The 41284-nt window shown below is 67.4% G+C and carries 42 protein-coding genes and 3 pseudogenes; 24 read left to right on the forward strand and 21 right to left on the reverse strand.

Annotated features, from left to right (window positions below; genetic code table 11):
• Positions 1-243, forward strand: a pseudogene (locus BN4348_RS58375) (hypothetical protein); the annotation flags it as partial.
• Here the strand turns inward: BN4348_RS58375 and BN4348_RS58380 are convergent.
• From BN4348_RS58380 to BN4348_RS58405, 6 genes are read right to left on the reverse strand one after another with little or no spacing between them, the layout of a single operon-like run.
• Positions 240-731, reverse strand: coding sequence for an anti-sigma factor (locus BN4348_RS58380; protein WP_066917669.1), 492 nt, complete (start codon positions 729-731; stop codon positions 240-242). The pseudogene BN4348_RS58375 and the gene BN4348_RS58380 overlap by 4 nt on opposite strands.
• On the reverse strand, positions 728-1273 hold the full coding sequence (locus BN4348_RS58385) for a sigma-70 family RNA polymerase sigma factor (protein ID WP_066917670.1): 546 nt from the start codon (positions 1271-1273) through the stop codon (positions 728-730). The genes BN4348_RS58380 and BN4348_RS58385 overlap by 4 nt, the downstream gene beginning before the upstream one ends.
• Before the next feature lie 21 nt (positions 1274-1294).
• The gene (locus tag BN4348_RS58390) at positions 1295-2086 is read right to left on the reverse strand and encodes a DUF1295 domain-containing protein (RefSeq protein ID WP_066917671.1); all 792 of its coding nucleotides are present in this window, start codon (positions 2084-2086) and stop codon (positions 1295-1297) included.
• 45 nt (positions 2087-2131) lie between these two features.
• Positions 2132-3820, reverse strand: coding sequence for a cytochrome c biogenesis protein DipZ (locus tag BN4348_RS58395; RefSeq protein ID WP_066917672.1), 1689 nt, complete (start codon positions 3818-3820; stop codon positions 2132-2134).
• A 31-nt stretch (positions 3821-3851) separates the two neighbouring features.
• Entirely contained in the window at positions 3852-6746 is a 2895-nt protein-coding gene (locus BN4348_RS58400) for an MMPL/RND family transporter (protein WP_066917673.1), read from the reverse strand.
• Positions 6743-7201 (reverse strand): MmpS family protein, encoded by a 459-nt coding sequence (locus BN4348_RS58405; RefSeq protein ID WP_066917703.1) that lies wholly within the window; start codon positions 7199-7201, stop codon positions 6743-6745. The genes BN4348_RS58400 and BN4348_RS58405 overlap by 4 nt, the downstream gene beginning before the upstream one ends.
• A gap of 232 nt (positions 7202-7433) precedes the next feature.
• Here BN4348_RS58405 and BN4348_RS58410 point away from each other — a divergent pair, with 232 nt between their 5' ends.
• The 3 genes from BN4348_RS58410 to BN4348_RS58420 all read left to right on the forward strand — a co-directional run bounded on the left by BN4348_RS58410 (position 7434) and on the right by BN4348_RS58420 (position 11688).
• Positions 7434-8138 (forward strand): TetR family transcriptional regulator, encoded by a 705-nt coding sequence (locus BN4348_RS58410; protein WP_066917674.1) that lies wholly within the window; start codon positions 7434-7436, stop codon positions 8136-8138.
• A 179-nt stretch (positions 8139-8317) separates the two neighbouring features.
• Positions 8318-8764 (forward strand): MmpS family transport accessory protein, encoded by a 447-nt coding sequence (locus BN4348_RS58415; RefSeq protein ID WP_066917704.1) that lies wholly within the window; start codon positions 8318-8320, stop codon positions 8762-8764.
• Positions 8761-11688 (forward strand): MMPL/RND family transporter, encoded by a 2928-nt coding sequence (locus BN4348_RS58420; protein WP_066917675.1) that lies wholly within the window; start codon positions 8761-8763, stop codon positions 11686-11688. The genes BN4348_RS58415 and BN4348_RS58420 overlap by 4 nt, the downstream gene beginning before the upstream one ends.
• A 20-nt stretch (positions 11689-11708) precedes the next feature.
• Here the strand turns inward: BN4348_RS58420 and BN4348_RS58425 are convergent, their stop codons facing one another.
• The 4 genes from BN4348_RS58425 to BN4348_RS58440 form a co-directional block, all read right to left on the reverse strand.
• Complete coding sequence (locus BN4348_RS58425) at positions 11709-12038, reverse strand: hypothetical protein (RefSeq protein WP_066917705.1); 330 nt, start codon at positions 12036-12038, stop codon at positions 11709-11711.
• A gap of 195 nt (positions 12039-12233) precedes the next feature.
• Entirely contained in the window at positions 12234-12692 is a 459-nt protein-coding gene (locus BN4348_RS58430) for a DUF5078 domain-containing protein (protein ID WP_066917676.1), read from the reverse strand.
• Positions 12693-12759: 67 nt separating this feature from the next.
• Positions 12760-13674, reverse strand: coding sequence for a crotonase/enoyl-CoA hydratase family protein (locus BN4348_RS58435; RefSeq protein ID WP_066917677.1), 915 nt, complete (start codon positions 13672-13674; stop codon positions 12760-12762).
• A 7-nt stretch (positions 13675-13681) separates the two neighbouring features.
• A complete protein-coding gene (locus BN4348_RS58440; RefSeq protein WP_066917706.1) occupies positions 13682-13993 on the reverse strand; it encodes a hypothetical protein in 312 nt (103 codons plus the stop codon).
• 99 nt (positions 13994-14092) lie between these two features.
• Here BN4348_RS58440 and BN4348_RS58445 point away from each other — a divergent pair, with 99 nt between their 5' ends.
• A complete protein-coding gene (locus tag BN4348_RS58445; RefSeq protein WP_066917678.1) occupies positions 14093-15364 on the forward strand; it encodes a hypothetical protein in 1272 nt (423 codons plus the stop codon).
• Here BN4348_RS58445 and BN4348_RS58450 read toward each other — a convergent pair.
• Positions 15351-15590: a hypothetical protein gene (locus BN4348_RS58450; RefSeq protein ID WP_066917679.1), complete on the reverse strand. Its 240-nt coding sequence runs from the start codon at positions 15588-15590 to the stop codon at positions 15351-15353. The two genes, BN4348_RS58445 and BN4348_RS58450, sit on opposite strands and share 14 nt — an antisense overlap.
• A 44-nt stretch (positions 15591-15634) precedes the next feature.
• Complete coding sequence (locus BN4348_RS58455) at positions 15635-17764, reverse strand: prolyl oligopeptidase family serine peptidase (protein ID WP_407937914.1); 2130 nt, start codon at positions 17762-17764, stop codon at positions 15635-15637.
• A 58-nt stretch (positions 17765-17822) separates the two neighbouring features.
• On the opposite strand from BN4348_RS58455, the gene exaC reads away from it, so the two are divergent.
• From exaC to BN4348_RS58485, 6 genes are all read left to right on the forward strand, one after another.
• Positions 17823-19346 (forward strand): acetaldehyde dehydrogenase ExaC, encoded by a 1524-nt coding sequence (gene exaC, locus BN4348_RS58460; protein WP_066917681.1) that lies wholly within the window; start codon positions 17823-17825, stop codon positions 19344-19346.
• Positions 19347-19838 carry a DUF779 domain-containing protein gene (locus BN4348_RS58465; RefSeq protein ID WP_066917682.1) on the forward strand — a complete coding sequence of 164 codons (492 nt, stop codon included), beginning with the start codon at positions 19347-19349 and terminating at the stop codon, positions 19836-19838.
• 19 nt (positions 19839-19857) lie between these two features.
• A complete protein-coding gene (locus BN4348_RS58470; protein WP_084454750.1) occupies positions 19858-20136 on the forward strand; it encodes a putative holin in 279 nt (92 codons plus the stop codon).
• A complete protein-coding gene (locus BN4348_RS58475) occupies positions 20129-20677 on the forward strand; it encodes a hypothetical protein (protein ID WP_066917683.1) in 549 nt (182 codons plus the stop codon). The genes BN4348_RS58470 and BN4348_RS58475 overlap by 8 nt, the downstream gene beginning before the upstream one ends.
• Before the next feature lie 101 nt (positions 20678-20778).
• Positions 20779-22173 carry a dihydrolipoyl dehydrogenase gene (gene lpdA, locus BN4348_RS58480; RefSeq protein WP_066917684.1) on the forward strand — a complete coding sequence of 465 codons (1395 nt, stop codon included), beginning with the start codon at positions 20779-20781 and terminating at the stop codon, positions 22171-22173.
• Between the two features lie 5 nt (positions 22174-22178).
• On the forward strand, positions 22179-22454 hold the full coding sequence (locus BN4348_RS58485) for a hypothetical protein (RefSeq protein WP_066917685.1): 276 nt from the start codon (positions 22179-22181) through the stop codon (positions 22452-22454).
• Here BN4348_RS58485 and BN4348_RS58490 read toward each other — a convergent pair.
• Entirely contained in the window at positions 22445-23011 is a 567-nt protein-coding gene (locus tag BN4348_RS58490; RefSeq protein ID WP_066917686.1) for a carboxymuconolactone decarboxylase family protein, read from the reverse strand. The two genes, BN4348_RS58485 and BN4348_RS58490, sit on opposite strands and share 10 nt — an antisense overlap.
• Positions 23008-24423 (reverse strand): acetate metabolism transcriptional regulator RamB, encoded by a 1416-nt coding sequence (gene ramB, locus BN4348_RS58495; protein ID WP_066917687.1) that lies wholly within the window; start codon positions 24421-24423, stop codon positions 23008-23010. The genes BN4348_RS58490 and ramB overlap by 4 nt, the downstream gene beginning before the upstream one ends.
• A 162-nt stretch (positions 24424-24585) precedes the next feature.
• On the opposite strand from ramB, the gene BN4348_RS58500 reads away from it, so the two are divergent.
• The 4 genes from BN4348_RS58500 to BN4348_RS58515 all read left to right on the forward strand — a co-directional run bounded on the left by BN4348_RS58500 (position 24586) and on the right by BN4348_RS58515 (position 28849).
• Positions 24586-25380, forward strand: a complete 795-nt coding sequence (locus BN4348_RS58500; protein WP_066917688.1) for an acyl-[acyl-carrier-protein] thioesterase — start codon at positions 24586-24588, stop codon at positions 25378-25380.
• Positions 25381-25656: 276 nt separating this feature from the next.
• Complete coding sequence (gene aceA / locus BN4348_RS58505; RefSeq protein WP_066917689.1) at positions 25657-26943, forward strand: isocitrate lyase; 1287 nt, start codon at positions 25657-25659, stop codon at positions 26941-26943.
• Between the two features lie 108 nt (positions 26944-27051).
• Positions 27052-27909, forward strand: a complete 858-nt coding sequence (locus BN4348_RS58510) for a 3-hydroxybutyryl-CoA dehydrogenase (protein WP_066917690.1) — start codon at positions 27052-27054, stop codon at positions 27907-27909.
• Between the two features lie 79 nt (positions 27910-27988).
• Entirely contained in the window at positions 27989-28849 is an 861-nt protein-coding gene (locus BN4348_RS58515; protein ID WP_066917691.1) for a cyclopropane mycolic acid synthase family methyltransferase, read from the forward strand.
• Between the two features lie 14 nt (positions 28850-28863).
• Here BN4348_RS58515 and pcaA read toward each other — a convergent pair whose 3' ends face one another.
• From pcaA to BN4348_RS58530, 3 genes and pseudogenes are all read right to left on the reverse strand, one after another.
• Positions 28864-29727 (reverse strand): cyclopropane mycolic acid synthase PcaA, encoded by an 864-nt coding sequence (gene pcaA / locus BN4348_RS58520; RefSeq protein ID WP_066917692.1) that lies wholly within the window; start codon positions 29725-29727, stop codon positions 28864-28866.
• Between the two features lie 142 nt (positions 29728-29869).
• Positions 29870-30172, reverse strand: a complete 303-nt coding sequence (locus tag BN4348_RS58525; RefSeq protein WP_235852955.1) for a hypothetical protein — start codon at positions 30170-30172, stop codon at positions 29870-29872.
• 44 nt (positions 30173-30216) lie between these two features.
• Positions 30217-30309: pseudogene (locus tag BN4348_RS58530) on the reverse strand (TetR/AcrR family transcriptional regulator); the annotation flags it as partial.
• A gap of 133 nt (positions 30310-30442) precedes the next feature.
• Here BN4348_RS58530 and BN4348_RS58535 point away from each other — a divergent pair.
• From BN4348_RS58535 to deoC, 6 genes and pseudogenes are all read left to right on the forward strand, one after another.
• Positions 30443-31786: a DUF445 domain-containing protein gene (locus tag BN4348_RS58535; protein WP_407937915.1), complete on the forward strand. Its 1344-nt coding sequence runs from the start codon at positions 30443-30445 to the stop codon at positions 31784-31786.
• 83 nt (positions 31787-31869) lie between these two features.
• Positions 31870-32278: pseudogene (locus tag BN4348_RS58540) on the forward strand (helix-turn-helix domain-containing protein); the annotation flags it as partial.
• Positions 32279-32556: 278 nt separating this feature from the next.
• Positions 32557-33147, forward strand: coding sequence for a heparin-binding hemagglutinin HbhA (gene hbhA / locus BN4348_RS58545; protein ID WP_066917709.1), 591 nt, complete (start codon positions 32557-32559; stop codon positions 33145-33147).
• A gap of 128 nt (positions 33148-33275) precedes the next feature.
• Positions 33276-33539: a DUF2516 family protein gene (locus tag BN4348_RS58550; protein ID WP_082958525.1), complete on the forward strand. Its 264-nt coding sequence runs from the start codon at positions 33276-33278 to the stop codon at positions 33537-33539.
• Between the two features lie 4 nt (positions 33540-33543).
• Positions 33544-33960 carry a DUF2599 domain-containing protein gene (locus BN4348_RS58555; RefSeq protein ID WP_066917695.1) on the forward strand — a complete coding sequence of 139 codons (417 nt, stop codon included), beginning with the start codon at positions 33544-33546 and terminating at the stop codon, positions 33958-33960.
• A complete protein-coding gene (gene deoC / locus BN4348_RS58560; RefSeq protein ID WP_066917696.1) occupies positions 33960-34646 on the forward strand; it encodes a deoxyribose-phosphate aldolase in 687 nt (228 codons plus the stop codon). The genes BN4348_RS58555 and deoC overlap by 1 nt, the downstream gene beginning before the upstream one ends.
• 21 nt (positions 34647-34667) lie before the next feature.
• Here deoC and BN4348_RS58565 read toward each other — a convergent pair whose 3' ends face one another.
• From BN4348_RS58565 to BN4348_RS58575, 3 genes are read right to left on the reverse strand one after another with little or no spacing between them, the layout of a single operon-like run.
• Positions 34668-35711 (reverse strand): LmeA family phospholipid-binding protein, encoded by a 1044-nt coding sequence (locus tag BN4348_RS58565; protein WP_066917697.1) that lies wholly within the window; start codon positions 35709-35711, stop codon positions 34668-34670.
• Complete coding sequence (locus BN4348_RS58570) at positions 35708-36550, reverse strand: carbon-nitrogen hydrolase family protein (protein ID WP_066917698.1); 843 nt, start codon at positions 36548-36550, stop codon at positions 35708-35710. The genes BN4348_RS58565 and BN4348_RS58570 overlap by 4 nt, the downstream gene beginning before the upstream one ends.
• Positions 36551-36560: 10 nt before the next feature.
• On the reverse strand, positions 36561-37079 hold the full coding sequence (locus BN4348_RS58575; protein ID WP_066917699.1) for a DUF2505 domain-containing protein: 519 nt from the start codon (positions 37077-37079) through the stop codon (positions 36561-36563).
• A 26-nt stretch (positions 37080-37105) separates the two neighbouring features.
• On the opposite strand from BN4348_RS58575, the gene BN4348_RS58580 reads away from it, so the two are divergent.
• Positions 37106-38215, forward strand: a complete 1110-nt coding sequence (locus tag BN4348_RS58580) for a UDP-N-acetylmuramate dehydrogenase (RefSeq protein ID WP_066917700.1) — start codon at positions 37106-37108, stop codon at positions 38213-38215.
• 40 nt (positions 38216-38255) lie between these two features.
• The gene (locus BN4348_RS58585) at positions 38256-39620 is read left to right on the forward strand and encodes a L,D-transpeptidase (RefSeq protein WP_066917701.1); all 1365 of its coding nucleotides are present in this window, start codon (positions 38256-38258) and stop codon (positions 39618-39620) included.
• Here the strand turns inward: BN4348_RS58585 and BN4348_RS58590 are convergent.
• On the reverse strand, positions 39601-40353 hold the full coding sequence (locus BN4348_RS58590) for an SDR family NAD(P)-dependent oxidoreductase (RefSeq protein WP_066917702.1): 753 nt from the start codon (positions 40351-40353) through the stop codon (positions 39601-39603). The two genes, BN4348_RS58585 and BN4348_RS58590, sit on opposite strands and share 20 nt — an antisense overlap.
• Positions 40354-40528: 175 nt before the next feature.
• Here BN4348_RS58590 and BN4348_RS58595 point away from each other — a divergent pair.
• On the forward strand, positions 40529-41284 hold a 756-nt coding region (locus BN4348_RS58595; protein ID WP_235852842.1), incomplete at its 3' end, for an ROK family transcriptional regulator.

The following is a 41284-nucleotide window of genomic DNA, read 5'->3' on the forward strand; positions in this document are numbered from 1 at the left end:
CTCGGGATCTCGGCGCTGCTCGTCGGCGGGGCGGGATGGGCGGGCATCGAGGCGGGCCGCCGCTACGTCGATGACGCGCTCAACCGCACCACCGGGGACATCCGCCAGGTCGCCGAGGTGATGGTCGCCCACGCCGGGGCCGGTCTGCGCCACTGGCTCGACGTGACGCTGGTCGCCGGCGCCGCACTGGTCGGGCTGGGCGTGCTCGTCGCGATCCTGGGCGGCCTCACGAAGAAGGCCTAACTCAGGGGCAGCTCGGCCAGGATCGGGGTGGTCGGCTGCGGCGATCCGTTGCCGGGTTCGACGGTGAACGCCAGCGCTCTCGAGGATCCGATGTTGGTGAGCGTGTCTTTCGTCGAGGGCAACACGGCCGCGGCGCCCATGGTGCCCGCCGAGGTCGGCCCGTTGGTCCCGATCAACCACATCTGATACACGGTGCCCGGCGACGGCGGCGGCACGTTGTTCATCAGCAGCACGGCCGCGTTGCGGTCGCGGGAGAACATCACCGTCGCGGTCCCGTCGGCCAGGGGACGCGAGACCGTCTGCACGTCCGGGGCCGCCAGGACCTGCTCGGCCATCGACGGCTTCGCCGCCGAACGCATCTGCANCGCGACGGGCGCCGGCGCGGCGGCGACCCGCCGCTCGACCTCGGCGCGTTCCCCGTCCGACAAGGCATGCAGGGCATACGGCGTGGCGAGCTCGAGCAGTTCGAAATCGGCCGGTTCGGTCATGGCACGTCCAGGCAGTTACGCAGGCCGCGCAGCGCGTCGCGGATGCGCGACTTGATCGTCGAGAGGTTGGCGGCCAGTCGCTGCGACACCTCGCTGTACGTCAGGCCCTGGTAGTAGGCCAGCTCGATGCACTGCCGCTGCGCATCGCTGAGCCCCTCCAGGCACTGGGTCACCCGGCGACGCTCGTCGCCGGCGATCGCCGAGTCGGCTACGACGTCCGCCGGTGTGTCGGCGCTGGCTGCGCCGTAGCGGGATTCCCGGTTGCTGCCTGCCTGTTCGGCGCGCACCCGGTCGACGGCCCGCCGGTGCGCCATGGTCAGCAGCCAGGCCAGGGCCGAGCCTCGGGCCGGGTCGTACTGCGCCGCCGTGCGCCACACCTCGAGATAGACCTCCTGGGTGGTTTCCTCGCTGTAGCCCGGGTCACGCACCACCCGCGTCACCAGTCCATACACCCGGGCTTTGGTGAGGTCGTAGACCGTGGCGAAGGCGGCGCTGTCCCCGCGCGCGACCTGGCGCAGCAGGGTGTCGAGCTCGTTGCTCATCGACCGGTAGCCTATCGCCCTTCATCGCGCTGCCGATCGAGGCGGCCGGGGGAAGAAAAACGCTGTCCGTTGGCGGTATTCGTCGAAGCCGGGACGGCCGGCCATCAGCTTCTCGGTCAGCCGCCCACCGCTGACGTACATCAGGAAATACGTCATGAGCAAGGGCGAGCCGACCGTGGCCACCGCCCACCAGCCGTTGAGGGTGATCAGCCAGACTCCCCACCACACCGCGGCGTCGCCGAAGTAGTTGGGATGGCGCGTCCATGCCCACAGGCCGCGGTCCAGCACCACACCGCGATTCGCCGGATCGGATTTGAAGGCCCGCAGCTGCCGGTCTCCGACGGCTTCGAAGGCGAAGCCCACCAGCCACACGGCCAGCCCCACTGCCGTGACGGCGGTCAGCGGTTCCGGCGTGGGCCCGGTAACCGCCGACAGCTGCAGCGGAAGCGACACGAACCAGCCGATAAAGGCCTGCAGCACAAAGACTTTCCGTACTGTCTGGGCGACCGTCGCGCCGCGGAGCAGGGCGGCATACCGGGGATCCTCGCCCTTGCCGGCCGTCTTGCGCTGGATGTGCCAGGCCAGCCGCAGCCCCCAGATCCCCACGAGCGCGAGCAGCAGCCATCGCCGGGCCGCGTCCCCGTCGCCCAGCGTCGCCGCGACGGCGGCGATGGCGACGAAGCCCACGCCCCAGGCCACGTCGACGACGTTGTAGCGCCCGATCCGCCTGGCGATCGCGAACGTGACCGTGTGCACCACGACGAGCGCCAGCGCCGATGCGGCGGTGACGTGCAGGAGGTTCACCGGATTCATTGCGTCCACCGTGAGTGATTCGAAGCCGCCGACGACATGGACTGCTCAGCCGAACGTGAACGAAAACACTTGCAGGCCCTTGCCGACCTGCATGTCGAGCTGATCGCGGTGGGCGGTGTCCCCAGGGTCGTTGCCCGCGATCTGATGCAGGGTGGGCGGGCCGCCGACGGCCGTCGCGCTCGTCCGGCCGCCCCTGGTCACGGTGATGGTGCCGGTGCCGCCGACGACGACGTAGACGTCCTTGCCGGTGTAGTTCAGCCGGATGGCGGCGTCGTCACCGTCGGCGGTGGCGCCCTGGTCGTCGAGGGTCCAGCTGCCGCGCAGGGCGAACCGGTCGTCGGGCAGCGTCGCCGGATAGGCGAATGTGGCTGTGCCGGGTTTGTATTCGCCGCCGCCGCCGTAGTTGACGGCCTTGCCCGCGCCCAGGTAGGTCTCGGGGGTGAGCCGGGTGTGCGGGGTGGCATCGACCGTGCCGCTGGCGCCGGGCAGCTTGACGTTCGGGTTGGCGTCGGTGAGCAATTGGCGGATCAGCCTTTCCGTGCCGGCGTAGTCGCCCTCGCCGAACTTGGTGTGGCGCACCGCGCCGTTGGCGTCGATGAGGTACTCGGCGGGCCAGTACAGGTTCTGGTAGCTGTTCCATGTCGCGTAGTCGTTGTCCAGCGCGACGGGATAGTCGATGTGCAGCGCGGCGGCGCCGCTGGCCACGTTGCCGGGGACCCGTTCGAACGCGTACTCCGGGGTGTGCACCCCGATGGCGACGAAGCCCTCGTCGTGATACCGGTTGTACCAATCGACCACGTGCGGGATGGCGCGCTGGCAGTTGATGCAGGAGTACGCCCAGAAGTCGACCAGGACCACCTTGCCGCGCAGCGAGGCCAGGTCGATCGGGGCGCCGCCGGGGGTGTTGAGCCACCCGGTGATCCCGGTGATGGCCGGCGCCGGCCCGCACTGCTGCAGTTGGGTGGCGACCCCGCCGAAATCACCCGTGCAGTCGGCCAACTGCCCCCGGGAGGTGCCGCCGGGGTTCAGCTTCTGCCGAATGTTGGTGGCCCCGATGCCTTGCTGCATGGCCGCCGTGTAGTCGGGGACGGCGCGCTGCAGCACGGCGGGCAGGTTGAAGACCAGCGCCACGGCCAGCAGGATCATCGTGATCCCGCCGGCGACCTGAATCGCGCGCTGGCGCCGGCGGAAGGCCGCGACGCGCTCGGCGATGCGCCGCCCGGCGAGGGCGAAAACCAGCAGCGGCAGGGCCGCACCGAGCGCGAACGCCGCCGTCAAAACCAGGATGGGCGGGCCGATGCGCGCCGTCCCCCCGGCGACGACGATGGCGGCCAGCACCGGTCCCGCGCAGGGCACGTACAGCGCGCCCAGCGTCAGACCGAGCCCGAAACCTGTGCGGTGTGAACCCATTTCACGCTGCGGGAGGCGGGCGAACGGCCGTTCGATCAGATGCTGCAGGGGTGGGAAGATCAGCCCGAGGCCGATGAGGGTCAACGTCACCAGGGCGACCCAACGGATCGCGTCCTGCGGCAGGTGCAGCGCCGACAGCAGGGCCGAACCGGCCAGGGTGACCACGCCGAAGCTGCAGACCAGGCCGGCGATCACCAAGTAAGGCCGGGCCGCGCGGGTGCTGTTCAAGCCGGAGAAGAAGACCACCGGCAGCACCGGCAGGATGCACGGCGAGATGCCGGTGATCAGGCCGCCGAGAAAGCCGATGAGCGCGATGGTTGCCATGGCAGCTATTCGGAGCTAATCGGCCGACGGATTAATCGCTGTAGGCCAAAGAGCGGTCCGGCGGGTGAGGTCCGACCGGCCGCGGCACCACCCTGGCCGGGCGGGTGCGCACCCGGATCGGCCACCAGAACCAGCGCCCCAGCAGGGCGGCGATGGACGGGGTCATGAACGCGCGCACGATCAGCGTGTCGAACAGCAGGCCCAGCCCGATGGTGGTGCCCACCTGCCCGATGATCCGCACGTCGCTGACGGCCATGGAGGCCATCGTGAACGCGAACACCAGCCCCGCGTTGGTCACCACCTTGCCGGTGCCGCCCATCGACCGGATGATGCCGGTGTTGAGGCCGGCATGAATCTCCTGCTTGAATCGCGAGACCAACAACAGGTTGTAGTCCGATCCCACCGCCAGCAACACGATGACCGACATCGCCAGCACCAGCCAATGCAATTGGATGCCGAGAATGTGCTGCCAGAAAAGCACCGACAGCCCGAAGGACGCGCCCAGGGAAATGGCCACCGTGCCCACGATGACCGCGGCGGCGACCAGGGCGCGGGTGAGGATCAGCATGATGATGAAAATGAGGCACAGCGAGGAGATTCCGGCGATCACCAGGTCCCATTTGGCGCCGTCGGAGATGTCCTTGAAGACGGCGCCCGTTCCGGCCAGATAAATCTTCGCGTCCTCCAAAGGTGTTCCCTTGAGCGACTCTTCGGCCGCGGTGCGGATCTTTTCGATGCTCGCGATGCCCTCGGCCGACGCGGGATCGCCGCGGTGCAGGATGATGAAGCGCGCGGCGTGCCCATCCGGGGACAGGAAGCTGTTCATCGCGCGCTTGAAGTCCTTGTTCTTGAAGACCTCCGGCGGCAGGTAGAACGAGTCGTCGTTCTTGGCGGCGTCGAACGCGTGGCCCATCGCCGTTGCGTTGTCGCTCATCTCGTCCATCTGGGCGAAGATCCCGGACATGGTGCTGTGCATGTCCAGCATCATGGTGCGCATGTTCTGCATGGTCTGGATCATCGGCGGGAACTGGGCGACCATCTGCGGCATCAGCCGATCCAGGTCCTTGATGTCACCCACCAGCGTGTCGAGCTTGTCGGTGATCTGATCCACGCCGTCCAGCGCGTCGAATATCTGGCGGATCGACCAGCAGATCGGAATGTCGAAACAGTGCTTCTCCCAATAGAAATAGCTGCGGATCGGCCGCCAGAAGTCGTCGAAGTCGGCGATGCGGTCGCGCAGTTCGTTGGTGATCTGCTGCATTTCCACGGTGTCGCCGACCATGCGGTGCGTGGTGGCGACGAGCTGGGTCATCAGGTCGTACATCCGTTGCATGTTGGCGATGGTCTTGGTCATCTCGTCGGCCTGCTTGAGCATGTTGTCCATCTGGTCGCGCTGGTATTTCATGCTCTGCATCTGACCGGCGTTCTGCATGCTCATCTGGAACGGGATCGACGTGTGGTCCATCGTCGTCCCGTCGGGCCGGGTGATCGCCTGCACGCGGGAGATGCCCGGGACGCGGAAGATGCCCTTGGCCAGCCTGTCGAGCACCAGAAAGTCGGCCGGGTTGCGCATGTCGTGGTTCGACTCGATCATCAGGATCTCCGGCTTCATCCGGGCCTGGGAGAAGTGGCGATCCGCGGCCATCAGGCCCTCATTGGCGGGGATGGAGCCGGGCAGATACTCCCGGTCGTTGTAGTTGGCCTTGTAACCGGGCAGGGTGAGCAGGCCGACCAGGGCGACGGCGCACGTGACGGCCAGAATCGGCAGCGGCCAGCGGACCACCGCGGTGCCGACGCGCCGCCAGCCGCGGACCCCGAGCTTGCGCTTGGGGTCGAACAGGCCGAACCGGCTGCCGACGGTCAGCACCGCCGGACCCAGCGTCAACGCGACCGCCACCGCGACGAGCATGCCCACTGCGCAAGGGACGCCGAGCGTTTGGAAGTACGGCATCCGCGCGAAGCTGAGGCAGAACGTCGCCCCGGCGATCGTCAAACCGGACCCCAGGATGACGTGGGCCGTCCCGCGGTACATCGTGTAGAAGGCCGTCTCGGTGTCCTCGCCGGCATGCCGGGCCTCCTGGTAGCGGCCGATGATGAAGATCCCGTAGTCCGTGCCGGCCGCGATCGCCAGCGAGGTCAGCAGGGACACCGCGAAGGTGGACAGCCCTATCCACCCGAAGTGACCGATCAGGGCCACCGATCCCCGCGCCGCGGTCAACTCGAAGCCGACCGTGACCAGCAACAGGATCACCGTGATGATCGACCGGTAGACGAAGAGCAACATGATCAGGATCACCGCGACCGTCGTCAGCGTGATCCGGGTGGTGGATTTGTCGCCGCTGTGGTGCAGGTCCGCCGCGAGCGCGGCCACCCCGGTGACGTAGGCCTTGACGCCCGGCGGCGGGGGCACGCTGTTCACGATCTTGCGCACGGCCTGGACCGATTCGTTGGCCAGCGGCTCACCCTGATTGCCGGCGAGATTCACCTGGACGGTCGCGGCCTTGCCGTCGTTGCTTTGCGCGCCCGCCGCCGTCAGGGGGTCACCCCAGAAGTCCTGGACGCTCAGCACGTGCGCCCTGTCGTCGCGCAGCTTGCGAATCACCGCGTCGTAGTACTTGTGGGCGTCGTCGCCGAGAGGCTGGTTGCCCTCCAGCACGATCATCGCCGAGCTGTCGGTCTCGCCTTCGTTGAAGGCGTGGCCGATGTGCTTCATCGCCCGAAACGACGGCGCATCGGTCGGGCTCAGCGACACCGACCGCTCCTGCCCGACCACTTCCAGCGACGGGACGAGCAGGCTGAAAACGGCGGCCATCCCGATCCAGAACAGGATGATCGGCACCGCAAGGCGGTGGATTGTCCTTGCGAGCAAGGGCCTTTCGGCGTGGGTGTTCCCGGCGTCGGCGTGGGCGAACTGTCGTGTGCTCACGCGGACTTCACCACGCAGAAGGTGTAGGCGTGTACCTCGTTGGAAATTCGCACGGCCTTGACCACGTCGTCCACTGTGATGCGACAGCCGACGCTGTCGCCGCTGGCGCGCGCCATGAGGTTTCCCATCACGGCGGCCTTGTCGGTCGTGATGCGCAGCGACCATGGCAATGGCGCGCCGTCGACGCGTTGGGGGTCGCCGTTGACGTCGAAGTAGCTGATGTCCGCGGTTGTCCCGGGCGGGCCGAATACCTCGTAGACGATTCGCTTCGGGTTGAACGGCTTGGGGTTTTGCAGGTTGCTGTCGGCATACGATTCGCGCTTTTCCGAACCGAAGTAGCCGTGGACGCGGTACACGATGAATCCGGTGATCACCAGCACGGCAATGATGACCAGCGGGATCCACGTTCGGGACAGCACCTTGAAAATCTGGAATCCCCTTCGGCGGTTGGGCATTTCTTTGGGCGGATCGCCGCGCTGCGCCTGTCCGCCCCGCGCACCGATCCCCGGGTAGCAGCGCAGCCAAGGCTTACCTAAGTAAACCATGGCCGGTTCTTGGCTGGACGGGACCGTTGACTCCTTCCCCTCGCGCCCTGGAGTGTAACGCATATCACGTGCGTAACGAGAGGAACCGTCGTTTTGGGCGGCCGCGCAAAGCACACGATGTGCGTTATACAAATCACATAATGTGCGTTATCCTCGCCCGATGGCGCAACCTGCCTTCCAGCGCGCCCGCACGGAGGAGAACAAGCGCCAGCGTGCGGCGGCGCTCGTCGAAGCCGCGCGATCGCTGGCGGTCGAGACCGGCGTGGCGTCGGTGACCTTGACCGCGGTCGCCAGTCGCGCCGGAATTCACTACTCGGCGGTGCGGCGCTACTTCACCTCCCACAAGGAGGTCCTGTTGCACCTCGCCGCCGAAGGGTGGGTGCGGTGGTCGAACACCGTGTGCGCCGAACTTGGCGATCCCGGCCCGATGTCGCCGCCGCGGGTGGCCGAGACGCTGGCCAACGGACTGGCGGCCGATCCGCTGTTCTGTGACCTGCTCGCGAACCTGCACCTGCACCTCGAGCACGAGGTGGAGATCGAGCGGGTCGTCGAGATCCGTCGGACCATCGCCGCCGCGGCGATCGCGCTCGCCGACGCGATCGAGCGGGCGCTGCCCGTGCTCGGCCGCGCCGGCGCCTTCGACACCCTGATCGCCGCGTACTCGTTGGCCTCGGCCTTCTGGCACATCGCCAACCCCCCGGAGCGGCTCACCGACGCCTACGCCGAGGAGCCGGAGAACCTGCCGCCCGAGTGGAACATCGAATTCGCGTCCGCCCTCACCCGAGTGCTGACGGCAACGTGCATCGGCCTCGTCTCCGAGTCCCCACGACCAACCAGGGGGGCATGAGTCCCATGGCTTGGCGAACTGGAGCTGCCGAGAACGAGGCCAAACCAGACGTGCGCGTGGGCCCGGCCCGCAGTGAGCAGCCCGAGTACCCGGCGGGAGGGCAACGGCCGCAAGCGAATTCGCCGGAGGTGGAGTCGCGGCGCGGCCGGTCGGACGCCCGGTCGGCGCAGCGTCGGCTGATGCCGAAGATCCCGATCGCCGCCGCGGCGAAGAAATTCTGGATCGTGCTGGTCATCGTTGCGGTGGTCGTGGTAGCCGGCTTCTGCGTCTACCGGCTCCGCGGCGTCTTCGGTGCCCACGGCGATCACCCCATCACCAGCGGGATGGCCGACGACATCCAGCCGTTCAACCCCAAGCACGTGGTGTATGAGGTCTACGGACCTCCCGGGACGACGGCCAACATCAACTACCTGGACATCAACGCCCAGCCCCAGAAAGCAAGCAATGTGCCTCTCCCATGGACGCTTTCGGTCATCACCACGCTTCCCTCGGTGAGCGTCAACGTGGTCGCGCAGGGCGACAGCGACCAGATCGGCTGCCGCATCGTCGTCAACGACGTCGTCAAAGATGAAAGGTCCAGCAACGGGGTACGCGCGCAAACTTTCTGCATAGTGAAGTCCGCATGACCATCGACAACAAGGCCGCGGGCCTGCCCCACATGCCGATCTTCGCGCGTTCGGTGCACAGGCTCGCGCCGCTGATCGTCCTGGCCTGGGTGGGACTTGTCATCGTTCTCAGCGTCTTCCTCCCGCCACTGGACAAAGTGGCGAAGCAACATCAGGTGTCCATGAGCCCCCAAAGCGCGGCATCCATGCAGGCGATGAAGCGCGTCGGCAAGGTGTTCAACGAATTCAACAGCGACAGCGCGGCCATGATCGTGCTGGAGGGCGACAAACCGCTGGGCGACGACGCCCACCGCTTCTACGACCAGATCGTCCGCAAACTCGAGGCTGACACGAAGCACGTCCAGCACGTCCAGGACTTCTGGGGCGATCCGCTGACCGCCGCCGGTTCGCAAAGCACCGACGGCAAGGCTGCATATGTGCAGGTGTATCTCGCCGGTAACCAGGGCGAGAGCCTCGCCAACGAGTCCATCGAGGCGGTCCGCAAGATCGTGAACAGCGTGCCTGCCCCACCCGGGGTCAAGGCCTATGTAACGGGCGCGGCGGCGCTGACCGCCGATCAGACCACGGCCGGCGACAAGAGCGTCCAAAAGGTCACGATGATCACCTTCGTGGTGATCATCTTGATGCTGCTATGGGTATACCGCTCGATTGTCACCGTGTTCATCACCCTGCTGATGGTGATAATCGAGCTGTTCGCGGCCCGCCAATTCGTCGCTTTGTTCGCTTATAACAACATCATCGGACTGTCCACTTTCGCGGTGAACATCCTTGTGCTGCTTGCCATCGCGGCGGGGACGGATTATGCGATCTTCGTACTCGGCCGCTATCAAGAGGCGCGGTCCCTCGGCGAGGACCGAGACCGGGCCTTCTACACCATGTTCCACGGGACCGCGCACGTGGTTCTGGGTTCCGGCCTGACCATCGCCGGTGCGATGTATTGCCTGAGCTTCACCCGGCTTCCGTATTTCCAGTCTCTCGGTGTCCCGTGCGCGATCGGAATGCTCGTCGCCGTGTTCGCCGCGCTCACCCTCGGCCCGGCCGTGCTGACGGTGGGTAGTCGCTTCGGTCTGTTCGATCCCAAGCGCAAGATGCGAACTCGGGGGTGGCGGCGCGTGGGCACCGCTATCGTCCGCTGGCCAGGCCCGATCCTCGCGGTGTCGGTCGCGATCGCCCTCATCGGCCTGCTGGCCCTGCCCGGTTATCAAACGAACTACGACAACCGGCTGTATCTGCCCCCGAGCGTCCCCGCGAACGTCGGATACGACGCCGCGGAACGGCACTTTCCCCCGGCGCGGATGAACCCGGAACTGTTGATGGTCGAGACCGATCACGACATGCGGAACCCGGCGGACATGTTGGTGATAGACCGAATCGCCAAGGGCATCTTCCACATTCCGGGCATCGCGCGCGTGCAGGCCATTACCAGGCCGCTCGGAAAGCCGATCGAGCACACGTCGATTCCGTTCCAGATCAGCATGCAGAACACGACGCAGGTCGAGAACCAGCAGTACATGCACCAGCGGATGGCGGACATGCTCAAGCAGGCCGATGCCATGCAGCAGTCCATCGACACGATGCAGCGCATGTATGACATCACGTCGAAGATGGCCGCCGTCACGCACCACATGGATGGCCTCACCCACGAAATGCTCGATGTCACAAACACACTGCGCGACAACATCGCCAATTTCGATGACTTCTTCCGGCCGATCCGCAGCGTCTTCTACTGGGAGAGGCACTGCTTCGACATCCCCGTCTGCTGGGCGCTGCATTCCATCTTCGACGCGCTCGACGGCCTGGATCAGATCACCGAAAAATTCACCTATCTGTCGAATGACATAGCTCAGCTGGACGCCCTGATGCCGCAGATGCTGGCGCAGATGCCGCCGATGATCGCGACCATGCAGACGATGAAGCAGATGATGCTGACCATGCACAGCTCGATGTCGTCGCTGTATGACCAGATGGACGTGATGAGCCAGAATTCGACGGCGATGGGCCAGGCCTTCGACGCGTCCCGCAACGACGACTCGTTCTACATACCGCCCGAGGTCTTCGACAACCCCGATTTCAAGCGGGGCCTGAAGATGTTCCTGTCACCCGACGGTCACGCGGCCCGCTTCATCATCTCCCATGAGGGGGATCCGGCCAGCGCCGAAGGCATTTCACATGTCGATCCGATCAGGAACGCGGCGAAGGAAGCGATCAAAGGAACCCCGCTGGAGGGCGCCAGGATCTCCCTCGCCGGCACCGCCGCCGTCTATAAGGACATGCGCGACGGGGCCAAGTACGACCTGATGATCGCGGGGATCGCCGCCGCCAGCCTGATTCTGATCATCATGCTGATCATCACGCGAAGCATAGTCGCAGCGGTGACAATCGTTGGCACGGTACTGATTTCGTTGGGCGCCTCGTTCGGGCTCTCCGTGCTCGTGTGGCAGGACATCCTTGGCTTCAAACTGCACTGGATGGTGCTGGCGATGTCCGTCATTTTGTTGCTCGCCGTAGGATCCGACTACAACCTGCTGCTGGTCTCCCGATTCAAGGAGGAAATCGGCGCCGGTTTGAGGACCGGGATCATCCGCTCGATGGCCGGCACGGGTGGGGTGGTGACATCCGCGGGTCTGGTCTTCGCGGCCACCATGGCGTCGTTCGTTTTCAGCGATCTCAAGGTCACCGGGCAGGTTGGCACCACCATCGCCCTGGGTTTGTTGTTCGACACGTTGATCGTGCGCTCGTTCATGATGCCGTCCGTCGCCGCCCTGTTGGGTCGTTGGTTCTGGTGGCCGCAACAGGTACGGACTCGTCCCGCCAGTCAGATGCTGCGGCCCTACGGGCCCCGCCCGCTGGTCCGTGCCCTGCTCCTGCCCAGGGAAGAAACGGCGGAGACCGATCGATTCCAGACGACCGCGCCGCACTACTGACGCGCGACAGGACGCCTAGCTCAGGCGTAGGTGCGCAGCTGCACCATCTTGCGCATCACGTCGCTGAGCTTGTGCACCGGCGCCCCGCAGGTCAGGCAGTAGCCGCCCGGGCAGCGGTTGATCCGATCCACCTGCTGCAGCACCTGGGCCTTGAGCCGGCGCACGCAACCGATGCACAGGATCTCGACGACGTTTCCGGACGGGTCCAGGTTCGGCCGGTTGCATTGGTCCACGGCATGCCGGTACACGATGTGCGTCGCCCTGTTCGTGCACCCGGTCTCGGATTGGCACGTGATCTCAAGCCAGTCGAGGGCCGCGAGCGCGTCGGACTGGGGGTCGACGACGCTCATCGCGTCCTCGTTGGGGCGCAGCATCCCGGCATGGGCATGATGTAAGTCCTGGTTGACTCTGGTCGCGCGGACTGGCGTCCGCATGAGTGCGAATACCAGTCAAGAACTATTGACTTGTCCCCAAACTACGGGGAAAAACCGATTCCCGACAGTCGCAGAGTCTAAACTCGATGGCCAATAAAGACCAGGGTCGATCTAGGACCAGTTCCATACCGACATGTCGCCGGGCGGGTATTGGTTGCACACGTCGGTGGCCTTGGCGACGACGCCCTTGTTGTTGAAGAAGATCTTCATGTGGTTGACCCAGGCGAAGGTCAGCGGATCGCCGTTGTAGAAGTTTTCGGAGTAGTTTCTGCGCTCCGCCGGCGACAGCGAGTAGAACCAGTGCGCTTTATCGATGGTCGCCTGCTGCAGGTTCGGGTGGTTGTTGAAGTCGATCATGTACCGCTGGTAGTACACCGGACTGGTATCGCGCACGGCCGCCAGGTACTGCTCGGCGTCGCAGGTGGTGGCGATCTGCCGGCGGGGGACCGGGAAGTCCTCCGTGGAATCGGCCGCGGCCGTCTTCGGGAACGTCGCAGCCGCGATGCTCAGGGCTACCAGGAAAGCAACAAAAACGACGCCGGCACGCAGGCCGGAACTCAGCCGAGACATAGTCGTTACCGTAACACTTTCGCAGGCCCCCGTGGGGGGCCCGGGGGCATATTCGTAGCCCAGCTCACTATCCATCGCGATCAGGCACGATGACGTGGCTGGGATCCGGCCTCAGCTCGGGCGGGGCCTGGCTGTAGTCGCCGAAGGGGCCGTCGCGCCGCTCGACCGCCGCCCGCACGCCCCGCGTCTCGGCGGTCTTGATGAAATCGAGTGCGTCAGGGGTGTTGCGCATCAGGCCGTCGAGGATGCCGCCCAGCATCTGCGTGGACGCCAGGCCCATGTTCTCGTAGGCCTGGTTGACGATCAGCTTCTGCGCCCGCAGCTGCGACAACGGGATCCTGGCCAGCTCCGCGGCGACCTCGGCGACGCGGGCCTCCAAACGCTCGAACGGCACCGCCTCGTTGATCAACTCGACCTCGGCGGCCTGGACGCCGGTCAGGGGCCGGCCGGTCAGCGAGTGCCACTTGACCTTGGCCAGGCTCAGCCGGTAGAGCCACATGCCGGTCAGATACGCCCCCCACATCCGGCTGTAGGGCGTGCCGATCACCGCGTCCTCGCTCGCGATCACGAGGTCGGCGCAGAGCGCGTAATCGCTGGCCCCGCCGACGCACCAGCCGTGCACCTGCGCGATCACCGGTTTGGATGCGCGCCAGATGGCCATGAACTTCTGGGTCGGGCCGGTCTCGCGGGCGGTGACCATCGCGAAGTCCTTGCCCGGATCCCACTTGCCGTCGGTCATCATGGCCTCGCCCCACTGCTGGAAGCCGCCGCCGAAGTCGTAGCCGCCGGAGAAGGCGCGGCCGGCGCCGCGCAGCACGATCACCTTGATCTCGTGGTCCCGCTCGGCCAGCCCGACGGCGGCCTCGATCTCGTCGGGCATGGGCGGGACGATGGTGTTGAGTTGCTCCGGGCGGTTCAGCGTGATCGTGGCAACCGGGCCGGCCGTCGTGTAGAGCAGGGTCTGGAAATCGGTGCTCGGCATGGTTTCCTTACGGATCGGGCTGACGATTTTCCGGCGACGACGCATAGATTCGCCCGCCGATTTTGAGATAGGGCGTCGTCAGATACGCCGAGAAGACGATAACCGCCGAAAAGATGACCGCGACGGCGACGGCGTTGGGCCAGATTTTGCCCACCCCGGCGGCGAAAGAGACGATGCCGATGATCGAGGTGGCCCAGTAGAACCGCCGGCCCGGACGGCGGTCGGCGATGAAGCGGTAACGCGCCTGCGCCGCCCCGGCCACGATGAAGATCAATCCGGTCGCCAGCAAGGTGACTTCGATACGTTCGGTCGCTGACACGTCGACGATCTTATGGCCGATCAACGTCCCGCAAGGAAAGTCGGGCACCCCGACAGGTCGCTAGCATGTACAACCAAGGGGGTGTGGGAAGGTCTGCCAGTGAGCGGGGTGAGCGTTATCGCGACGGCGGCCGCAGCGCTCGCGATCGCCCCGTTCTCGGTGCTCGCCACCACATCCGGTGTGGCGCAGGCGGCTCCGTGTGCGGGCGACGGGGCAAACCCGGTGTCCTGCCAGAACTGTCTGGTCTACGTGGAGGCCTATCACACGTCGAACGTGTGCTACAACCCCGCCCCGCCGCGCCCCGCCCCGCCGTCCCCGAGCAGGGTGTCGGTGCCGACTTTGGAGGCGCCACCCGAGCCCGCGCCGCCGGTGCACACGCCGCTGGTCGTTCCGCCAACTCCGCCGCCCCCCACCACGGTCGCGGTGCAGACCCCGAAGCTCACGCCGGCCCGCGGGGCGCCGGGAAACGCTGCGCTGGTGGCGTCGCCGAAGGGGCTCGACGCGCCGCCGCAGGCGATCGCGGATGCCAAGGCCGCGCCCGTGACGCGCATCAACCCCGCCAGCCCGCTCGAGCCGCCCAGCCGGGTGTACGACTTCCGTCAGCAGGTGCAGAACGTGGTCGACGCCCACCGCGGCAACGTTGGCCTGATCAAGGCCGACAACCAGGAACTGGTTCGCCCCCGACATTGGGACTACGTCGACTACGACGACAATCACCGCCCGGTCCTGTACAACCCGCTCACTGAGGCGATGACCTTCCGCTACTTCTACGACGGCGCCTACCGGGAGGCGTTCGTGCCGGCCGGTGGCCGGATCGTGCTCGATGCCGCCACCGTTGGCCTGGTCCCGTTCACCGCGGTCGGTGACAGCCACGTCGCGTCGGGCAGCTTCTACGGCGGGGCCTGGATACCGCCGGCGGGTTCGGATGGCCCGCCGCCGCCGACCTACACCCCGCCGGCGCCCCCGGACGTCTACGAACACGTCGCCGCCCTCGTCGCCGCCGACAACCAGACGGTGGAAGTGGGCCAGGTGGTGGTGGTGGGCCACGACGACGGCCAACCCGCGGGCAGCCAGGACACCTTCCTGCTCGACGACTCCACGCTGGCCTGGGGTCAGGTCAACGATCCCAGCGGCGACGCGCAGATCAGGGTCACCCGGACCCAATCGCTACCGGGGGCCGGGCCGACCGACAACGGCAGCTTCCTGGTGGCGCTGACCGGCCTCAAGGAACCCGCCCCACGCTCCGCCCCCTGGTGGCCCTCGGCGCTGCGCTACGCCGGGCTCACGATAGGAGTGGGCCTCATCGCCTGGACGATCAGTCGTCCGAGACGGCTCGCGGATCTGACCGCCCCCGACCCTAGGGATGATTGACGCAGAACGCCACGCACATCGCGTCGACGGGAATGGACACCCATTGCGTCTGCCCGTCCGCCTGGCGCGCGCAGTAGATCGGGCCGGGGTTGCCCCACACCTTCGCGCCTTCTGGCGAGCATGCTTTCCCGAGATCGGTATCGGCGTGCGCCGGGCTTCCGAGCAGGACCGCGATGGGGGCGATCGCCGTCAATGTCGCCACGCCGACGAACCTCAGTGCTCTCATGATCCACGCCCTCCTCGACCACAACCGCTACATCACCGTCGAGCTTAACGGCTTGATCCGCCAAGCGTCCGCCAGAGGAACGAGTAGCTGAGCGCCGACTTGAACGCGATCTGCTCGTTGTCGGCCGCGCCGGCGTGGCCGCCCTCGATGTTCTCGTAGTACCAGACCTCATGGCCGGCGGCCTCCAGGGCGGCCGTCATCTTGCGGGCGTGGCCCGGATGGACCCGGTCGTCGCGGGTGGACGTGGTCATCAGGACGGGCGGGTAGCGCCGGGTCGCCGAAACGTTCTGGTATGGCGAGTATTCGGAGATGAACGCCCAGTCGTCGGGGTTGTCCGGGTCGCCGTACTCGGCCATCCACGACGCCCCGGCCAGCAGCAGGTGGTAGCGCTTCATGTCCAGCAGCGGCACGTCGCAGACCAGCGCGCCGAATTTCTCCGGGTACCCGGTGAGCATGATGCCCATCAACAGCCCGCCGTTGCTGCCGCCCCGCGCGCCCAGCTGCTCGACGGTCGTGATGCCGCGGTCCACCAGATCGGTTGCCACCGCGGCGAAGTCCTCGGCGACCTTGTGCCGGTCCTCGCGCATCGCCTGGGTGTGCCAGCCGGGCCCGTACTCGCCGCCGCCGCGGATGTTGGCCAGCACGTAGGTGCCGCCGCGCGCCAGCCACAGCCGGCCCAGCACGCCGCTGTAGGCCGGTGTGTTGGCGGTTTCGAATCCGCCGTATCCGCTCAGCAGGGTGGGCCCCGGCCCGTCGGCGTCGCCTTCACAGCCGCGGCGCACGACGAAGTACGGGATCGAGGTGCCGTCCGTCGACGCGACGAAATGCTGGGCCACCGAGAGCTTTTCGGCGTCGAAGAACGCCGGGGCGGATTTGATCGGCTCGAGCGGCGCGCCGGCGGCGCCGCGCATCAGCCGCGAGGGGGTGACGAATCCGCTGGAATCGAGGAAGAACTCGTCGCCGGTGTCGTCGGCGGCGACGACGACGGTGTTGGTCGCGGCCGGGATGCCCGCGACCGGTTCGCGCCGCCACTCGCCCCGTGACGATCGCAAGCGCGGCGGAGCCGGGCGCTGGGGGCACTCCCCAGCTCCGCGGGGACCCCACCCGCTTGCGGGGGACGGGTCGTCACGCGAAGGCGGCGTGGCGCTCTCCACGCGGCTGGCCACGTCGGCCAGCGTGACGATCAGCAGGCGGTCCTTCGTCCAGGCGTAGTGGTTCAGGGCCGTGTGCTCGTCGGGGGAGAACACCACCGTCAATTCGGCTGTGCCGTCCAGGAATTTGTCGTAGTCGGCGGCCAGCAGCGAGCCCGCGACGTAGGTCGCGCCGCCGGTATACCAATCGGTGCGCAGCTCGATGAGGATCCACTCGCGGTGAATCGACAGGGTCGCGTCGGTGGGCGCGTCGATGCGGATCAGCTCCGGGCCGCGCAGCTCGTAGAGCTCTTCGTTCCAAAAGTCGAGGGCTCGGCCCAGAAAGGTCCGCTCGAAGCCGGGCGTGCGGTCCGCCGATGCGGAGACGCTGACATCGGAGCGGGCGCCCTCGAAGACGAGTTCGGCGTCGGCCAATGGGGTGTCCCGGCGCCATCGCTTGATGACGCGCGGGTAGCCGGAGTCGGTGAGCGAGTCGGCGCCGAAGTCGGTGCCGACCAGCACGGTGTCCGGATCGGCCCAGGCGATCTGCGACTTGGCCTCGGGCAGCTGGAACCCGTCGGCGACGAATTCGCGTGTGGCCATGTCGAATTCGCGCACGATGGAGGCGTCCGAGCCACCGCGGGAGAGGCGGATCAGGGCGCGGGTGTGGTCGGGTTCGATGACGCCGGCGCCCGCCCACACCCAATTCGTGTCGTCGGTCCGACCCAGCTCGTCGACGTCGATGAGCACGTCCCACTCCGGGGCGTCGGTGCGGTAACTGTCCAGCGTGGTGCGCCGCCACAGGCCCCGCGGGTTGGCGGCATCGCGCCAGAAGTTGTAGAGGTGCTCGCCGCGGCGCACCACATACGGAATCCGGGCGTCGGTGTCGAGCACCTCGAGCGCCTCGGCGCGCATCCGGTCGAACTCCGCACCGCCGAACTTCGCCAGGGTGGGTTCGTTATGCGCCCGCACCCAGTCCAGCGCCTCGTCGGCGGTGATGTCCTCGAGCCACAGGTAAGGGTCTTCAGGCGTCATGGGAGCCATTCTGGCCCCGGCGGTAGTGTGAGGTGTATTACACGAGCAGAGAACGAGGAGACGGCAGATGACTGTTTTCGCACGTCCGGGGTCTGCCGGGGCGTTGATGTCGTACGAATCCCGGTACGGGAACTTCATCGGCGGCCAGTGGGTCGCGCCGGTGGGCGGCCGCTATTTCGAAAACCCGACGCCGGTGACCGGCCAGACGTTCTGCGAGGTGCCCCGCTCCGAGGAGGCCGATGTCGACAAGGCGCTCGACGCCGCGCACGCGGCGGCCCCGGCGTGGGGCAAGACCGCGCCGGCCGAGCGTGCGGCCATCCTGAACAAGATCGCCGACCGGATCGAGGAGAACAAGGCCGCGCTGGCGGTGGCCGAGGTCTGGGACAACGGCAAGCCGGTCCGTGAGGCGCTGGCCGCCGACATCCCGCTGGCCGCCGACCACTTCCGGTACTTCGCTGCGGCGATCCGCGCGCAGGAGGGTTCGCTGTCGCAGATCGATGAGGACACCGTCGCGTATCACTTCCATGAGCCGCTCGGGGTGGTCGGGCAGATCATCCCGTGGAACTTCCCTATCCTGATGGCCGCCTGGAAGATGGCGCCCGCGCTGGCGGCCGGCAACGCGGTGGTGCTCAAGCCCGCCGAGCAGACCCCGGCGTCGGTGCTCTATCTCATGTCGCTGATCGGTGATCTGGTGCCGGCGGGAGTTGTCAACGTCGTCAACGGGTTTGGCGCCGAGGCCGGCAAGCCGCTGGCGTCGAGCAACCGGATCGCCAAGGTCGCGTTCACCGGGGAGACCACCACCGGGCGGCTCATCATGCAGTACGCCTCGCAGAACCTGATCCCGGTGACCCTGGAGCTCGGCGGCAAGAGCCCCAACGTCTTCTTCTCCGACGTGCTGGCCCGCGCCGACGACTTCCAGGACAAGGCGCTGGAGGGCTTCACCATGTTCGCCCTCAATCAGGGCGAGGTGTGCACCTGCCCGTCGCGCAGCCTGATCCAGGCCGACATCTACGACGAGTTCCTGGAGCTGGCCGCGATCCGCACGAAGGCGGTGCGGCAGGGCGACCCGCTGGACATCCAGACGATGCTGGGCTCGCAGGCCTCCAACGACCAGCTGGAAAAGATCCTGTCCTACATCGAAATCGGCAAGGGTGAGGGCGCCAAGGTCATCACCGGCGGCGAGCGCGCCGAGCTGGGCGGCGACCTGTCCGGCGGCTACTACATGCAACCGACGATCTTCGCCGGCAACAACAAGATGCGGATCTTCCAGGAGGAGATCTTCGGTCCGGTGGTGGCGGTGACGTCGTTCTCCGACTACGACGACGCGATATCGATCGCCAACGACACCCTCTACGGCCTGGGCGCGGGGGTGTGGAGCCGCGACGGCAACACCGCCTACCGGGCCGGGCGCGACATCCAGGCCGGCCGGGTGTGGGTCAACTGCTACCACGCCTATCCCGCGCACGCCGCGTTCGGTGGCTACAAGCACTCCGGCATCGGCCGGGAGAACCACAAGATGATGCTCGACCACTATCAGCAGACCAAGAACCTCCTGGTCTCCTACTCCGAGAAGGCGCAGGGATTCTTCTAGATGGGTTCCGGGCCTCCAACAGGAGTTGTCATCACCCCCGCCGCCGCCGAACTGCTGGCGCGGCTGCAGGAGCGCCACGGTCCGGTGATGTTCCACCAGTCCGGCGGCTGCTGTGACGGGTCGTCGCCGATGTGCTACCCGAGTGGCGACTTCCTGGTCGGTGACCGCGACGTGTTGCTCGGCGTCCTCGACGTCGGGGACGGGGTCCCGGTGTGGATTTCGGGCCCGCAGTACGAGGTCTGGAAGCACACCCAGCTCGTCATCGACGTGGTGCCGGGGCGCGGCGGCGGGTTCAGCCTGGAGGCGCCCGAGGGCGTGCGGTTTCTGTCCCGCGGGCGCGTCTTCAGCGACGACGAGTACGCCGCGCTGCGGGGCGCGGCGGTCATCACCGGAGCCGCCTACGAGCGTGGCGAGCGCCCCTCGGAGCGCGGCCGGGTGGTGGCCCTCGACGGCGCGGCCGCGCCGGAAACCTCCGGGCCTGGCGGTCGATGACCGCGCTAATCTCGTCAGGGTGATCCCGCTTCCACGTCCTTGGGTGCTGGCCAGCGCGATGCTGATCGGCTGCGCGGTCGGGATGTTGACCGGTGTCGCGCTCACCGTGATGGTCCATGCCAGGGTGCGCCCCGACGTCGTCATCGCGCTTGTGCTCGGGATTCCCACCGTGACCGGGCTGCTGACGATCCTGTTTTCCGGGCGGCGCTGGGTCACCATGGTGGGCGCGTTCATCCTTTCGCTCGCACCGGGCTGGTTCGGTGCCCTCGTCGCGCTGCAGGTGGCCTCCGGTGGCTGACGACGAGGACACCGGAACGCAGTCGTTCGTGCCGGACTTCGACGACGACACCGGCACCCAGTCGTTCGTGCCGAACTTCGACGACGAGGACGACACCGGCTCGCAGCCGGCGCCGGAGGAGCCCGGGCAGCCCGGCGAGCCCGCGTCGCCCGCGGCCGGGACCGTCGAGGGGGAAGCGGGCGGCGTGCCGGTGCAGCCGGTCACCGTTCCCGGTCGTTACCTGTACCTGAAGTGGTGGCAGCTGGTCCTGGTGCTGTTCGGCGTGTGGATGGTGTCGGCCGTGGTGGGGCTGGGGCTGTTCTATTGGTGGTACCACTCGCTCGACAAGACCGCCACGGCGTTCGCGGTCCTGCTGTACGTGGTGGCCTGTGCCGTGGGCGGCGTGATGCTGGCGATGGCGCAGGGCAGGGCTCTGCTCTCGGCGCTGTCGGTCGCGGTGATGTCGGGGCCGTTCGCGTCCGTCGCGGCCGCCGCGCCCCTGTACGGCTACTACTTCTGCGAGCGCACGGGCCACTGCCTGATCGGCGTCATTCCCTACTAGGGCCGCCATGCCCACCTTGACTGGCAACTCGAGGCAGTTCGCGTGCTTGGGGCCCACACTCGGCGTCCCGGCGGGAGCCGCGCCCCACTAGGGTAGGGGCCGTGACTCACTATGACGTCGTCGTCCTCGGGGCCGGCCCCGGCGGATATGTCGCGGCCATTCGTGCCGCGCAGCTGGGCCTGAACACCGCAATCGTCGAGTCGAAGTACTGGGGCGGGGTCTGCCTCAACGTCGGCTGCATTCCGTCCAAGGCGTTGCTGCGCAACGCTGAGCTGGTGCACATCTTCACCAAAGAGGCCAAGACCTTTGGGATGAGCGGCGAGGCGACGTTCGATTACGGCATCGCCTTCGACCGCAGCCGCAAGGTGGCCGACGGCCGCGTCGCCGGCGTGCACTTCCTGATGAAGAAGAACAAGATCACCGAGATTCACGGGTACGGCAGGTTCACCGACTCCCACACGCTGTCCGTCGACCTCAACGACGGGGGCGCCGAAACGGTCACGTTCGACAACGTCATCATCGCCACCGGCAGCAGCACCCGGCTGGTTCCGGGAACGTCGCTGTCGGCCAACGTGGTGACCTACGAGGAACAGATCCTGTCCCGGGAGCTGCCGGAGTCGATCATCATCGCCGGGGCCGGGGCGATCGGCATGGAGTTCGGCTACGTGCTGAAGAACTACGGGGTCGACGTGACCATCGTGGAGTTCTTGCCGCGCGCGCTGCCCAACGAGGACGCCGAGGTGTCCAAGGAGATCGAGAAGCAGTTCAAGAAGCTGGGCATCAAGATCCTCACGGGAACCAAGGTCGAGTCCATCAACGACAACGGCGCCGAGGTGACGGTGGCGGTCAGCAAGGACGGTAACGCCCAGGAGCTCAAGGCCGCGAAAGTGTTGCAGGCCATCGGTTTTGCGCCCAACGTCGAGGGCTACGGGCTGGAGGCGGCCGGGGTCGCGCTGACCGAGCGCAAGGCGATCGGCATCACCGACTACATGCGCACCAACGTCGAGAACATCTACGCGATCGGCGACGTCACCGGCCGGCTGATGCTGGCTCACGTCGCCGAGGCCATGGGCGTGGTGGCGGCCGAAACCATCGCCGGCGCAGAGACTTTGGCCCTCGGCGATTACCGCATGCTGCCGCGCGCGACGTTCTGCCAGCCGCAGGTGGCCAGCTTCGGGCTCACCGAGGAGCAGGCCCGCGACGAGGGCTACGACGTCGTGGTGGCCAAGTTCCCGTTCACCGCCAACGGCAAGGCCCACGGCCTGGGCGACCCCAGCGGTTTCGTCAAGCTGGTCGCCGACGGCAAGTACGGCGAGCTGCTGGGCGGGCATCTGATCGGCCACGACGTGTCCGAGCTGTTGCCGGAGCTGACGCTGGCGCAGAAGTGGGACCTGACCGCCACCGAGCTGGCCCGCAACGTGCACACCCACCCGACGATGTCGGAGGCGCTGCAGGAATGCTTCCACGGCTTGACCGGCCACATGATCAACTTCTGAAGTCGATGATTCGCAGCGACACCGTAATTGGCGTCATCGGCGGCGTCGCCACCGGGTACGTCCTGTGGCTGGTGGCCTTTTCGATCGCCGACGACAACGCGGCGGTGGGCCGGTGGGCCCCGACGGTATTGCTGCTGTCGCTCGCGCTGGCGGTCTGCGCCACCCTGTGGGCGTCGCTGCAGCGCCGGCGCAAAAAGTACGCGTGGTCGGCGTTCGGCTTCGGCCTGCCCGTGGCGCCGGTGGTGCTGACGCTGGCCGTGCTGGCCGACGTCTACTTCTGACTCGGATTGTCCAACGGGATTGCCAGCGCCGACATGGTCGCGGCCAGGCCGTCGTATTGGCTTGCCAGCAGGCAGAATTCGATGAGCTGACGCCGATCCAGGTGCGTCGCCAGCTCTCGCCAGGTGTCGTCGGTGACGGTGCGCTGCGTGAGGAACTCGTCGGTGGCCGCCAGCAGCGCCTGCTGCCGCACGGTCAGGCGCGCCTCGACCCGGTCCAGCGTCTCGGGCCAGGCGAAAAGCGCGGCCTGCAAATCGTCGTCCAGGCCCTGATTTCGCGCCATCCCGCGATGATGCTGCAGCTCGTATTCGCAACCGCGCACGTGCGCGACCCGCAGAATCACCAACTCGGTGTCGATCGCCGGCAGCCGGCCCCGCAGCAGCCGCCCGCTGTACATCGACCAGGTCCAGAACAGCAGGTGGCGCTGGCCCAGGGTGGTGAACAGGTGCATCTCCGGAACCCGCATCCTGCGCGCGGCAGCCTTCGCCATCACCCAGTTGATCGGCCCCAGTTCCCGGAACCGGCCCGACGGAATGCGACCGCCCCGATCCCCGGTCACGGTTGCTTCACCAGGTACGGCGACACGGTGCTGCGGTGCTCGTCGAGATCCAGCGCGCGCCCCAGGGCCGGGAACGCCCGCTGCGGGCAGTTGTCGCGTTCGCAGACGCGGCAGCCGGCGCCGATCGGTGTGGCGATATCCCCGGACAAGTCGAGTCCTTCCGAGTAGACGAGCCGATGAGCGTGGCGGAGCTCGCAGCCCAGCCCGATCGCGAAGGTTTTACCGGGCTGACCATACCGCGCGGCGCGCCGCTCCACGGTGCGGGCCACCCACATGTAGTTGCGCCCGTCGGGCATCTGGGCGATCTGCACCAGGATCTTGCCGGGGTTGGCGAACGTCTCGTACACGTTCCACAACGGGCACGTGCCGCCGCTGGAGGAGAAGTGAAAACCGGTGGCGGACTGGCGTTTTGACATGTTGCCGGCGCGGTCCACCCGGACGAACGAGAACGGCACCCCGCGCATCGTCGGCCGTTGCAACGTCGAAAGCCGGTGCGCGATGGTCTCGTAACTGACCGAGTAGAACGACGACAACCGCTCGACGTCGTAGCGAAAGTTCTCGGCGACGTCGTGGAACTGGCGATACGGCAGCACCGCGGCCGCGGCGAAGTAATTGGCCAGGCCCAGCCGGGCCAGCGTGTGCGACTCGTCGCTGGTGAACTTGCCCTCGGCGACCAGGCTGTCGATCAGGTCGCCGAACTCGAGGTAGGCCAGTTCGGCGGCCAGCTTGAACACCTGCTGACCAGAGGAGAGGTGGTTGCTGATCTCCAGCGTCTTGCTGTTGGGGTCGAAGCGGTGCAGCACGGTGTCCCCCAGGTCGATGCGCCGGGTGATGTGCACGCCGTGCACCTCGGTGAGCCGCCGGGTCAATTCGCGGGCGAGGTCGCCGTGGTGCAACCGCATCTTGATGGTGAGGTCCTCGGCGGCGGTGTCCAGCTCGTGCAGGTAGTTCTGGCGTTGGTAGAAGTAGTCGCGCACCTCCTCGTGGGGCATGGTGATCGACCCGCTGCCGCTGCCGTCGGAGTAGCGCTCCTCGGTGGCGGCGGCCAGCTGCGCGGTGGTGATCCGGTAGCGCCGGTGCAGGTTGACCACGGCGCGGGCCAGGACGGGATGAGCGCTGACCATCTCGGCCACTTCGGTGGGCTCGACGTCGATGTCCAGGTCGCGGTCCATGGTCACCTCGCGCAGCTCGGCGACCAGCCGGGTGTCGTCCTGGGAGGCGAAGAAGGTCGCGTCCACCCCGAACACCTCGGTGATGCGGAGCAACACGGCCACCGTCAGGGGGCGGACGTCGTGCTCGATCTGATTGAGGTAGCTCGGCGAGATCTCCAGCATCTGGGCCAGCGCCGCCTGAGAAAACCCGCGCTCGTTGCGGAGCTGGCGAACGCGGGAGCCGACGAAGGTTTTGGCCACCGGAGAAGCGTACCGGGCGCTGCAAAGGGGTGGTTCGCAGAGTTGGCATGGCGGCGCGATCCGGTCACGATTGGTGTTCGCACGACGCGATTTGGCATCATTCGCAGCGGGGGCCGGGGTTAACCTGGGATACCGACACGGAGGGAAACGGGGAGACAAGCCGTGAGCCTGGACAAAATGATGATGCCGGTGCCCGACGGCCATCCCGATGTATTCGGTCGCGAATGGCCGCTGCGGGTGGGCGACATCGACCGCACCGGCCGACTGCGCCTGGACGCCGCGTGCCGGCACATCCAGGACATCGGCCAGGATCAGCTGCGCGAAATGGGCTTCGAGGAAACCCATCCGCTGTGGATCGTCCGGCGCACGATGGTCGACCTGATCCGCCCGATCGAGTTCCAGGACATGCTGCGGTGTCGGCGCTGGTGCTCGGGGACCTCGAACCGGTGGTGTGAGATGCGGGTCCGCATCGACGGGCGCAAGGGCGGCCTGATCGAATCGGAGGCGTTCTGGATCAACATCAACAGGGAAACCCAGATGCCGTCGCGCATCTCCGATGACTTCCTGGCGGGCCTGCACAAGACCACCTCGATCGAGCGGCTGCGGTGGAAGGGCTACCTGAAGCCCGGCAGCCGCGACGACGCCACCGAGATCCACGAGTTCCCGGTGCGGGTGACCGACATCGACCTGTTCGACCACATGAACAACTCGGTGTACTGGAGCGTGATCGAGGACTATCTGGCATCGCACCCCGAGTTGTTGCAGTGGCCGCTGCGCACCACCATCGAGCACGAGGCGCCGGTCGCGCTGGGCGACAAGCTGGAGATCATTTCGCACGTCCACCCGGCCGGCTCGACGGACCAATTCGGTCCCGGCCTGGCCGATCGGCCTGTTACAACGCTCACATATGCCGTCGGCGACGAGACGAAGGCCGTCGCCGCGATCTTCGCTCTCTAGGAAAACGCCGGCCCGTCGATTTACGGTCTGACCTGCGTGGATGGGGTTACCGACGGGTAGCTTCTGAAACGGTTAAGTTCCCGTTCAGCTTTGCAAGATTTGCAAAATCGCGCGCAGTCGTTGCCGAAATTGGCAAATGAAACGGGTGGACCTGCGGGAACAAGCTGTGCCATCTTCGAGTTAGCACGCCAGTGAAGTTGAGCACCTAGCTACCGCCGGATGGCGGGGGGCGTGGACGTTTAGCGATTAGCAAAGAACCGTTAAGGAGTAAGCCCAATGTCTGTCGTTGGCACCCCCAAGAGCGCCGAGCAGATCCAGCACGACTGGGACACCAACCCGCGGTGGAAGGGCGTCACGCGCACCTACACCGCCGAGGACGTCGTCGCGCTGCAAGGCACCGTCGTGGAGGAGAACACGCTGGCCCGCCGTGGCGCGGAGGTGTTGTGGGAAGAGCTGCACGACCTGGAGTGGGTCAACGCGCTGGGTGCGCTGACCGGCAACCAGGCCGTCCAGCAGGTGCGCGCCGGCCTGAAGGCCATCTACCTGTCCGGCTGGCAGGTCGCCGGCGACGCCAACCTGTCCGGCCACACCTACCCCGACCAGAGCCTGTACCCGGCCAACTCGGTGCCGCAGGTGGTCCGCCGGATCAACAACGCGCTGCTGCGCGCCGACCAGATCGCCAAGGTCGAGGGTGACCGGTCCGTGGAGAACTGGCTGGCGCCGATCGTCGCTGACGGCGAGGCCGGCTTCGGCGGCGCGCTCAACGTCTTCGAACTGCAGAAGGCCATGATCGCCGCCGGTGTCGCGGGTTCGCACTGGGAGGACCAGCTGGCCTCGGAGAAGAAGTGCGGTCACCTGGGCGGCAAGGTGCTGATCCCGACCCAGCAGCACATCCGCACGCTCACCTCGGCCCGCCTGGCCGCCGACGTCTGCGGCGTCCCGACCGTGGTGATCGCCCGCACCGACGCCGAGGCGGCGACGCTCATCACGTCCGACGTCGACGAGCGCGACCAGCCGTTCATCACCGGCGAGCGCACCCGCGAAGGCTTCTACCGGACCAAGAACGGCATCGAGCCCTGCATCGCGCGGGCGAAGGCGTACGCCCCGTTCGCCGACCTGATCTGGATGGAGACGGGCACCCCGGACCTCGAGCTGGCGCGCAAGTTCTCCGAGTCGGTCAAGGCGGAGTACCCCGACCAGATGCTGGCGTACAACTGCTCGCCGTCGTTCAACTGGCGCAAGCACCTGGACGATGGAACCATCGCGAAGTTCCAAAAGGAGCTTGCCGCAATGGGATTCAAGTTCCAGTTCATCACGCTGGCCGGCTTCCATGCGTTGAACTACTCGATGTTCGACCTGGCCTACGGCTACGCCCGCAACCAGATGAGCGCCTATGTCGAGTTGCAGGAGCGCGAGTTCGCCGCCGAGGAGCGCGGCTACACCGCGACGAAGCACCAGCGCGAGGTCGGCGCCGGTTACTTCGATCGGATAGCCACCACGGTCGACCCCACCTCGTCGACCACCGCGCTGACCGGTTCGACCGAAGAGGGTCAGTTCCACTAACCTTCAGCGGTGTTCGCCGGGCCCCGCCCGGCCGAGCAGACGCAGAGTCGCACTCCTGCAGCCCAGTTGATGCGATTCTGCGTCTGCTCGCGCATATAAGGAGGAGCAATGGCAGCGATCCAGCGGGTGGGAGTCGTCGGTGCCGGGCAGATGGGCTCCGGCATCGCCGAGGTCGCCGTCCGCGCCGGCGTCGACGTGACCGTGTTCGAGACCACCGAGCCGCTGATCACGGCGGGACGCAACCGCATCGTGAAGTCGCTGGAGCGCGGCGTCAGCGCCGGCAAGGTGACCGAGCGGGAGCGTGACCGCGCGCTGAGCAAGCTCACCTTCACCACCGACATGAAGGACCTGGCCGACCGGCAGCTGGTGATCGAGGCCATCATCGAGGACGATGCGGTCAAGGCGCAGGTGTTCGCGGACCTGGACCGGGTGGTCACCGATCCCGACGCGGTGCTGGCGTCCAACACCTCGAGCATCCCGATCATGAAGATCGCCGCGGCCACCAAGAACCCGCAACGCGTGCTGGGCCTGCACTTCTTCAATCCCGTCCCGGTGCTGCCGCTGGTCGAGTTGGTGTGCACGCTGGTCACCGACGAGGCCGCCGCCGCGCGCACCGAGGAGTTCGCCGGCGCCGTGCTGGGCAAGCAGGTGGTGCGCTGCTCCGATCGGTCCGGCTTCGTGGTGAACGCGTTGCTGGTGCCCTACCTGCTGTCGGCGATCCGGATGGTGGAGGCCGGCTTTGCCAGCGTCGAAGACGTCGACAAGGCCGTGGTCGCCGGGCTGTCGCACCCGATGGGGCCGCTGCGGCTGTCCGACCTCGTCGGCCTCGACACACTCAAGCTGATAGCGGACAAAATGTTCGAGGAATTCAAAGAACCGCAATACGGCCCGCCGCCGTTGCTGCTGCGCATGGTCGAGGCGGGCCGGCTGGGCAAAAAATCGGGCCAGGGTTTTTACGCGTACTAACTCCGCGGGTCCAGGTAGCAGGCCTTGAACCGATCCGATATTATCCTCGCGTTCAACAAACGAGAGGTATCGGGCACCCATGACCGCGTTGAGGCCGTATTACGAAGAGTCGCAATCAATCTATGACGTTTCAGACGAGTTCTTCGCGCTCTTTCTAGACCCGACGATGGGGTACACCTGCGCCTATTTCGAGCGCGACGATATGACCCTCGAGGAGGCGCAGAACGCCAAGTTCGACCTGGCGCTGGGCAAGCTGAACCTCGAGCCCGGGATGACGTTGCTCGATATCGGTTGCGGCTGGGGCGGAGCGCTGCAACGGGCGATCGAGAAGTTCGACGTCAACGTCATCGGAATCACGCTCAGCCGCAACCAGTTCGAGTACAGCAAGGCGAGGTTGGCGGGTATCCCGACCGAGCGCAATGTCGAGGTCCGGCTGCAGGGCTGGGAGGAGTTCGACGACAAAGTCGATCGGATCGTCACCATCGGCGCCTTCGAAGCGTTCAAGGCGGAACGTTGGCCCGCGTTCTTCGAACGCGCCTACGACATTCTTCCCGGCGACGGCCGGATGTTGCTGCACACGATTCTCGGCCACTCGCAAAAACAGATGCACGAGCGCGGCATCTCGCTGACCATGCGCGACATCCGATTCACGCGATTCATCTACACGGAGATTTTCCCGGGTGGGCAGTTGCCAGCCGAGGAGGACATTGTGAAGTTGGCGCCGGCGGCCGGATTTACCCTCGAAAAGGTGCAATTGCTGCGCGAGCACTACGCGCGCACGCTGAATATTTGGGCGGCCAATTTGGCGGCCAACCGGGAAAAGGCGATCGCGATCCAGTCCGAAGAGGTCTATGACCGCTATATGCACTATTTGACCGGTTGCGAGAACTTCTTCCTCAAGGGGATCAGCAACGTCGGCCAGTTCACGCTGGCCAAGTAGCGTCGCAGGGTCGGTTACTTCTCACACGTGAACTGGTTGACATCGGTGTAGCCCTGGCGGAACAGCTTGGCGCACCCGGTCAGGTACTTCATGTAGCGGTCGTAGACCTCTTCGGACTGGATGGCGATGGCCTGGTCCCGGTTGGCCTCGAGCGCCGTGGCCCACGTCTCCAGGGTCCTCGCGTAGTGGAGCCGCAGCGACTGGATGCGCGTGAGCTTGAAGCCGGCCTCCTCCGCGTGCTCCTCGACCGACGGGATCGTCGGCAGCCAGCCGCCCGGGAAGATCTCGGCCAGGATGAACTGGGTGAAGTGAACGACTTCGTGGGTCAGCGGATTGCCCTGCGCCCTGGCCTCTTTGAAGGTCGGACGCGTGATGGTGTGCAGCATCATGACGCCGTCGGCGGGCAGCACCCGGTAGGCCATCTTGAAGAAGTGGCCCCAGCGCTGGCGGCCGAAGTGCTCGAAGGCGCCGATGGAGACGATGCGGTCGACCGGCTCGTCGAACTTCTCCCAGCCCTCCAGCAGCACCCGCGCCGAGCGGTTCGTGTCCATCCGGTCGAATACCTTCTGGACGTGGTCGGCCTGGTTCTCCGACAGCGTCAGGCCGACGACGTTGACGTCGTACTTCTCGATGGCGCGGCGCATGGTGGCGCCCCAGCCGCAGCCGACGTCGAGCAGCGTCATTCCCGGCTCGAGCCCGAGCTTCCCCAGCGACAGGTCGATCTTGGCGATCTGGGCTTGCTCGAGCGTCAGGTCGTCGCGCTCGAAGTAGGCGCAGCTGTAGGTCTGGGTGGGGTCCAGGAAAAGCCGGAAGAAGTCGTCGGAGAGATCGTAGTGCGCTTGCACGTTCCCGAAATGCGGCGTGAGCTGCACAGACATAAGGAATTAAGCCTTTCTGTATCTCGGGCCTCAGGTTTCCTTGCGCCCGGGCGCCCGGTTCACCCCCGATGCATCCCCTGCATGCTAGCCGTTAAGGCTGTCCAAGTCGCATTTCAAAGCTTGGCTCTACGTCACATGCCGGTCACAAGATGCGCAGCACGGCGCCCGCCGCCAGCCCCACCACCAGCAGCGCGCCGGCCTGGCGCACGTGCACCCAGGCCAGCGCGGCGTACCACAGCGGCCACACCGGAAACTGCGGCGGCGGCTCGTCGGGCCTCGGTCGGCGGAAATACGGCCACACCTTCGCCAGCCGGGGCAGCGCCAGCGCGACGACGAGCGCGGTCCAGGGCATCGCCCGCGCCGCGACGGCCACCGCCACCAGCGCATAGAAGCCGACCATCATCCCGAGCGTGACCGCCCGGGCGCGCGCCTCGCCGAGCAGCACGGGCAGCGTCCGGATGCCCAGCGGTGCGTCGTAGGGGATCTTNCGACCAGCTCATTGCGGCGCTCCACCTTGTGCTGGTGCCACCGCCGCTTGCGACCGTCCGTCTTCACGGCCACAGCCGGGATCCGCTCTGCCACTCTCGCCGCTTCCCACTCGTCAGACGCTCCCGATACTACGGCGTGCGGGGCCGGTTTTGGCGCACGGGCCGGGTACGCGCGGGGTCCGCAAGCAGGGCAGTAACACTAACTGCGCGCGGCAATACATGATGGTGTGGTGGCACACAGAGCCTCCCACCCGGGCGAGGTCCCGGCCGCGCCGCCGGCGGCGCGGCCGCCGCTGGCCGAATCCTTCGCCGGGGCCGATCCGGAGGCCGACGCCGAAAGGCGCCTGGCGCTGCGCCGGATGAAATTGGTCGCGCTGAGTTTCCTGGTGGGCGCCACGGGTCTGTTCCTCGCCTGTCGGTGGGCGCAGGCCCACGCCACCACGGCGGCCTGGGTCGGTTACGTCGGGGCGGCCGCGGAGGCCGGCATGGTGGGCGCGCTGGCCGACTGGTTCGCGGTGACCGCCCTTTTCAAGCACCCGCTGGGCATTCCGATTCCGCACACCGCGATCATCAAGCGCAAGAAGGACCAGCTCGGGGAGGGCCTCGGGACCTTCGTGCGGGAGAACTTCCTGTCGCCGCCGGTCGTCGAGACGAAGCTGCTGGACGCCCAGGTGCCCAGCCGGCTCGGCAAATGGCTGTCGGAGTCCGCGCACGCCGCGCGGGTGGCGAGCGAGACCGCGACGGTGCTGCGGGTGCTCGTGGAGCTGTTGCGCGACGAGGACGTCCAGCAGGTGATCGACCGGATGATCGTGCGCCGCATCGCCGAACCGCAATGGGGACCGCCGGTGGGCCGCGTGCTGTCGACGCTGCTGGCCGAGAACCGCCAGGAGGCCCTGATCCAGCTCCTTGCCGACCGGGCGTTCCAGTGGTCGCTGAACGCCGGAGAGGTCATCCAGCGGGTCGTCGAGCGTGACTCGCCGAGCTGGTCGCCCCGCTTCATCGACCATCTCGTCGGTGACCGGATCCACCGCGAGCTGATGGACTTCACCGATAAGGTCCGCCGCAACCCCGACCACGAGCTGCGCCGTTCGGCGACGCGGTTCCTGTTCGAGTTCGCCGACGACCTGCAGAACGACGCGGAGACCATCGCGCGCGCCGAGGCGGTCAAGGAACAGCTGATGGCGCGCGACGAGATCGCCGACGCCGCGGCGACGGCGTGGCGGACGCTGAAAAGGCTGGTCCTCGAGGGCGTCGACGACCCGTCGAGCACGCTGCGCACGCGTATCGCCGACACCGTGGTCCGGATCGGCGAGTCGCTGCGCGACGATGCGGATCTGCGCGACAAGGTCGACAACTGGATCGTGCGGGCGGCCCAGCACCTGGTCTCGCAGTACGGCGTGGAGATCACCGCGATCATCACGGACACGATCGAGCGCTGGGACGCCGAGGAGGCCAGCCGGCGCATCGAACTGCACGTGGGGCGTGACCTGCAGTTCATCCGGATCAACGGCACCGTCGTGGGGTCCCTGGCGGGGCTGATCATCTACGCCGTCGCGCAGCTGCTTTTCTAGGGGTGCTAACAAGTGCTTGCAATAGCAAGCACTTGGCCGTACTCTGGGCGCGTAAGGATGACGCCCAACCCAGGGAGTATGCGATGCCGCCGGAGGAGAAGCTCTCCGCCAAGGTGACCACCGCGGCTTCCGACATCGGCAGCTTCATCCGGGATCTGCGGGAGAACGCGCAGGTCTCGGTGCGCCAACTCGCCGAACGGTCGGGTGTCAGCAACCCTTACCTGAGCCAGGTGGAGCGCGGACTGCGGAAGCCGTCCGCCGACGTCCTGAGCCAGATCGCGAAGGCTTTGCGGGTTTCGGCCGAGGTGCTCTACGTGCGGGCCGGGATCCTCGAGCCCAGCGACAAAAGTCAGGTGCGCGACGCCATCATCACCGACACGTCGATCACCGAGCGTCAGAAGCAGATCCTGCTGGAGATCTACGCGTCGTTCACCCAGCAGAACGAATCGATTTTCGAGGAGTGTCCGAGCGAATCCGACAGCGACGAGTGATCGCCCGCTCGCCGGCCGCCGCCGGCGCAGGGCCCTCGTATCGCGTGCCAGTGGCCACCTGACGTGTGTGTGCGGGGCCGCCTGCGATGCGAACTCGATCAGCCGACCCGATCAATCAGGAGGTTCCCCCGGCAAGTTGAGTGCCACGTCAATCCGCGGGTCTTGACCAGTCCTCTCAGATCCATCCCGAGGACCCCGAAGCTTGCCTCTTTCTTTACACATCAGCACTCAGTAGCAGTCAGTAACCCCGATAACAAAACAATCATGAAAGGAAACACCATGGCTGAAAACCCGAACGTCGAGGACCTGCGGGCCCCACTGCTGGCAGCGCTGGGCGCCGCCGACCTGGCCCTGGCCACCGTCAACGACCTGATCGCCAGCATCCGTGAGCGTGCCGAAGAGACCCGCACCGAGACCCGCAGCCGGGTCGAGGAGCGCCGCGCACGCCTGTCGAAGCTTCAGGAGGACCTGCCCGAGCAGTTCACCGAGCTGCGCGAGCGGTTCACCTCCGAGGAGCTGCGCAAGGCCGCCGAGGGCTACCTGGAGGCCGCGACCAGCCGGTACAACGAGCTGGTCGAGCGTGGCGAGTCCGCCCTGGAGCGGCTGCGCAGCCAGCGGCCCTTCGAGGACGCATCGGCGCGCGCCGAGGGCTACGTGGACCAGGCCGTCGAGCTGACCCAAGAGGCGCTCGGCACCGTCGCATCGCAGACCCGTGCGGTCGGTGAGCGGGCGGCCAAGCTGGTCGGCATCGACCTGCCCAAGAAGGCCACGGCCAAGAAGGCCCCGGCCAAGAAGGCGCCCGCGAAGAAGGCGGCGGCCAAGAAGGCCCCGGCCAAGAAGGCGTCTGCCAAGAAGGTCACCCAGAAGTAGTTCGGCGCCGAGCTGGTCCTCGGTGCCGCGACACTCGACTCCGAGTTGCCCTCCCGGGCGACTCGGAGTCGACGTTTTACGGGCTGCCCGCATACCCTTGATGGGTGACCCACGCCGTGACCATCGTCATGTTCGCCCTGCAGATCGCCGTCGCGCTGACGGCGGTGTACGCGTTTGTGCACGCAGCGCTGCAGCGCCCCGACGCTTATACCGCCGCAGACAAGCTGACCAAGCCGGTGTGGTTGGTGATTCTCGGCCTGGCCGTGCTGCTGACATCGCTGCTGAGTTTCGTTTTCGGCGTGCTCGGGATGGCGATCGCCGCCTGCGCGGCCGGGGTGTACCTGGTCGACGTGCGGCCCAAACTGCTTGAGATTCAGGGTAAGTCGCGCTAGCGGCATGAGAGCCCTGCTGGCCGCGCCGGCGGTGGCGGTCGCCCTGCTGGGCTCGCCGCCGGTGTTGACCCCCGCTCGCGCCGACGCCGCCCCCGCGCCTCCTTTCATCGACCACACCCAGTGGGCGCACTGGCGCGGCCTGCCCAGCCTGCGGGTCTTTCCGACACCATCGGGCCGGCTGGCCGCCGGGCAACCCTTCGTCGCGACGGACGCGGACGAGGCCTGGGCCGAGGTGCTCGCGCTATCGCCGGACGCCGATACCGCCGGAATGCGCGCGCAGTTCGTCTGCCACTGGCAGTTCGCCGAGGTGGCGCAACCCGGCAAGGCCAGCTGGAACCTGGAGCCCTGGCGCCCGGTGGTCGACGACGCCGAAATGGTGGCCACCGGATGCAATCCCGGCGGTCCAGAAGAAGCGTTCTAGTGGCGGGGCAACCCACGCGGGCCCGGCTGGCGGCCCTGATCGACCACACCCTGCTCAAACCCGAGGCCACCCGCGCCGACGTCGCAGCGCTGGTCGCCGAGGCCACCGAACTGGGCGTGTACGCGGTGTGCGTGTCGCCGTCGATGGTGCCGGCCGCCCTGGAGGCCGGCGCCGCGCTGCCGGTGGCGGCGGTGGTGGGTTTCCCGTCGGGCAAGCACCTGTCGGAGGTCAAGGCGCACGAGGCCGCGCGGGCCGTGGCGTGCGGTGCCCGCGAGGTCGACATGGTCATCGACGTCGGCGCCGCGCTGGCCGGCGAGGTCCTCGCCGTGCGATCCGACATCGCGGCGGTGCGGGCCGCGGCACCCCGGGCCGTGCTCAAGGTCATCGTGGAGTCCGCGGTGCTGCTGGGCCGGGCCGACGGGCGCACGCTCACCGACGTGTGCCGCGCCGCCGAGGACGCCGGTGCCGACTTCGTCAAGACCTCGACCGGGTTTCACCCCGCGGGCGGGGCGTCGGTGGAGGCAGTCGCCCTGATGGCCGCGGCCGTCGGCGGGCGGCTGGGCGTCAAGGCCAGCGGCGGCATCCGCACCGCCGCCGAGGCCCTTGCGATGGTGGACGCCGGCGCGACCCGGCTCGGACTATCGGGAACGCGTGCCGTGCTCGACGGGCTCAGCCAAGGCCGCTAGCACCGGTCGGAACGTGCGGGCTCAGAGGTTGGCGAAGCAGGGGTCGCTGCTGTTGTCGTTCGGGATGCTGGCGTTCTGCGTCGAAAAGTGGCTTGTCACACCGGTATCGGTGACCTGCACGCTGTCGGCGTGGATGCCCAACGGGTAGTTCTTGGTGAACTGCGCGGTGAAGTCGTCCAGCGTCGACTGCACCGATTCCTTCGGCATGGTGAAGCCGAGCGCGTTGAAGCTGACGATCTGCAGTTGCAGCCCGGTGCCGGAGACCACCGGCTTGGCCGTGATGTTGTCGAGCATGCCCTTCAACTCGATCGTGCCGTCGGCCGGGTGAGTCGTCACGCTGTTGGTGACGAACGGACCCAGCACCGGGATCGCGTTCTGCACCGACTGCTTGATGCCGTCACTGGTCCAGCTGATGGTGGCGTCCAGCGAGCCGATGGTGCCCTTCGAGTTGGCGCTCGACTGGAGCCGGACATCGCGGATGTTGAGGTTGAGCTTCATGCCCTTGGCGTCGCGGATGTTGTTGCCGGCGGTCTGCACCGAGATGTTGGTGTAGTGCTTGGTCATTTGCTGCCACAGCATCAGCGGCGTCACGCCGAAGGACGCGGTGGCCTGGTCCTTCACCTCGCACGCCACCGCTTGGGCGACCTTGGTATCCGCCACGTGACGGACGTACAGCTCGCCCCCGATCAGTCCCGCGATGAGGAGCGCGAACACGATGATGCAGATCAAGAGGATGGACAGCGGGTCGCGAAGGAGGCGTCGTTTTCTTTTCACCGGTGCCGGCTCTTCGTTCGGGGTGGCCAGCTTTTCCGTCGGCCCCGCGGGCGGGATGGGCGGAGGCGCTTGGGGGGGCCGCGGCGGATTTGGGTTCGCGACGCCCAACTGCTCGGTTCGACCGGCCTGCTGACTTCCAGCAACGGGCGGCGGCGCCTCGGCCGAGCCGCCGGTGCCGATCCGCTCGGTGGGCCGCTCGGTCGGGGGCTGGCCGAAGGGATGGTTGCCGGGACGGGCCCACGTCGACGGGCCCTCGTTCGGTGGTCCCTGGGGGCCTTGTGGGTTCGTCACCCAACCGATTCTGCCCTATCCATCCGAGCAAAGTCGGAGCGGTTTCGCAGCAGCGCGATGGTTTCGCGGGCCTTGGCCACCTCGTCGACGTCGATGTCGGCCACGACGAGCTGCGGGTTTTCGCCGGCGGAGGCGACCACCTCGCCCAGCGGCGAGGCGACCAGGCTGCCACCCACACCCGTCGGTGCGCCCGCGCCGGACCCCGGCTCGGTCAGGGTGTCCCCGGGGTCGGCCTGACCGACGGCGGCGACGTAGCTCATCGAATCCAACGCGCGGGCCCGGGCCAGCAGCGTCCACTGCTCGAGCTTGCCCGGCCCCGAGCCCCACGACGCGCAGACGACGATCAGCTGGGCACCGCGGGCGGCCAGCTCGGTGTAGAGCGCCGGAAAGCGGATGTCATAGCAAACGCTCAATCCCACCCGGACCTCGTCGACGTCGACCACCACCGGCTCGTGGCCGGGCGCGACGGTGCGCGACTCGGTGAAGCCGAACGCGTCGTAGAGGTGGATCTTGTCGTAGTGGGTGTCCGGCCGGTTGGGGGCACCGGGCCCGGCCACGATGAGCGTGTTCGTCACCCGTCCGCCGCCGGCGGGGGTGAACATGCCGGCGATCACGGTGATCCCGGCCTCCGCCGCGATCCCGCGCACCCCGTCCGCCCAGGGCCCGTCGATCGGCTCGGCGACCGGTGCCAGCGGGACGCCGAACCGGCACATGGTCGCCTCGGGAAAGGCCACCAGCGCGGCGCCCGCGTCGGCGGCCCCGCGCGCGTACTCGCGCACCAGCCGCAGGTTCGCCGCCGGATCGCTGCCGCTGAGGATCTGCGCCAACGCGATTCGCATGAGCGCCAGCCTAGGCGTTGTTGGCGATCCACTCAGCGGTCAGGCGCTGTTCCATGGCCACCAGCTCGGCCAACTGGGCGCCGATGAGCCGCTCCACCTTGCCGCCGATGAGCGGGACCCGCACCTTGACGGTGACGCGGTAGGTGATGCGGGCACCGCGGGCGATGGGGGACAGCTCGCCGGTGCCCGACACGTGCACCGGGGTGCCCTCGATCGTGCCCGCGATGGACGCCGAGGCGATGCCGTCGTTGATCGGTCCCCACGTCTCTTCGCGTCTGACGCGGACGTCACCCCGGTGCAGCTGCTTGACCACGGCGGCCAAGTTGTGGCTGCGGACCACCTGCAGCGTGACCACCTCGACGGTGCTGTCGTCCCCGGACTCGCCGTCGACGCGCATCGACTCCAACCTCGCCTCGTCGACGGGAATGTCGGCCAGCCTGGCCCGCCAATAGCCCTCCTCGAAGAAAGCCCGATGAACCTGTTCGACGCTCGCCTCGTAGTCGGCCGACAAGTCGAATGAACGCGGCATAGCTGGCCAGGCTACCGTTACGGGCCATGAAACCGACCGGCGCCGGTTCGCTCTTCGCCGGTGCGCATGTCGCCGAGGCGGTGCCGCTGGCGCCGTTGACCACGTTGCGGGTCGGGCCCGTCGCGCGGCGCCTGATCACCTGCAGCAGCACCGAGCAGGCGGTCGCCGTGCTGCGGCAGCTGGACAGCGAATCCGGCGGCGGGCCGGTGCTGGTGTTTGCCGGCGGCTCCAACCTGGTGGTCGCCGACACGCTGACCGACCTGACCGCGGTGCGCCTCGCCAACGCCGCCATCACCGTCGACGGCAATCTCGTCCGCGCCGAGGCCGGCGCCGTGTGGGACGACGTGGTGGTCACGGCCATCGAGCGCGGTTTGGGCGGGCTGGAATGCCTGTCCGGCATCCCGGGCTCGGCCGGGGCGACCCCGGTGCAAAACGTCGGGGCCTACGGGGCGGAGGTGGCCGACACCATCACCCGGGTTCGGGTGCTGGATCGCGGCACCGGCGCGGTGCGCTGGGTGCCCGGCGACGAGCTCGGCTTCGGCTACCGCACCAGCGCGTTCAAGCGGGCCAACCGGTCGGGACGCGAAATACCTTCCGTGGTACTCGAAGTCGAGTTCGCGCTGGACCCCGCGGGCCGAAGCGCGCCGTTGCGCTACGGCGAGCTGACGGCCGCGCTGAACGTGACCAGCGGCGAGCGCGCCGACCCGAAAGCCGTCCGCGAGGCGGTGCTGAGGCTGCGGGGCCGCAAGGGCATGGTGCTCGACGCTGCAGACCACGACACCTGGAGCGTGGGTTCGTTCTTCACCAATCCGGTGGTCTCCCCGGAGGTCTACGAGCGGCTGGCCGCTCGTGTCCAGGGACCGGTTCCGCACTACCCGGCGCCGGACGGCATCAAGCTGGCGGCCGGGTGGCTGGTGGAGCGGGCGGGCTTCGGCAAGGGGTATCCGGAGCCGGATCCGGGCGGCCCCCAAGCGCCGTGCCGGCTGTCGACCAAGCACGCGCTGGCGCTGACCAACCGCGGGGGCGCCACCGCCGGGGACGTGATCGCGCTGGCCCGCGCGGTACGTGACGGAGTCCGCGCTGTGTTTGGTATCACACTGGAACCGGAGCCCGTCCTGCTCGGTTGCAGGCTGTAGCCGCAAATCGCGCGAATCCGCGCGCCGGGCTCGAATTGCGATGGCGGGGTTGGGGTCTTCTCTCACGGTATCTTTAATTGTCGTGAGCACATCCAGTTCCCCCCCGCCGGTCAACCGGCGCTTGGCCTTGGCGGCCTTGGGACTCGGCGTGTTCGCCCCCGGCGTATTGGCGGCCTGCGCCGGCACCGTGGCCAACAAACAGGCCGAGAAGAAGGAGCCGCCGGCGCCGCAGCTGAAGTTCGCGCCGGCCGACGCCGCGGCCGACGTGGTCCCGATCGCGCCGATCAGCGTTCAGGTCGTCGACGGCTGGTTCCAGAAGGTGGCGCTGACCAACTCGTCGGGCAAGGTGGTCGCCGGCGCCTTCAATCAGGACCGCACCGTCTACACCACCACCGAGCCGCTGGGCTACGACGCCACCTACACGTGGAGCGGCTCGGCCGTCGGCCACAACGGCAAGCCGATCCCGGTGAGCGGCAAGTTCACCACCGTGTCGCCGAGCAAGAAGATCGGTGGGGCGTTCCAGCTGGCCGACGGCCAGACCGTCGGCGTCGCCGCGCCGATCATCATCCAGTTCGATTCGCCCATCAGCGACAAGGCGGCGGTCGAGAAGGCGCTCACCGTGACCACCGACCCGCCCGTCGAGGGCAGCTGGGCCTGGCTGCCCGACGAGGCGCAGGGCTCGCGTGTGCACTACCGCACCCGCGAGTACTACCCGGCCGGTACCACCGTGAACGTCGACGCCAAGTTCTACGGGCGGCCGTTCGGCGACGGCGCGTTCGGCGCCGATGACATCTCGTTGCACATCCAGATCGGTCGCCGGCAGGTGGTGAAGGCCGAGGTCACGTCCCACCGCATCCAGGTCGTCACCGACGCCGGCGTCATCATGGACTTCCCCTGCAGCTACGGGGAGGCCGACAAGGCGCGCAACGTCACGCGCAACGGCATCCACGTGGTCACCGAGAAGTACGCCGACTTCTACATGTCCAACCCGGCCGCCGGCTACACAAACGCCCACGAACGGTGGGCGGTGCGGATCTCGAACAACGGGGAGTTCATCCACGCCAACCCGGCCAGCTCCGGCGCGCAGGGCAACAGCAACGTCACCAACGGCTGCATCAACCTGTCGACGTCCGACGCCGAGCAGTATTACCGCAGCGCGATCTACGGCGACCCCGTCGAGGTGACCGGGAGCTCGATCCAGCTGTCCTACTCCGACGGCGACATCTGGGACTGGGCCGTGGACTGGGACACCTGGGTGGCGATGTCGGCGCTGCCGCCCCCGACGGCGCACCCGCCGGCGTCGCAGATCCCGGTCACCGCACCGGTCACGCCGACGGACGCCCCGACCTTGTCGGGCACCCCCACGACCACCACAACGACGACTACTACTCGCCCCGGCGGTTGAACCGCGTCGCGCTGGCCTGGTCGCGCGGCTTGATGACGATCAGGTCCAGGTCCACGTGGGACGGCCGCGAGGCCACGAACCCGATCACCTCGGCGACGTCTGCCGCCACCAACGGCGTCAGCCCGCTATAGACGGCGCCCGCGCGCTGTTGGTCGCCGTCGAAGCGCACCAGCGAAAACTCGGTTTCGACCGCGCCCGGAGCAATCTCGGTGAGCCGCACGGGTTTTCCCAGTAGCTCACCGCGCAGCGTGCGGTGCAGCGCGCCCTGCGCGTGCTTGGCCGCGGTGTAACCGGCGCCGCCGTCGTAGGTCTCCATGGCCGCGACCGAGGTGACCGTGACGATGAGGCCGTCGCCGGAATCGATCAGCTTGGGCAGCAGCGCGCGGGTGACGCGCAGCGTGCCCATCACGTTGGTCTCCCACATCCATTGCCAGTGCAGCAGGTCGGCGTCGGCGACGGATTCCAGCCCCCAGGCGCCGCCGGCGTTGTTGATCAACACATCGACGCGGCCCAATTCGGCGGCCAGCGCGTCCACCGCACGGTCGTCTGTGACGTCGGCCACAATCGCGGTGCCGCCTATCTCGTCGGCCAGCGCCTTGAGCCGGTCCGCACGACGCGCCACCGCGACCACGTGAAACCCTTGTGCCGCGAGGATTTTCGCGGTCGCTTCGCCGATGCCCGAGCTGGCCCCGGTAACCACCGCGACCCGTTGATGCCCGCCAGCTCCGTTCACACGGAACAACTCTAGTGAACGTGCTAAGTTCTCGGGGTGCTCCTTGGCGCCCTGATCAACAACACCGCCGCGTGTCTTTGCGCGGCGAGTGCGTGTTGTTGCCGCGCACTTTGCCGCTCCTGACTCTCAGGTGTGGCCGAAGCCGGCCATCAGGAACTCGCACAAAAGGACACTCATGCGCACTACCCTTACCCGTAGCCACCATTCCTTCAGCCGCAAAGGCCTCCCGCGGATGCACCGCCAAATCCTGCCGCCGGCCTTACACATCTCGGACTCGGCCGCGGCATCCGTCTTCCGGGCCGTCCGGCTGCGCGGCCCGGTGGGCCGCGACGTCATCGCGGCCGTCACCTCGCTGAGCATCGCCACGGTCAACCGCCAGGTCATCGCCCTGCTGGACGCGGGCCTGCTGCGGGAACGCGCCGATCTGGCCGTTCCCGGGGCCATCGGGCGGCCCCGGGTGCCGGTGGAGGTCAACCACGAACCGTTCGTGACGCTCGGCATCCACATCGGTGCGCGGACCACCAGCATCGTGGCCGCCGACCTGTTCGGCCGCACGCTGGACACCGTCGAGACCCCGACGCCGCTGTCGCCCGCCGGGCCCGCGCTGGCGTCGCTGGCCGAGAGCGCCTCGAAGTACCTGCAACGCTGGCACCGGCGCCGCCCGCTGTGGGTCGGGGTGGCGATCGGCGGCACCGTCGACGGCGCCACCGGCCTCGTCGACCACCCCCGCCTCGGGTGGCGGCAGGCGCCCGTCGGCCCCGTGTTGGCCGACACGCTGGGCCTGCCGTTGTCGGTGGCCTCGCACGTCGACGCGATGGCGGGCGCGGAGCTGCTGCTCGGCCTGCGGCGATTCGCGCCGAGCTCGCCGACGAGCCTGTACGTCTACGCCCGCGAGACCGTGGGCTATGCGCTGGTGATCGGCGGGCGGGTG

The organism is Mycobacterium interjectum (assembly GCF_900078675.2).
Lineage (GTDB): Bacteria > Actinomycetota > Actinomycetes > Mycobacteriales > Mycobacteriaceae > Mycobacterium > Mycobacterium interjectum.

What these genes read in the sequence shown, in the direction of transcription:
- BN4348_RS58515 (WP_066917691.1), top strand. Translation starts at nt 27,989, where the DNA reads ATGACCGCGTTGAGGCCGTATTACGAAGAGTCGCAATCAATCTATGAC.
- BN4348_RS58455 (WP_407937914.1), bottom strand. Translation starts at nt 17,764, where the DNA reads ATGGCTCCCATGACGCCTGAAGACCCTTACCTGTGGCTCGAGGACATC.
- BN4348_RS58550 (WP_082958525.1), top strand. Translation starts at nt 33,276, where the DNA reads ATGTTCGCCCTGCAGATCGCCGTCGCGCTGACGGCGGTGTACGCGTTT.
- BN4348_RS58390 (WP_066917671.1), bottom strand. Translation starts at nt 2,086, where the DNA reads ATGAATCCGGTGAACCTCCTGCACGTCACCGCCGCATCGGCGCTGGCG.
- BN4348_RS58580 (WP_066917700.1), top strand. Translation starts at nt 37,106, where the DNA reads ATGAAACCGACCGGCGCCGGTTCGCTCTTCGCCGGTGCGCATGTCGCC.
- BN4348_RS58395 (WP_066917672.1), bottom strand. Translation starts at nt 3,820, where the DNA reads ATGGCAACCATCGCGCTCATCGGCTTTCTCGGCGGCCTGATCACCGGC.
- BN4348_RS58415 (WP_066917704.1), top strand. Translation starts at nt 8,318, where the DNA reads ATGCCGAAGATCCCGATCGCCGCCGCGGCGAAGAAATTCTGGATCGTG.
- BN4348_RS58420 (WP_066917675.1), top strand. Translation starts at nt 8,761, where the DNA reads ATGACCATCGACAACAAGGCCGCGGGCCTGCCCCACATGCCGATCTTC.
- BN4348_RS58430 (WP_066917676.1), bottom strand. Translation starts at nt 12,692, where the DNA reads ATGTCTCGGCTGAGTTCCGGCCTGCGTGCCGGCGTCGTTTTTGTTGCT.
- BN4348_RS58435 (WP_066917677.1), bottom strand. Translation starts at nt 13,674, where the DNA reads ATGCCGAGCACCGATTTCCAGACCCTGCTCTACACGACGGCCGGCCCG.
- exaC (WP_066917681.1), top strand. Translation starts at nt 17,823, where the DNA reads ATGACTGTTTTCGCACGTCCGGGGTCTGCCGGGGCGTTGATGTCGTAC.
- BN4348_RS58570 (WP_066917698.1), bottom strand. Translation starts at nt 36,550, where the DNA reads ATGCGAATCGCGTTGGCGCAGATCCTCAGCGGCAGCGATCCGGCGGCG.
- BN4348_RS58485 (WP_066917685.1), top strand. Translation starts at nt 22,179, where the DNA reads ATGATTCGCAGCGACACCGTAATTGGCGTCATCGGCGGCGTCGCCACC.
- BN4348_RS58575 (WP_066917699.1), bottom strand. Translation starts at nt 37,079, where the DNA reads ATGCCGCGTTCATTCGACTTGTCGGCCGACTACGAGGCGAGCGTCGAA.
- BN4348_RS58510 (WP_066917690.1), top strand. Translation starts at nt 27,052, where the DNA reads ATGGCAGCGATCCAGCGGGTGGGAGTCGTCGGTGCCGGGCAGATGGGC.
- BN4348_RS58450 (WP_066917679.1), bottom strand. Translation starts at nt 15,590, where the DNA reads ATGAGAGCACTGAGGTTCGTCGGCGTGGCGACATTGACGGCGATCGCC.
- BN4348_RS58425 (WP_066917705.1), bottom strand. Translation starts at nt 12,038, where the DNA reads ATGAGCGTCGTCGACCCCCAGTCCGACGCGCTCGCGGCCCTCGACTGG.
- BN4348_RS58405 (WP_066917703.1), bottom strand. Translation starts at nt 7,201, where the DNA reads ATGCCCAACCGCCGAAGGGGATTCCAGATTTTCAAGGTGCTGTCCCGA.
- aceA (WP_066917689.1), top strand. Translation starts at nt 25,657, where the DNA reads ATGTCTGTCGTTGGCACCCCCAAGAGCGCCGAGCAGATCCAGCACGAC.
- BN4348_RS58555 (WP_066917695.1), top strand. Translation starts at nt 33,544, where the DNA reads ATGAGAGCCCTGCTGGCCGCGCCGGCGGTGGCGGTCGCCCTGCTGGGC.
- hbhA (WP_066917709.1), top strand. Translation starts at nt 32,557, where the DNA reads ATGGCTGAAAACCCGAACGTCGAGGACCTGCGGGCCCCACTGCTGGCA.
- BN4348_RS58585 (WP_066917701.1), top strand. Translation starts at nt 38,256, where the DNA reads ATGGCGGGGTTGGGGTCTTCTCTCACGGTATCTTTAATTGTCGTGAGC.
- pcaA (WP_066917692.1), bottom strand. Translation starts at nt 29,727, where the DNA reads ATGTCTGTGCAGCTCACGCCGCATTTCGGGAACGTGCAAGCGCACTAC.
- BN4348_RS58465 (WP_066917682.1), top strand. Translation starts at nt 19,347, where the DNA reads ATGGGTTCCGGGCCTCCAACAGGAGTTGTCATCACCCCCGCCGCCGCC.
- BN4348_RS58385 (WP_066917670.1), bottom strand. Translation starts at nt 1,273, where the DNA reads ATGAGCAACGAGCTCGACACCCTGCTGCGCCAGGTCGCGCGCGGGGAC.